This window comes from Ideonella sp. BN130291 (assembly GCF_036231905.1).
Classification (GTDB): Bacteria; Pseudomonadota; Gammaproteobacteria; order Burkholderiales; family Burkholderiaceae_C; genus CAMLIZ01.
Map to the genome: position 1 here is coordinate 567,503 of NZ_JAZARE010000003.1, position 57,671 is coordinate 625,173.

Genomic DNA, 57,671 nt, shown 5'->3' on the forward strand with positions numbered 1-57,671 from the left:
TCCGCCCGCTCGGCGTGGGTGATGCCGCGGCCGGTGTCGGCGATGCTCACGCAGACACGCTCGCCCTGGGCCCAAGCCTGCAGCGTGACCGAGCCGCCCCGGCGGTTGTACTTACAGGCATTGGTGAGCAGGTTGGTGAACACCTGCTGCAGGCGTTGCTCATCGGCCAGGGCCCACAGCGGCTGCTGCGGCATGCGGTCGCGCACCTCCACCGCGAACGCATGGACCGCCCCGCTCGCCAGTGCCAGGCTGGCCCGCGCCGCAGCGGCCACGTCCACCGGGGCCAGCCGCACGCTCACCGCGCCGGCATCGATCTTGGTGAGGTCCAGCACGTCCTCCACGAGCTTGAGCAGTTGCTGGCCCGCGTCCAGGATGAGCTGCACGCGCTGCGCCTGCGGCTCGCTGAGCGGGCGGGTGTGGTCGATCGCCAGCAGCTGGGCAAAGCCGAGGATGGCGTTCAGGGGCGTGCGCAGCTCGTGGCTCAGGCGCGAGAGGAATTCCATGCGCGCCTGGGCTGCGCGCTCGGCCGCGTCGCGCTGGCGCGCGAGCAGCGTCTGGCGTTCTTCTTCGGTGACGTCGCGCACCACGCCCACCATGTGCCCGCCGCCCACCGGGTCACCCTGCATCAGGCCGGTGGCCTCCAGGTGCCGCCAGGTGCCATCGGGCAGCCGCACCCGATAACGCGCCTTGAACCGGCGCCCCGAGCGCAGCGCCGCATCGAGCTGCTCGCGCGCGGAAGCCACATCGTCCGGATGCAGCAGCTCCGTCACGGTGGCGCGGCGCACCACCGCGCCGGCGCCGTCGCCCAGGCCGTACAGCGCGGCCGCCTTGGCGTCCATGCGCAGCTCGTCGCGCGCCACCACCCAGTCGTAGAGTCCCAGGCCGCCGGCCTCTGCCGCCAGCGCCCAGCGTTCGGTGGCTTCGGCCAGTGCGCGCTCGCGTTCGGCCCGCTGGCGCAACGAGCGGCGCGCCAGCCACAAGCCGGCCAGCGCCAGCCCGACCGCAATGGCGAGCACGCTGCCGATCAGCACACGCTCCACCACCCGCGCCATCTGCGCCAGCTCGTCGGTGAAGCGCTTTTCCACCGCGATGAACTGCGTGTTGAGCTTGCTGATCTGCTCCAGGTAGCCGTCCAGCGCCGCGGCCTGCGGCCACGGGCCGTTCATCTGGTCGCGCATCTGCTCGGCCACCATGCGCAGCTGCGCGATCAGCTCGTCGCCCTCGCGCCAGGCTTGCAGCGAGGCCTGCAGCCGCGCCATGCTGCCGAAGCGGCGGTACAGCATCAGCATGCCTTCCACGTCGGCGGGATGGTTGTGCCCGGCGAGCAGGCCCTGGCGCGCACGCTCTTCGTCGGGCTGGCTGCGCTCGAGCTCCTCGCGGGCGATGCGGTCGCTCAGCGGCACCTGAAGCGCCCGTTCGAAGCGCGCAAAGTCGCGCGGATCGCGGCTGCGGGCATAGTCGCGCAACAGCTCCACCGCCTGGCTGCGCGCCTGCGACCAGTGGCTTTCAGCGAGGGAATAGGCGCGCAGCGCGGACAGCAGGCTCAGGCTGGCCACCGCCAGCGCCGCCACCAGCCCGACACCCAGCAGCACCGGTGCCAGCACCCCCACCACCCCGCGCCGCTGCGGCGAGCTCGCAACGTGCTGCAAAGGAGTGAGGCCCCGCACCATGCCAGCTTTCAGTGCGGGTTTTCGAAGCCGCGGCAGGTCTCGACCTGGGGCTCGTGCGCGCATGAGCCCGGGGTGAGCGCCAGTGCTGCCAACCCCGCCAAACGCATCAGCGGCATGCCGCCCCTCCTACTTGGTCCCGAAGATCTTGTCGCCCGCGTCGCCCAGGCCGGGGATGATGTAGCCCACGTCGTTGAGGTGGCTGTCCACGGCCGCGGTCCAGCATCGCACGTCCGGGTGCGCAGCGTCCAGTGCCTGGATGCCCTCGGGCGCGGCCACCAGCACCAGGGCCCGGATGTCGCGGCAGCCGCGGCGCTTGAGCAGGTCGATGGTGGCGATCATGGAGCCGGCCGTCGCCAGCATCGGGTCGACGATGAGCGCGGTGCGCTCCTCCAGGTGGCCGACGAAGCGCTCGAAGTAGTGTTCGGGCTGCAGCGTCTCGTGGTTGCGCGACAGGCCGACCACGCTCACCTTGGCATTCGGGATCATGTCCAGCACGCCATCGAGCATGCCCAGGCCGGCGCGCAGGATGGGCACCACGGTGACCTTCTTGCCGCTGATCTGGTCCACGTCCACCGGGCCGCTCCAGCACTGCTTGGTGGTCTTTTCGAGCGGAAAGTCGGCAGTGGCCTCGTAGGCCAGCAGGCGCGCCAGCTCGCCGGTGAGCTCGCGGAACTTCTTGGTGGAGATGTCGTCCTCGCGCAGCAGGCCGACCTTGTGTTTGACCAGCGGATGCTGGACGGCGATGACGGGCATGGCGCGCCTCGAGTGGAACGGGGTCGCCTCAGTGTAGCGGCGCCCGGCCGCGCTTCCTGCTCGCTAGTCGCGCGGCCGCACGTTGATCGAGCGCAGGTAGGCCACGATGTCCTTCATCTGCTCGTCGGTGAGCTCCGCTCCCCAGGGCGGCATGAACTGCGAGCGGCCCAGGGCTTCGCCACCCATGCGGATGATGAGCCCCATGTAGGCGTCGTTCTTGTCGCTCATGCGCAGGTTCGCCGGCCGCGGGTCGTACAGCCGGGCGGCGCGGCCGTTGCCGTCGGCATTGATGCCGTGGCAGGTGACGCAGTAGTTGGCAAACACCAGGCCGCCGCGAAACACGGCCGCATCGGTGCTGTCGCGCGGCAGCAGCGCGCCCTGTGCAGCGTCCGCAGGGGCGGAGGCGGGTTGTCCGGCGGCCGGCGCCGCGCCGGTGCAGGCCGCCAGCATCAGCGCCAGCAGCGCCCGCGCAGGCCTCACTTGGCGACCTCGACCACCATCTTCATGTCCGGATGCACCGCGCACTCGATCTCCACCGTGCCGGCCTTGTCGAACACCACGCTCTTGGCGCCGCCCTTGCCATAGGAGCCGAGGTCGAAGCTCTTGGCATCGGACAGCGAGAAGACGTTGTGCGAGAAGGGGTCGTCGTTCTGGAACTTCACCGTGTCGCCCACCTTGACGGCCAGCTTCTTGGTTGAAAAGGCCTTGTCCTTCTGCATCACGGTGAATTCACCGGCCAGGGAGCAGGTGGCCGCGCCGCACAGCGCGGCAGCCAGGGCGAATCGAAGGGCGTGGTGTTTCATCGGGAAGCTCCGCAAAGGGGAGGAAAAGGGGTTGGCATTCACTGCAGCACCGAATCCAGGCGCTTGAGCATGCGGGAAGAGGTGTCGGCCAGCGCCTGGGCCGTGTGGTCCAGCAACTGCGCATGGGAGTGGCCGGCCTGCAGCGTGCCGTCGAGCGAGCCAACCGCGCCGTCCAGCTCACGCACCCGGCCGGTCTGGCGCTCGAACGATGTGCGGAAGCCCTGCACGTCGGCCGTCATGGTCTCCACCAGCTGGCGGTTGTGGGCGGCGGAGGCTTCCAGCGCCGCAATGCGCTGCGCGCAGTCGTCCATCAGTGCGCGTGTCTGGGCCACGGCCTGCTCGGTGGTGCCCAGCTGCTGGTTGATGTCCTCGCTGGCGCGGCGGATCTCCACCGCGGCGGTCTGCGTGTCTTCGGAGAGCTGGCGGATCGACATCGCCACCACGTTGAAGCCGCGGCCGGCTTCGCCGGCTCGTGCGGCCTCCACCGCGGCGTTCATCGACAGCAGCCGCGTCATCGACGAGATGCGCGCAATGCTTTCGGTGAAGGTGGTGATGCGGGTGCGGCTCTCGCCCAGCGCCTCGGTGGCGTCCTGCAGCCCGCGCATCTGGGCCACCGTGGCCTTGATCTGGCCGGCCACCACGCCGGCGTCACCCGCCTGCTGTCGCGAGGTGGCCATGGACGCGCCGCAGGTCTGCGTCAGCGTGTTGAGCTCGGCCAGCGCGCGTTGGGTCTCGTCGCCCATGGCGCCGAACGATTCACGCAGCCGGGACGTGAGCTCGCCCAGCCGGTCGTTGCCATCGCGCACGTCGCAATTGAGCTGCGCCAGGCGCTGCCCGTCCGCATCGAGCTGCTCGGCGCTGTGGTGCACCTCACCGAGCAGGCGCTCCACTTCGTCCGTGCGGGCCAGCCGCTTCATCAGGCGCCAGTAGAACAGCAGGCCCAGCGCCACGCCGCCGCCGGAGGCGGCCAACAAGCCGCCCAGCATTTGTCGAAACACGGCCTGGCGCTGCACCCCGGCCTGCAGCCGTTCGGCCGCCTGGGCCTCCTGGATCGCGCCGGAAAGCGCGTCGATGCGCGCCAGCGGCTCGGAAATGCCGGCCAGGGTGTCCAGGGCCTGGGCATGTTCGCCCTTGCGCGAGAGCATGATCACCTTCATGCGCGGCGCCTTCACGCCGTCCACCAGGCGGGCCATCTCCGCCGCGTCGGCGTTGTCCGGCAGGATCTGGCGCAAGGTGGTGATGGAGTCCTCCAGGCGCGACGCGGCCGCGATGGAGGCGACCGCGGCCGCGCGCACGTGGTCGGGCTCGGTCAGGGAGATGGTCTTCATGAGCAGGCGGTCCACCTCCAGGATGGCCTGCCGCGTGGCAGTGGCTGCACGTGTCCTGGTCTCGCCCGCCTGCTCGGTGGCCGCCACGTCCTGCAGCAGGCGCCACATCAGCGCGGCCGATCCGCCGGCCACGCCCACCACCAGCAGGATCATCAGGGCCGCGAACAGCGTGACCTGCCGCTTCCACTGCGACACGCCGCCACGCCGCGGGGTGGAGGCGGGCGATGCTGCGGGCTGCGGCACCGCCTGGTGCAAGGGCAGGCTCATCGCGGATGCCATGGTTGCCCGCCCTTACTGCGGCAGGTGCGGCAGCGCGACGGCCTTGGGCCGGCCGGTGAGCGACTTCATGAACTGCACCAGGTCGTCCTTGTCCTGCTCGGTCAGCGTCAGCGGCTTCATGCTGGCCGACAGGTTGCTCCGGTCGTCGCCGCCGCGGGCGTAGTGCTCCACCACGTCGCGCAGGCTGGCCGCAGAGCCGTCGTGGAAGTACGGCGCGGTGAGCTCGATGTCGCGCAGCGTCGGTGTCTTGAAGGCGCCCTTCATGCTGGCCACCTTGCGGATGCCGAAGCGGCCCACGTCCGGTTCCGCACCCGGCGTGAGGCCGATGTTGTGATAGCCGTTGTCGGTGAAGTTGCCGCCCGAATGGCAGGCGGCGCAGTTGCCCTTGGCCGGGTCGGTGAACACCTTGAAGCCACGCCACTGCGAGGTGGTCAGCGCCTTGCGGTCGCCCGCCAGCCAGCGGTCGAAGGGCGAGTCACTGCTGACCACCGTGCGTTCAAAGGCAGCGATGGCCTTGGCGATGGTTTCCTCGCTCACGCCCTCGCCCGGGTAGGCCTTGTCGAACATCGCCACATAGCCCGGCACGTTCTTCAGCCGGGCCAGCGCCACGGCGAAGTCGGTGTTCATCTCCTCGGGCGTCTTCATCGGGCCCAGGGCCTGGTCCTCGAGCGACTTCTTGCGGCCGTCCCACATGAACTGGGTGTTGAAGCCGGTGTTCACCACCGTGGGCGTGGCGCGGCCCAGCACCTTGCCGCCCCAGCCCACGGCCGTCTTCAGGCCATCGGACCAGCCCAGCGACGGGTTGTGGCAGCTGGCGCACGACATGGCGCCGTTGCCGGACAGGCGGGGATCGAAGAAAAGCGCCTTGCCGAGCTCCACCCGGGCCGGCGTGCTGGCGTTGTCGGCCGGCATCGGGGGCTTGGCAAGGCTCCATTGCCTGTCGCCTGCCGCGGCGGCCGGGACAGGTGCGCCGGGCGCAGCCATGGTGGAAAAGCCGATGGCCAGCGTACTGGCAAGGGCTGCGGCGCGAGCGAGAACCATGGCACTTCCTTTTGGACCGAGGGATGGCCGGGCCGCAAAGGCGACACCTGCTTCCTGCGGTCTAGCCATTCATCGGCCGCGGCCGGCACCCGCTTGAGTGAGGTCAAACCCTCGCGATGCCATTGCGTGCACTAGTTCCTCGGCCGCCACCGGGTGGCAGCGCGGTCGCCTCAGCCGCCGCGCTGGCGCAGCGCCTCGTACAGGCACACGCCGGAGGCCACCGACACGTTGAGGCTTTCCACCGCGCCCTTCATCGGGATGCGCACCAGCACATCGCACGTCTTCGCGGTGAGCTGGCGCATGCCCTGCCCTTCGGCGCCGAGCACCAGCGCCACCGGGCGCTTCAGGTCGATGTCGTAGAGGGACTGCTGGACATCGTCGCTGGTGCCCACGATCCAGATGTCGCGCTCCTTCAGCTCGTTGAGCGTGCGCGCGAGGTTGGTCACCATCAGGTAGGGCACGGTCTCGGCCGCGCCGCTGGCCACCTTGGCCACGGTGGCGTTCAGGCCCACGGCATGGTCCTTGGGTGCCACCACCGCATGCGCGCCAGCGCCGTCGGCCACGCGCAGGCAGGCGCCCAGGTTGTGCGGGTCGGTCACGCCGTCGAGCACCAGCACCAGCGGCACGCCCTCCACCGCATCGAGCACGTCGTCCAGCGAATGGCTTTGCGGCAGCACCTGCACCCGCGCCACCACGCCCTGGTGGCGCGAGGAGCCGCACAGCTTGGCCAGGCGGTCGTCGTCGCTGTCGATCAGGCGCACGCCAGCTTCCTTGGCGCGCTCCACGAACTGGCGCATGCGCTGGTCGCGACGCGTGGTGTCCACGTGGATCTCGGTGATGGACTGCGGGGCGGTCTTCAACCGCACGGTCACGGCGTGGAAGCCGAACAGGATCTTGGCGCTCATCGGCGGATTGTCGCCTGCCGCTGTTTCAGCCTGTCACTGCTTCGTCACGCCAAAGGCCTACCGTTGCGGGCTCACATTGAGGAGACACGATGAGCACCCTGAGATCCTGGAGCCTGGCCCTGTTGTCCGGTTGCACGCTGGCCGCTGCGCTGCTGCCCGCCGCTCACGCCCAGCCGCCTCACCGCCGCGCCGAGAACGCGCCCCTGGTGATCGGCCATCGCGGCGGCGCGCCGGGTTACCTGCCCGACCACACGCTGGAGAACTACGCGCTCGGCATCGCGCTGGGCGCCGACTATGTGGAGCCCGACCTGGTGGCCACCAAGGACGGCGTGCTGATCGCGCGCCATGAGCCGAACCTGATCGCCACCACCAACGTGAAGGACCTGCCCCAGTTCGCCAACCGGCGCCGCACCGTGGTGATCGACGGTGCGCCGACCGACGGCTTCTTCGCCAGCGACTTCACGCTGGCGGAGATCAAGCAGCTGCGGGCGGTGCAGCCGCTGGCCGACCGCGACCAGAGCTTCAACGGCAAGTTCGAGATTCCCACCTTCGAGGAGGTGATCGACTTCGTCAAGCGCAAGTCGCGCGAGGAAGGCCGCCGCATCGGCATCTACCCCGAGACCAAACATCCCACCTACCACCAGCAGATCGGCCTGCCGCTGGAAGACCGGCTGCTGGCGGCGCTGAGCAAGGCCGGGCTCAACCACCGCAACGCACCGGTGTTCATCCAGTCCTTCGAGACCGCGAACCTGAAATACCTGCGCACCAAGACCAGCGTGCGCCTGGTGCAGCTGGTGGACGCGGACGACGTGGCGCCGGACGGCACGCTGGTGTTCAACCCGCCCTATGACAAGCCCTACGACTGGGTGGTGTCCGGCCGGCCCGGCCAGTTCAAGGACCTGGTCACGCCGCAGGGCCTGGCGGAGGTGCGCACCTATGCCGACGGCATCGGGCCGTGGAAGCCCTACCTGATGAGCAGCGCCTGCAAGGTGGTGACCAACGGCGCCTGCGCCGACGCCACCGGCGATGGCCTGGTCGATGAACGCGACCGCGCCCTGCTGCCGCCCACCGACGTGGTGGCCAATGCCCACAAGCTGGGCCTGCTGGTGCACCCCTACACCTTCCGCAACGAGCAGAAGCGCCTGGCCAGCAACTACGCCGGCAACCCGGTGAACGAGTACCTGGCCTTCTACGAGCTGGGCGTGGACGGTGTGTTCAGCGACTTTGCGGACACGGCATTCGCGGCGCGCGCGATGTACCTGCTCAAGCACGACCCCGGCTATGCAGCCTGCCTGGTGAACCGGCGCGACTGCGTGAAGGCCGCCGACTGACAGCCGTTCAGCGTGCGAGGGCGGCGAGCATCAGCAGCCCGATCAGCACGGGCTGGTGCAGCATGTAGAAGCTGAGCGACCACCGCCCCAGCACCGCCAGCGGGTGCAGCGGGCCCGCCAGGGGCCCGGTCACCCACAGCGGCCGCCGGTGCAGCACCCACTGCCCGGCGGCCAGGCCCCAGGCCATCACGCCGATCCAGGGCAGCACCGGCGCATAGTCTTCGGTGATCGGCTTGTGGGTGACCAGCCCCACCCAGTTGGTCCAGCGGCTGTCGAACACCGGGTGCTGCACCAGGTGCGGCAACGCGATGGCCAGTGCGCCCAGCGGCCACAACCAGCCCCGCAGGGGCGCCGCAAGGCGCAGCAGCACCAGCATCACCGCCATGCCGTGCAGCACGCCGAAGCTGATGAAGCTGCGCGGGAACATCCACCAGGAACCCGCAGTCACCAGCAGTGCGCAGCCGGCCACCTGCAGCCAGCGGCGCCAGAAGCGGGGCCAGCCCTGGCCCTGGTGCAGCGCCACTGCCTGGCCCATGCCGGCGCAGAACATGAACAGCGACACGATGCAGCTGCGCTGCACGGTCCAGAACGGGTCGGCATAGAAGTTCTGCCGCACCCAGCCAAAGTGGTTGAGGTCGAAGCAGAAATGAAAGACGGCCATCCACACGATGGCCGTGCCGCGCAGCGCGTCCAGCCGGTCGAAACGGGCTGGCGAGTCAGAATGTGTGCGGGTTTTCACGAATTAGGCGTCAATCGCGGCATTTTGGGCTCACAGGCACCTGGATTGCTGCGCGCTGGTCACGGCAAGCCGCCATTCATATGCGCGCACCGTGATCGGGCTTCAGCCGCCCGACGCCGCGCCACCCGGGAGACTCTACGTGTTCGATGCCTTTGCCCGCCTGCTCGGCTCGTCGTCGTCGTTCCTGCCCCACGGATATTGTTTTACCTGGAGCCCGGCGGTGCTGTGGTCCATGGTGGCCGGAGACACCCTGATCGCGGCGGCGTATTTTTCCATCCCGATCGCCCTGATGGCCTTTGTGCGCAAGCGCAAGGACATGCATTTCAACTGGATGATGAAGCTGTTCTCCACCTTCATCTTCCTGTGCGGCACCACGCACCTGCTGTCGATCTGGACCATCTGGCAGCCGGCCTACTGGCTGGAGGCCGGCGTGAAGCTGGCCACCGGCGCCGTGTCCATCGTCACCGCGGCGCTGCTGTGGCCGCTGATCCCCAAGGCGCTGCGCATCCCGTCGATCAACCAGCTGCAGGCCGCCATCGCCCGGCTGGAGACCGAAGCGGTGGAGCGCCGCCGGGCCGAGGCGCGGCTGGCGCAGATGAACGCCGAGCTGGAGCGCCGCATCCAGGAGCGCACCCAGGAGCTGGAGCGCGAAGTGGCGGAGCGCCAGCGCCTGCAGGACGCCGACCGGGCACGCCAGGCGGCCGAACTGGCCAGCAGCGCCAAGAGCGAGTTCCTCTCGCGCATGAGCCATGAACTGCGCACACCGCTGAATGCGGTGCTCGGTTTTGCGCAGCTCTCCGCCCGTTCGCTGAGCGACGGGGACACCGCCCGCACCCGCAGCTACCTGCAGCACATCGAGGATGGCGGCTGGCACCTGGTGCGCATGATCGACGACATCCTGGACATCTCGCGCATCGAACAGGGCCGCCAGACCTTCACCATCGGCGCGGTGGACCTGGGGCCGGTGGTCGCCGAAGCCGGCGCGATGGTGCAGCCGCTGGCCACCACGCAGCAGGTGGTGCTCACACTGGACCTGCCCGGCTTCACGCCGCCGGTGCGCGCGGACCGCACCCGGCTGATCCAGGTGATGACCAACCTGCTGAGCAACGCCACCAAGTTCAACCGCCCCGGCGGCGAGGTGCACGTGAGCCTGGCCCCGGCCGACGAGGAGCATGTGCGCATCGAGGTGCGCGACACCGGGCTGGGCATGTCGGCGCTGCAGCTGTCGCAGCTGTTCCAGCCCTTCAACCGCCTGGGCCGGGAACGCCTGGGCATCCCGGGCACCGGCATCGGGCTGGTGCTGGTACGCCACCTGGTGGAGCAGATGGGCGGCAGCATCGAGGTGAACAGCACCGAGGGCGTGGGCACCACCTTCGCCATCACCCTGGTGCGCGACGGCCAGGTACCGGTGGCAGCCCTGCCGCCCTTGTCGGGCACCTTGCCGGTGAGTCACGGCACCGCAGCGGCGCTGCGCTTCGCGCGCTGAGCGTGGAGCCCGGTCACACCGTCGCCTGGCCCACCACGGTGTACTGGCCGGCGTGCTCGCGCAGCCATTGTTGCGAGCGGCCGCTTTCCTGTTGCGACGGATGGAAGTCGCGCCGGAAGTAGCCGCGCCAGGGCTTGAAGCATTCGCGCACCAGGCCGCCGCGGCCGAAGAAGAACGAGAAGCCGCTGCGCCAGGTGCTCCACTTGAACAACAGGCCGTCGTGGCGCAGATTGGTCGCCGTCTGGCGCAGCGAGTCGATGACGAAGTAGGTGGTGGCAATGCGGAACCAGCGCATGCGCCACAGGTAGTTGCCACCCAGCGCCTGGTACAGGTCGAAGGCGGTGCTCTTGTGTTCGGACTCCTCCGCCGCATGCCACTGCCACATCGTCTGCAGGCGAGGTTCGGCCCCGGCCATCTGCTCCGGCCGGGCCAGCATGTGCTCGGCCAGGATGGCGGTGAAGTGCTCGTAGGCGGCAGTCACCGCGAGGTGATGGCGCACGTCGAACTCGCGGATGCGGGCGATGCGGGCGGCCGCACGCACGGCCCAGCGGTTCTCGTAACCCAGCCGCTCCAGGTGGCCGTTGAACAGGCCGTGAATGCGCCGGTGCGTGGCCTCCTGGCCGACGAAGCCCTGCACCTCCGCCTGGAACCGGGCCTGCTGACCCGGGGGCAGCGCCTTGAAGCCAAGGCGCACCGCATCGATGAAGAACTGCTCGCCCACCGGGAAGCTCATCGACAGCGCATTGAGGTAGGCGCTGCGGAACGCGTCGCCGCCGGCCCAGTGCCGGGCGATCGGTGTTTCCAGGTCGATGAGCAGGCGGCGCACCACGAGGTCGGTCATCGTTGTTCTCCCGAATCTGACAATTCGGTACCGTCCGGTACCAATGGCTTTGCAATCTGCCAGCGGGCATTGGTACTGTCAAGTACCACTTTATTCTGAGGGACACTTGGCGCATGCCTGCCGCCATGGACCTGCCTGAGCACAAGCGCCGCTTGCTGGATGCGATGTCGCAGGTGGTGGCGCGCAAGGGTTATGCCGACACCACCATCGCCGACATCGCGGCCGAGGCGCGTGTGTCCAAGCGCACCTTCTACGAACACTTCGCCGGCAAGGCCGAATGCCTGTTCGCGCTGTATGCCGCCGCCAGCGAGCAGGCGCTGCAGGTGCTGCAGCAGGCGCTGGACCCCGGCCGCGACTGGCATGAGCAGGTGGAACGCGCGGTGCATGCCTACCTGTCCACCCTGGCGCGCAACGCGCCGCTGCTGCGCACCCTGTTCATCGAGATCCTGCACCTGGGCCCTGAAGGCCTGCGGGTGCGCCGCCGCGTCACGCAGGACATCGCCGACTTCATCGCCAGCGTGGCCACCAGCCGCCAGAACGCGGACGCACCGCTGCTGAACACGATGGCCGTGGCCATCGTGGGCGGCATCAACGAGCTGGTGCTGCAGGCCATCGAGGACGACCGGGTGGACCAGCTTGGCGAGCTGAGCCGGCCCGCGGCCCATCTTGTGCGGGCGGTGATCGACGCCACGCTGTGCCGGAGCTGCCCGGCGCCTGCCGCCGCGCGGGGCGCCAAGGCCGCCTGAGCGGCTCAGCCGATCAGCACTGCCGCCAGTGCGATCGCCGCAGGCAGCGCCTGCACCCAGAGGATCTTGCGCGAGACGGTGGCCGCGCCGAACACACCCGCCACGATCACGCAGCCCAGGAAGAACAGCTGCACCGGCCGGCCCGCGCTGCCCAGCATCAGGCCCCACACCAGCCCGGCCGACAGGAAGCCGTTGTACAGCCCCTGGTTGGCCGCCAGCACCTTGGACGCGGAGGCGAACTCCGCGGTGGTGCCGAACACCCGGCGGCCGAAGGGCTTGTCCCAGAGGAACATCTCCAGGATGAGGAAGTACAGGTGAATCAGGGCCACCAGCGCCACGAGCACGTTTGCGAGCATCCGCTCCTCCTTGTTGGACCCGCGCAGTGTGCCTGCGTCGGCCGCCTGTGTGTGGCGCTCAGGCGCGCTGCAGCGTCAGCACGAAGCTCACGCCATCGGCCTCGTTGCGGGCCGTGATGGTGCCGCCCATCTTCGCCAGGTAGGTCTTGGCCACGAACAGCCCCTGCCCACGCTGCCCGCCGCCTTCCCCGCCACTCTCCGGATCCGACACCCCGTATTCGAAGATGCGCGCCATGAGGGCCTCCGGGATCGGCGGCCCCTGGTTGTGCACTTCGAGCACCGCCACGTCGGCGTCTGCGCTGAGGATCAGGCGGATCGGCGTGCCGGGCGGGCGGTAACGCGCGGCATTGCGCAGCACGTGGGTGGCCACATCCTCGAGCGGATATTCATCGGCCCGCACCATCACCGGCCCCAGCCCCGCGGCGGCGTGCAGCTCCACCTGGGCGATGCCTTCGGCCGGCGCATTGCTGGCCACATGGCGCAGGAACTGGTGCAGGTCCAGCGGCTGCACCCGCAAGGTGGTGGTCTCGAAGGCCTCGCTGGGCGAAGCGCTGCCGTACAGCACCCGCACCGCCTGCTGCATGCGGTGGATGTAGCGGGCACTGGGGTCGTCGGGCGCACCATGCAGCGCCAACAGGGACTGCAGCGGCGACATGATCTCGTGGCCCACCGCATGCCACTGGTCCTTCTCGCGTTCGGCGCGCAGGCGCTCACGCTGCAGGTCCTCCTTCACGCGCTGCAGCAGGTCGGCCAGCGCACCGGCCAGGATGCCCAGCTCGTCGTGGCCGCGCAGGTCGGCCACGTCGAGCTCGCCCAGGCGCTGGCCGTCCTGCACGTCGCGCGACACCTTGCGGGCGCGCCGGGTGAGCACCGCCACCCGGCGGATCAGGCCGATCTCGATCAGCAGCCAGGCCAGCACGATGGCCAGCAGCATCGTGCCCACGAAGCCGCTCAGGCGCGTGGCCACGGCCGCCAGCGTGGCGTCCACGCTGCGCACGTCGCCGGTGAGCACCACCTCGTAGGGGCCGAGCGCGGTGTCCACCCGGTCGCGCAGCTCGATCGGCGCGTCGTAGCCTTCCACCGGCAGCCTGTGCACCAGGCGCACCAGCCAGGGCGCGGTGCGCAGCGGGCTGTCCGCGCCGTGGAGGTTGAACACCGCGGCCGAGCCCGCACGGGCCGGCGGCATCACCTTCAGCGTTTCACCGGGCAGCAGCAGTGGCTTCAACTCGGCGATGGAAAACGGCGGCACGGCCGACGCATCGTTGCTGTCCAGCAGCGCGGCGCCCTCGCCCGGCGCCAGCACCTCCACCCGCACCCTCGCCTGCCCCAGGTCCGCCGGCGGCCACACCAGCGGCTGGCTGCGGTCGAACAGCGCCGCCTGGTAGGCCGGCACGGGCAGCCGGATGGAAAAGAAGGCGCGCCGTTCGCAGCCGGGCAATGTGGCGGCGGGTTGCGCACACGCACCGTCCTGCCACAACCAGCCGCGGAAGTCCCGCTGCGGCCGGGTGGCGGCCAGCCAGCGGCCTTCGTCGTCGAAGCCGGTGAGGCGGCCGCGCCGCGCGGCGGACGCCCGGCCATCGGCCGCTTCGAAGGGCGCGATCCAGCGCTGCTCGCTGCCGCGCAGGTTGAGCGTGACACGCACCCGGTGCGCCAGCGTCACGTCGCGTTCGCCGCGCGCGCGGGCGGCCAGGTCGCCGCTGGCAAAGCTGCCGGCCAGGTAGATGAAACCGCCCGCCCAGGCGTTGTTGGCCACCGCCACGCAGACCGAGCCCTTGCCGGGGTATTGCACCAGGCAGCCGGCCAGCTCCACCGCCTGCTGCACCTTGGCCGGGTCGTCAAAATCCAACGCCGAAAAGGGCAGCACCACCGGAGCCAGCGGCACCGTGCCGGTGGCCGCCTGCGGGTTCATCAAGGCCAGTTGCCCCGACGGATGGTGCAGCCGCGCCAGCACCTGCGCCTGCGTGCGGCCCACGCCCACACGGTAGTTGGCATAACTGAGCTGCTTCTCCTGCTGAAGCACCGCCACGGCAAGCGCCAGCGTGGCCAGCGCAAGCAGCAGGAACACCGTGCGAAAGAGGATGCGGCGCCGGAAGGAGGCCAGCCAGCGCCACACCAGCCTCATCGGCGGCCTTTCGCAGCCGGCGCCTGGCCCACCCAGCGGAAACCGCGCATGGGCACGTTCTCGATGCCGTCGAAGCCCGGGTCGATCTCGCGGAAGGCGTCGCGGATGGTGCTCACGTGCTTGCGCACGTTGTCGCGGTTGCGCCCGCTCTTGACCACCTGGTAGAGCTCGTCATAGGACACCACCTCGCCGCGGCGCTGGTACAGCGTGGCGAGGATGCGCTGGGCGGTGAGCGGAAGGTTCAGGCGCTGCGCGCGCCAGGTGGGCGAGCTCTGCCACAGCGGATCCAGTGAGAGTTCGTCCGCCGCAGGTTGCGCCGGGACTTGCGCAGAGCGGCTCTCCTTCGCGGCCCGCAGGATCTCGAGGAAGGTGTCGATGAAGTCGGCTTCCTCGAACGCTGTTTTCTGCAGGTAGTCCCAGGCGTCCAGCGCCTTCATGATGCTGCGGTAGATGGTGGCCGGCATGGCCGACACCACCAGCACCGGCGTGCCACGCTGCTTGTTGATCGCGTTGATGATGGCCACGCCGGCATGGCGCTCGCGGCCGAGCTCGATGTCCAGCACCACCAGGTCGTAGTGCTCGCGCGCGATGGCGGCTTCGGCGTCGTCGCGGTTGAACCACTGGTCCACCACGATGCCGGGTTTGGCCGCCTCGATCCAGCCCTTGAGCTGGTTGCTGGTCGGCACGTCGTCCTCGATCACCGCCACCTTGGCCATCACGCTCCTCCTGGGGCGGGATTATCCGGGCGCCCCTGCGCGGCGGCTGTGAAGGTTTCTTCCGTTGGCGCGCCTTGGCCTTCACGCCGCACGCCCAATGACGCCCGGCGCGCCCATTGAGCCTTCCACCCCCGTGTTTCCAGAATCCATTCGCTTCTTGACGAACTGGAGGGTGACATGTCGGAGCGTTTGAATGGGGTGGTGCAGGCGATTCGCGAAGGGTTTGGCGCGGCGGGGCGCGGCATGCGTGCGCTGGGACGCCGGGCGCTGAACTCACGCGGCGTGATCATCGGCGCCCTGCTGGTGGGCGTGGCGGTGGTGGCGATCGTCAAGCATCCGCCGGTGCAGGCGGTGGGCCGCGGCGAGCTGGGTGTGCGCAGCAACCAGCTCACCGGCAAGGTGGCTGAGTTCCGCGAGGGCAGCGTCATCGTGCTGCCCGGCCTGCACCAGCTGCGCCGCTATCCCCTGCGCGACCAGGTGTACCGGCCGGTGCAGATCAGCAAGGCCGGCGGCGAGGCGCCGCTGCAGTCGGCTGAAGGCTTGTCCATTGGCGTGGACCTGGCCGTGCGCTATGCGCTGGACGCCAGCCGCATCGCAGCCCTGTCGCGCGATCTGCCGGAGAACCTGAACGCCGAGATCGTGGAGCCCGCGGTGCAGGGCGTGATCTACAAGGTGTTCACCCGCTACACCGTGCGCGAGATCTTTTCCACCAAGCGTGCGGAGATCCAGCAGGCGATCGAAGCCGAATTGAAGACCAAGCTGGCCAACGACGGCATCGTGCTGCGCTCGGTGCAAATGGGCAAGGTGGACCTGCCGGCCGACTACCGCCGCGGCATGGACAAGTTGCTGGCCGAGGAGCTGGAGACGGAGAAGATGCGCTTCACCTTGGAGCTGAAGGAAAAACGCGTGGCCGAAACCGCACTGGAGGCGGAAGCGGACAAGGTGCGGCGCGAGAAGGCCGCGCAAGCCTCGGCCAACGAACAGATCATTGCCGCCCGCGCACAGGAAGAGGCGATGAAGCATGTGCTGCCCTTCAAGCAGAAGCAGATCGAGCAACGTCAGCTGGAAGCCGAAGCCGAGAAGCTCTCGCGCATCAAGGGTGCCGAAGGCAGCGCACAGGCCCGCCGCATCGAAGCGGCCGGCGAAGCTGAATCGCGCCAGAGGCTGGCCGATGCGGAGGCGTATCGCCTGGAGCGTGTGGGCAAGATCAACAGCGAGCAGATGGCGCGCGACGGTGCGCTCATCACCAAGCACCCGTTGCTGATCCAGAAGACGCTGGCCGACAAGCTGTCCGACAAGATCCAGGTCATCATCGCGCCCCCGCCGGCCGGTGGGGGCTTCATCGGCAATACCCTGCTGGGCACGCAAGCGAAGGCTGCGGAACCGGTGCAAGCCACGGAGACGGAGCAATGAACACCGCCACCATGCGCCACCGCCTGCAAGCGGCCGGCTGGGCCGTGACCGTTACCGCCGCCATGGTGGCCGCCGCCGCGCTGACGCTGTGTGCACCGGCTGTCGCTGCAGCAGAAGCCGAGAACGTGGCACCCACCATCGCGATCGTGGTGCAGGACCAGACCGCCCTGCGCGCCGCCCCGCGCGACAGCGGCCAGCTGCAGGCCACGCTGTGGCCGGGCGACACGCTGGAGATCCGCGGCGAGCGCCTGGACCATCTGCAGGTGTACGACTACCGGCGCGAACGCGGCGGCTTCGTCCGGGCGTCTGCCCTGCGCCGTGTGTCGCTGCAGGCGGGTCAGGCGCCGGAGCTGCTGGCCGTGGTGCGCTTCCTGCGCGACACGCCGGGCTCCGAGGCGCTGGGCATGGCCTACGCCGCGGCTTACCTGAAAGCCGCGCCGGCCGATGCCATCACCGCCGAACCGCTGGACGCGCTTGGCACCATGGCAGAACGCCTGGCGCGCCGCGCCTCATCGCGCCAAGCCAAGGCCAATGACCCGGTGCTGGCCGCACACCTGGAAGCCGCTGCCGGCCTGGGCGTGGTGATGACCAGCTTCGAGCGCGACGGCCGCATGCAGCTGTGCTACGACGGCGACGCCTTCCGCCGTGTGCTCGCGATGCAGGCCACTCCGGAGCAGCGTGCCCGCGCGGCGCTGGGCCTGACCCGCGACGACTGCATCGCGCCCACCCTGCCCCCGCTGCAGCGCCAGCAACTGCTGGAAGACCAGGCCCAACTGCTGGAGCGCATCGACATCGCGCCCCTGCCCGAGCTGCTGAAGAACCGCATCCGCATGCGGCGTGCCGCGGTGTGGGCCGGCGTGGCGTTCACCCGCAGCCGCCAGGGAACAAATGCGAACACGGCCGAGGCCGGAGAACATGCGCTGCAGTCACTGGCCGAGGTGGTGAAGGCCCAACTCACCGACGACGACCAGTGGGCCTACAACGACGCCGCCGTGCGCGTGGGCGCGTCGCGCTGGGCCGGTGCTGCCGCGGCCACCAGCAAGGGCCGCCTGGCCATCGCCACCAGCGCCGGCCAGCAGCCGGGTGAAACCTGCGTGGCCCTCACCGACGCCCAACACGACGCCGCCCATCCATTGCTGCGCCGCTGCACCTACGGCACGGTGTGGACGGCATCGGCCAGCGTGAGTGCCGACGGCAGCGCACTCGCCGTGGCAGTGCAGCCGCTGGCCACCTGGCGCGAGCTGTGGGTGTTCCACCGCAACCGCGAAGGCTGGACGGTGGACACCCTGCCCCCGGCCACCGGCGACACGCAGCTCGGCGTGGTGGAGTTCGCCGGCTGGGTGCCCGGCGGCGGGCGATTGCTGGCCGCGCGCGAGGCCAAGGTGGACGGCCGCTTCAAGCGCAGCTTCGAGGTGATCCGCCTGGACACGCTGGTGGCGGAGAAGCAGGCCGACAAGCCCGATTCACTGAGCACCTTCTACCGCTGGCAGGACGCGGGATGGAAGCGGCAGACCGTGATGCTGCGCTAAGGCTATGATGTAAATCTCAAAATTGAATCTTCAAATTTACATGATCCCCCGCGACGCCACTGCCACCCTGCGCCGGCTGGCCCAGGGCTTCCCGCTGGTTGCGCTCACCGGACCACGGCAATCCGGCAAGACCACTCTGGCGCGGGCGGTCTTCGGCGACAAGCCGTACGTGTCGTTGGAAGACCCGGATGAGCGTGCCTTCGCCGACGCCGACCCTCGCGGCTTCCTGCGCCGTTTCGAGGACCGCGGGGTGGTGATCGACGAGGCCCAGCGCTGCCCCGCCCTGTTTTCCTACCTTCAAGGGTGGGTGGACCAGCGCCGCATCATGGGCGACGTGGTGCTCACTGGTTCGCAGCAATTCGGGTTGATGACCGGCATATCGCAGTCCCTGGCAGGCCGGGTCGGCATGGTCAACCTGCTGCCATTGGCCTGGGCGGAAGTGCGTTCGCTGGACAGTGCCCCCGCCACGCTGGAACAGGCGTTGTGGCGGGGCGGCTATCCGGCCCTGTACGACCGGCCCGTCGCACCGCCGGACTGGTTTGCCGCCTATGTGGCCACCTATGTGGAACGCGACGTGCGCCAGTTGATCGCGGTGCGGGACCTGAGCGTGTTCCAGCGCTTCGTGAGCATGTGCGCCGCGCGCTGCGGCCAACTGCTCAACCTGTCCTCGCTGGCCACGGACTGCGGCATCACCCAGCCCACCGCGCGCGAATGGCTCAGCGTGCTGGCCGCGAGCTACATCGTGGTGCAGCTGCCGCCCTACCACCGCAACTTCGGCAAGCGGCTGGTGAAGACGCCAAAGCTGTATTTCCTGGATGTGGGGCTGGCAGCCTGGCTGCTCGGCATCCGCGACGCTCAGGCCCTGGCGACGCACGCCATGCGAGGCGCGCTGTTCGAAAGCTGGGCCGCCTCCGAATACATCAAGTCACGCTGCAATGCCGGCCTGTCGCCCGCCTTGCACTTTTGGCGCGACCATGCCGGCCACGAGGTGGATCTGGTCATCGAGGCGGAAGGGGGCCGACTCGATGCGGTGGAACTGAAGTCCGGCAGCACCTATGCCGCGGACTGGGCGGATGCGCTGAAAAAGTGGCAGGGCTTCGCCGGCGACTCGGCCGGCCAGCCCATGGTGGTGTATGGCGGCGACGCCAGCTATGAGCGCCAGGGAGTCAGCGTGCGAGGCTGGCGGAACTGGCCCGACGTCACCACGCGCTGACCAGCCACCTCAACCCACCCACTTGCGCGCATTGCGGAACATGCGCATCCACGGGCTCAGCTCGCTCTTGTCCCCAGAGGTCCAGCTCATCAGCACGTTGCGGAACACCCGTTCCGGGTGCGGCATCAGCACGGTGAAGCGGCCGTCCGGCGTGGTGACGGACGTCAAGCCATCGGGGCTGCCGTTCGGGTTGAACGGGTAGGCCTCGGTGGGTGCGCCGGTGTTGTCCACGAAGCGCATCGCGCGTTGCACCGCGGCGGTGTCGCCGCGCTGCGAGAAGTCCGCGAAGCCTTCGCCATGCGCCACCGCGATCGGCAGGCGGCTGCCGGCCATGCCGTCGAAGAAGATCGACGGGCTTTGCAGCACTTCCACCAGCGCCAGCCGCGCTTCGTAGCGCTCGCTCTTGTTGGTGGTGAACTTGGGCCAGGCTTCGGCGCCCGGGATGATGGGCGATAGCGCGGCCATCATCTGGCAGCCGTTGCACACACCGAGCGCGAAGGTGTCCTCGCGCTGGAAGAAGGCCTTGAACTGGTCGGAGAGTCGCGTGTTGAAGAGGATGGAGCGCGCCCAGCCTTCACCGGCACCCAGGGTGTCGCCATAGCTGAAGCCGCCACAGGCAACGAAGCCGGTGAAGTCGGCCAGGTTCGCGCGGCCGGCCTGCAGGTCGCTCATGTGCACGTCGAAGGTGTCGAAGCCGGCCAGCGCCATCGCGTAGCTCATCTCGACGTGCGAGTTCACGCCTTGCTCGCGCAGGATGGCCAGCTTGGGCCGCACGCCGGTGGCGATGAAGGGCGCGGCGACGTCCTCCTTCGGGTCGAACGTCAGGTGCAGGTGCAGGCCGGGGTCGGCCGGGTCGCCGGCGGCGGCGTGTTCCTGGTCGGCACCCGCGGGGTTGTCTCGCAGGCGGTTGATGCGCCAGCTCACTTCGTCCCACGCCTGCTGAAGCTCGCGCAGCGCTGCGCTGAACTGCACCTTGGTGTCGCGCCACACCTCGATCATCTGCTTCTCGGTGGGCTTGCCGATCACATGGCTGTGGCGGCTCAGGCCCAGCTCGCGCAAGGTGGCCATCACGGCGTCGCGGTCGGCGCTGCGCACCTGGATCAGGGCACCCAGCTCTTCGTTGAACAAGGCCTTCAGCGTGAGTTCGTTGCGGCGCTCGCTCACCTGCGAGGCCCAGTTCTTGGAGTCTCCGTACTCGGCGCGGCTGTCGCCGATGCCGTCGCTTTCGGTGACCAGCAGGTCCACGTTCAAAGCCACACCCAGGTGGCCGGCAAAGGCCATTTCGCACACCGCCGCCCACAGGCCGCCGTCACTGCGGTCGTGGTAGGCCAGCAGTTGGCCTTGAGCGCGCAGGCGGTTGATGGCCTGCACCAGCGCCTTCAGCTGGGCGGGGTCGTCCAGGTCGGGCACCGTGTCACCGAACTGGTTGAGCGTCTGCGCCAGGATCGAGCCGCCCATGCGGCCTTGGCCCTGGCCCAGGTCGATCAGGATCAGCGTGGTGTCCCCGGGCTGCAGCTGCGGCGTGAGCGTGCCGCGAACGTCGTCCAGCGTGGCGAACGCCGACACGATCAGCGACACCGGTGCGATGACCTGCTTCGTCTCGCCGCCATCGCTCCAACGTGTGCGCATGGAGAGCGAATCCTTGCCCACCGGCACGCCGATGCCCAGCGCGGGGCACAGCTCCATGCCGACGGCCTTCACCGTGTCGTACAGCGCTGCATCCTCGCCGGGTTCCCCGCACGCGGCCATCCAGTTGCAGCTCAGCTTGATGCGGCTGAGTTCGATCGGCGCGGCCAGCAGGTTGGTGATGGCTTCGGCCACCGCCATGCGGCCGGAGGCCGGCGCGTCCAGCGCAGCCAGCGGGGTGCGCTCACCCATGCTCATGGCTTCACCGCGGAAGCCGGCGTAGTCCGCCAAGGTCACGGCGCAATCGGCCACCGGCACCTGCCACGGGCCCACCATCTGGTCGCGATGGTTGAGGCCACCCACGGTGCGGTCGCCGATGGTCACCAGGAAGCGCTTGCTCGCCACCGTGGGATGGCGCAGCACGTCGACGGCCGCCGTCTTCAGCGCCACGCCGGTCAGGTCCAGCGGAGGTGCGCTGCGCGGCACGCGGGCGACGTCGCGATGCATCTTGGGCGGCTTGCCCAGCAGCACCTCCATCGGCATGTCGATCGCGCGCTCGCCGCCGGGGCCGTTTTCCAGCACCAGCTCGGTGTCGTCGGTGGCCACGCCCACCACCGCGAAGGGGCAGCGCTCGCGTTCGCACATCGCCTCGAAGGCGGCCAGCTTGGCAGGATCCAGCGCCAGGACATAACGCTCCTGGCTCTCGTTGCACCAGATTTCCTTGGGTGCCAGGCCAGTCTCTTCCAGCGGCACCTTGCGGATGTCGAAGGTGGCGCCCTTGCCGGCACCGTCCACCAGCTCGGGGAAGGCATTGCTGATGCCGCCCGCGCCCACGTCGTGGATGGCCAGCACCGGGTTGTCCACGCCCAGGGCCCAGCAATGGTTGATCACCTCCTGCGCGCGGCGCTGGATCTCGGGGTTGCCGCGCTGAACGGAATCGAAGTCCAGCGCCGCGGTGTTGGTGCCCGCCGCCATGGAGCTGGCGGCGCCACCGCCCATGCCGATGCGCATGCCGGGCCCGCCCAGCTGCACCAGCAGCGTGCCGGCGCCGAAGGGCAGCTTGTGGGTCTGGCCATCGCTGATCTGGCCCAGGCCGCCGGCGATCATGATGGGCTTGTGGTAGCCGCGGCGCAGGCCGGCCACGGTCTGCTCATACACCCGGAAGTAGCCGGCCAGGTTGGGCCGGCCGAATTCGTTGTTGAAAGCCGCGCCGCCCAGCGGTCCGTCAATCATGATCTGCAGCGGGCTGGCAATGTGCTCCGGCTTGCCGACCGGCTGGGCCTCCCAGGGCTCGCTGGTGCCGGGCAGGTGCAGGTTGCTCACGCTGAAACCAGTGAGGCCGGCCTTGGGGCGCGAGCCGCGGCCGGTGGCGCCTTCGTCGCGGATCTCACCGCCGGCGCCGGTGGAGGCGCCAGGAAACGGAGAAATGGCGGTGGGGTGGTTGTGCGTTTCCACCTTCATCAGCACATGCACGGTTTCGTCGCGGGCCACGTACTTGTCGCCGCCGCGGTGGCTCTCGGGCAGCCAGCGCTGGGCCGGGCCGCCTTCCATGATGGCCGCGTTGTCGCTGTAGGCCACCACGGTGTGCGCGGGTGCCAGCTTCTCGGTGTTGCGGATCATGCCGAACATGGACAGCGGCTGGCGCTCGCCGTCGATGCTGAACTCCGCGTTGAAGATCTTGTGGCGGCAGTGTTCGCTGTTGGCCTGCGCGAACATCATCAGCTCCACGTCGCTGGGGTTGCGCTTCAGGCCCTGGAAGGCGTTGACCAGGTAGTCGATCTCGTCGTCGGACAGCGCCAGGCCGAACTCGGCGTTCGCCCGCTCCAGCGCGGCGCGCCCCTGGCCCAGAACGTCCACATGCTCCATCGGCTTGCCGGGCTGTTCATCGAACAGGTGGGCAGCGGCTTCGCGTTCGAAAGCGATGCTCTCGGTCATGCGGTCGTGCAGCAGTGCCGCTGCGGCCTGCAGCTGCTGCGAGTCCAGCAGCTTGGTGCCACCCAGCAGCCCGGTCTTCAGCGACAGCCGGAACTCCGTCACCCGCTCCACCCGGTGGATGGGCAGGCCGCAGTTGTGCGCGATGTCGGTGGCCTTGGAGGCCCAGGGCGACACGGTGCCCAGCCGCGGCATCACGACCACGAGCACCCCATCGGCCGTGGGGCCCGCATAGGCGTCGCCGTAGCGCAGCAGGTCGGCCAGCCGGTCCTGGATGGGCAGTTCCAGCGGCGCATCGGCCCAGGCCCAATGCACATGGCGCGCGGCCACGCCGGTGATGTTCGGGCTGACCGCTTGCAGCTGCTGCAGCAGGGCCTGGGCGCGGAACGCCGACAGGGCGTTGCCGCCCTCGAAGTGCATCAGGTGCTTGGGGGCGGAAGACATGCGGTGCGGGCCTTGGAGGGGATTCGGGGTCGCCAAAAGGGGCGCACCCTGGAAAACCCGCGATTTTACGGGGTGGAGAGATAATTCCGGCATGAGCATCACGATCAAGACCGCAGCCGACCTCGAAGGCATGCGCGTGGCCGGCCGCCTGGCCTCCGAAGTCCTCGACATGCTGACGCCGCACGTCAAGCCGGGTGTCAGCACCGAGCAGCTGGACAAGCTGGCCCACGACCACATCGTGAACGTGCAGGGCGGCACGCCCGCGCCGCTGAATTACGCACCGCCGGGCTACACGCCCTACCCCAAGTCGATCTGCACCTCGATCAACCACCAGGTCTGCCACGGCATCCCGAACGACCGCCCGCTGAAGAATGGCGACATCGTGAACATCGACGTCACCGTCATCAAGGACGGCTGGCACGGCGACACCAGCCGCATGTTCGTGGTGGGTGAAGGCTCCATCGCCGCCAAGCGGCTGTGCAGCATCACCTACGAAGCGATGTGGCGTGGCATCGTGAAGGTGAAGCCGGGCGCTCGGCTCGGCGACATCGGCCATGCGATCCAGACCTTCGCCGAGAACCAGGGTTTTTCGATCGTGCGCGAGTTCTGCGGCCACGGCATCGGGCGCAACTTCCATGAAGAGCCGCAGGTGCTGCACTACGGCCGCCCCGGCACGCTGGAAGAGCTGGTGCCCGGCATGGTGTTCACCATCGAGCCGATGATCAACGCCGGCAAGCGCGAGATCCGGGAAATGGGCGACGGCTGGACCATCGTCACCAAGGACCGGTCACTGTCGGCCCAGTGGGAACACACGGTCGTGGTCACCGAGACGGGCTACGAGGTGCTCACCGTGTCGGCCGGCAGCCCGCCGCCGCCGGAGTTCGTGAAGCCTGCTGCCGCCACCGCATGAGCGCGGCGCCGCTGGCCACCGAGGTCGGCAGCCTGCGCCAGCAGTTCCGCGACGGCAAGGCGGCGCTGATCCAGCGGTTCCGTGAATCACGCGCCAGCACGGTGGCCGCCACGCGGTTGATCCGCGACCTGGCACGCCATGTGGACCGCACGCTGTGCGAGCTGTGGCAGCACGCCGGCATGCCGGCCGGCGCGGCGCTGGTCGCAGTCGGCGGTTATGGCCGCGGCGAACTGTTCCCGTATTCCGACGTGGACGTGCTGCTGCTGTTGCCGGACGACGGCGAGCTGCAGCCGGACCCCGCGCTGCGCTCCTCGATCGAAGGTTTCATCACCGCCTGCTGGGACATCGGGCTGGAGATCGGCTCGTCGGTGCGCACCTTGCAGGAATGTGTGGCCGAAGCCCAGCGCGACGTGACCATCCAGACCGCGCTGCTGGAGTCCCGCTGCCTGTGCGGCTCGCGGCGCCTCTTCCAGCAGTTCCGCAAGGCGACCACCGAGGCGATGGACCCCAAGGCCTTCCTGCGGGCCAAGAGCCTGGAGATGCGCCAGCGCCATGTGAAGTACGAGGACTCGCCTTACTCGCTGGAGCCCAACTGCAAGGAAAGCCCGGGCGGGCTGCGCGACCTGCAGGTGGTGGTATGGGTGGCACGCGCCGCCGGCCTGGGCGGCACCTGGTCCGAGCTGGCCGCCAAGGGGCTGATCACGCCGTTCGAGGTGAAGCAGCTGCAGCGCAACGAAGGCCTGCTCAAGCTCATCCGCGCGCGGCTGCACATGGTGGCCGGCCGGCGCGAGGACCGACTGGTGTTCGACCTGCAGACCGCCGTGGCCGAGAGCTTCGGCTACAGCGCCACCAAGGCGCACCGCGCCTCGGAAGTGCTGATGCGGCGCTACTACTGGGCCGCCAAGGCGGTGACCCAGCTGAACCAAATCCTGATGCTCAACATCGAGGAGCGCATCAACGGCTCCGGCGATGCGCCGATGCGGCCGGTGAACGAGCGCTTCTTCGACCGCGCCGGCATGCTGGAAGTGGCCAGCGACGAGCTCTACACCACGCAGCCGCACGCCATCCTCGAAACCTTTCTCATCTACCAGAGCACGCCCGGCATCAAGGGCCTGTCGGCGCGCACCCTGCGGGCGCTGTACAACGCGCGCAACGTGATGGACGCGGAGTTCCGGCGCGACCCGGTGAACCGCGCCCAGTTCATGGACATCCTGCGCCAGCCCGAAGGCCAGACGCATGCCTTCCGGCTGATGAACCAGACCTCGGTGCTGGGCCGCTACCTCTGGGTGTTCCGCCGCATCGTGGGCCAGATGCAGCACGACCTGTTCCATGTGTACACCGTGGACCAGCACATCCTGATGGTGCTGCGCAACGTGCGCCGCTTCTTCGTGCCCGAGCATGCGCACGAATACCCGTTCTGCTCACAGCTGGCCTCACAGTGGGACCGGCCTTATGTGCTCTACGTGGCCGCCCTTTTCCACGACGTGGCCAAGGGCCGCGGCGGCGACCATTCCGACCTGGGCGCGGTGGAGGTGCGGCGCTTCTGCCGCGACCACGGCATCGGCAAGGAGGACACCGCGCTCATCGAGTTCCTGGTGAAGAACCACCTCACCATGTCGCGCGTGGCCCAGAAGGAGGACCTGAGCGACCCGGAGGTGATCGGCAAGTTCGCGCAGCGCGTGGGCAACGAACGCACGCTCACCGCGCTGTACCTGCTCACCGTGGCCGACATCCGCGGCACCAGCCCCAAGGTGTGGAACGCCTGGAAGGGCAAGCTGCTGGAGGACCTGTACCGACTCACGCTGCGCGCGCTCGGCGGCGGCAAGCCCAACATGGCAGCGGAGATCGAGGCGCGCAAGCAGGAAGCGCTGTCCATGCTCAACCTGCACACCGCCCTGCCCGGCACACAGAAGCCGCTGTGGGACACGCTGGAGCTGAGCTACTTCGCACGCCACGAGGCGGCCGACATCGCCTGGCACGCACGTTCGCTGTGGCGCTACGTCAAGACCGACAAGCCGATCGTGCGGGCACGCCTGTCCTCGGTGGGCGAAGGCCTGCAGGTGCTGGTGTACTCGCCCGACCGGCAGGACCTGTTCGCCCGCATCTGCGGCTATTTCGACCAGGCCGGCTTCAACATCCTGGACGCCAAGGTGCACACCACCACCGCCGGTTACGCGCTGGACACCTTCCAGGTCGTCAGCCCGCAGATCGAGCCCGACCAGCAAGGCAGCTACCGCGACATCATCTCGCTGGTGGAGACGCAAGCCGCGCTGGCCCTGGCCTCCGAAGGCCCGCTGCCGCAGCCCAGCCGCGGCCGGGTGTCGCGGCGGGTCAAGTCCTTCCCGATCACGCCGCGCGTGGCGCTGCGGCCGGACGAACGCGGCCAGCGCTGGCTGCTGTCGGTGAGCACCAGCGACCGCTCGGGCCTGCTCTACGCGATCGCCCGTGTGCTGGCCCGCCACCAGATCAACCTGCAGCTGGCGAAGGTCAGCACCCTGGGCGAGCGGGTGGAGGACACCTTCCTCATCGACGGCCCGGTGCTGCAGCAGAACAAGGCGCAGCTGCAGATCGAGAGCGAGCTGCTGGACGTGGCTGGCCCTGTCTGACAGATTCCGCCTACACCAAAAAGGGGGAGTCGCCGATGGTGGCGGCGGAGCGCACTTCCTACAGTAAAGAATGGCCCGGTTTCCGGGAACGCGGTTTGCCTCCTTGGCTCGCAAGGAGGTCGCATGACATCGAACAAAAGCCAGGGGACAGGCGCCGGCGTCTGGGGTAGCGCCAGCGTCGCAGAGGACCAGCGCGCGCTCGCGGACCAGCTCGTCCGCTGCTCCCGCCGCCGCCGCACCATGGCGGCATGGCAAGTGAGAGCACAACAGTTGCGCAGTTTTACCGCCAGCCATGTCATCTCGATGACCGCGCTGGGGGTGCTTGCGCTGAGCGGCCTGTCCTTGCTGGCTTAGAACCATGGCCCGCCCGCAGACTGGGGAGTCGGCCAGCGCCCTCTCCCCATCCCGCACGCCCGTGTTCGCCCCGGCCGCGCGGGGCCTCGCGGCGTTGCGCTCCGAAGCGCGTGCCTTCCTCACCAGCGCCGGCGCGGTGCCGCAACCCGTGCGCGCTGCCCTGTTCGGGCGCGAAGGTTTTCACCAGCACGGCATCAGCCTCGCGATGGGCCAGCCGGTGGAGCGCAGGCGGGGCCGGCGCCGGCCGCGCACGCCGCCGTTCTTTCCGCGCCTGCTCGACAACCTGCAGGCGCTGGCACGCGCGCGTGCCTACCTGGAGCGTGTGGACCGCGAAGGCGACGCCCTGAGCCCGGCCGCCGAATGGCTGCTGGACAACTTCCACCTCATCGAAGCGCAGGCGCCGGAGATCCGCAGCGCCCTGCCGGCGCACTACTACGCCCACCTGCCCAAGCTGCGTGGCGAGCCGCTGGCCGGGCTGCCGCGCATCTATGGCATCGCCTGGGCGTTCGTGGCGCACACCGATTCCAACTTCGACCCGCAGTTGCTCGCGCACTTCCTGCAGGCCTACCAGGCGGTGGACACGCTCACGCTCGGGGAGCTGTGGGCACTGCCGACCACCCTGCGCGTAGTGCTGATGGAAAACCTGGCCCGCCTGGCCGAAACGGTGGCCAGCAACAAGGCCGCGCGCGAGGCGGCCACCTGGTGCTGCGACCACCCCGACCGCACCACCGAGGCCGAGCTCGACGCCCTCTTCGCCCGCGCGCAGCGCCGTGGCGTGCAGCTGGCGTTCCTGGCCCAGATGAGCCAGCGTGTCCACGGGCCCAACCCGGGCGATGCCGCGCAGTGGCAAGGCTGGCTGGCGGCGCACGTGCCAGATGCGACCGCCCACCTGGCCGCCGCCCAGGCCGAGCAGGCGGCCAACAACGTGAGCGTCAGCCACGCGGTGAACGCGCTGCGCTCGATGGCCAACTTCGACTGGGGCGCGTTGGTCAATGCCGTGAGCCCGGTGCTCCAGCGGCTGCGCACGGCGCCCTCGTTCCGCGAAAGCAGCGAGCTCACGCGCGACCAGTGCACCCACGCGATCGAGCGCCTGGCGCAGCAGGCCGGCGTGGCGGAGCTGGAGGTCGCCGAGCGCGCCCTCGCGCTGGCCGAGGAGAGCGACGCCACCCGCCGCCTCGGGCCGGCGCACTACCTCATCGGTGCCGGGCGTGCACAACTCGCCGCCGCGCTCGGGCAGGCGCCGAGCCGCCCCTGGCACTCGCCGCGCTGGCGCTGGGCGGTGTACAGCGGCGCCCTGGTGCTGGGCACCATCGGCCTGGTGAACGCGGCGCTCGCCGGCCAGGCCCTGGTGCCCTGGGCCGAACTGCTGAGCGTCATCCTGCTAGCGGTGCCGGCGTCCGAATGCGCCGTCGCGCTGGTGCACCGGCTCGCCGCAGAAACCATGCCGGTCCAGCGCCTGCCGCGGCTGGCCCTGGAGGGCGGGCTGCAGGAGGAGCACCGCACGCTGGTGGTCATTCCCTGCATGCTGGACAACAGCGAGGCGATCGCGCGCCAGGCCCAGTGGCTGGAAGAGTGTTTTCTTGCCAACCCGGAGCGGCATTGCCAGTTCGCCCTGCTGAGCGACTGGCTGGACGCGCCGCAGCGCCAGGCGGCCAACGATGCCCTTCTGCTGGACGCGGCGCGCGCCGCGGTGCAGGCGCTCAACCTGCGCCATGGCGGGCAGGCGGTGGTAGGCGAGGGCGAAGAAGGCACGGCCGGCGAGCACGCCCCCGCGCGCTTCCTGCTGCTGCATCGCGAACGCAGCTGGAGCGACAGCGAAGCGGCCTGGATCGGCTGGGAGCGCAAGCGCGGCAAGCTGGAGCAGCTGGTGTCCCACCTGGCCGGCGCGGCGCCCTCACCCTTCATCGACCTGCAGGCCGAAAGCCGCATCGCGCCCGGCACGCAATTCGTGGTCACGCTGGACAGCGACACCCAGCTGCCACCGGGCAGCCTGCGCGAGCTGGTGGCCGTGGCCGCCCATCCGCTGAACCAGCCGCAGCTGGCGCCGCACAGCGGGCGCGTGGTGGGTGGCCATGCCGTGCTGCAGCCGCGCATCGCGGCCCCGATCCCGCCGCGCGAGACGGTCACGCCCTTCGGCTGGCTGCACTGCGGCGGCCACTGGGGGCTGGACGCCTATGGCAATGGCAGCTCCGAGGTCTACCAGGACCTGTTCGGCGAAGGCAGCTTCGCCGGCAAGGGGCTGATCCATGTGCGCGCCTTCCACGCCGCGCTGCGCGAGCGCATCCCCGAAGGCCGCCTGCTCAGCCATGACCTGTATGAAGGCATCTGGGCCCGCTGTGCCCACCTGAGCGACGTGGCGCTGTTCGAGCGCCAGCCCATGCACCCCGACGCCGACGCGGCGCGCCGGCATCGCTGGACCCGCGGCGACTGGCAGCTGCTGCCGTTCCTGCGCGCCGCGCTGCATGGTGGCGTGGGCGCGGTCAACCTGTGGAAGATGGTGGACAACCTGCGCCGCTCGCTCATGGCACCGATGAGCGTGGCGCTGCTGTGGTGGAGTTTCACGCTGGAAGGCGTGGCGCCGGGCCGCGCCGTGCTGCTGGTCTTTGCCGCCTATGCGGCCGGCCCGCTGCTGGGGGCATTGGCCAGCCTGGTGCCGCGCCAGCGCGGCGTGGCGCTGGCGCACCTGCTGCGTGAAGGCGGGCGCGACGTGGCGCGTGCACTGCTCGGCGGCGTGTGGCAGCTGGCGGCGCTGATGGACCAGGCGCTGCTGCGCGCCGATGCCATCGGCCGGGCGGTGTGGCGCATGGCGGTGAGCCGGCGCCACCTGCTGCAATGGACCACCGCCGCACAGGCCGAATCCGGCGCGCCGGCCGAGCTGCCCACCCTGCTGCGGCGCCATGCACCGGCCTGCGTGGCCGCCGTCGCGTGGACGGTGCTGGGCCTGCTGCAGCACGATGCCCATGTTGGCTGGCTGCTCGGCTTCGGCCTGCTGTGGCTGCTGTCGCCGCTGGCGTTCTGGCTGATGGGCCAGCCGCTGGTGCGCCTGGCGCCCGGCCGGCCGTTGCCCGGGGCCGACCGGCAGTACCTGCAGGAGCTGGCGCGCGACACGTGGCGCCTGTTCGAGCGCAGCGTGAGCGCGGACCACCACCACCTGCCGCCGGCCCACCTGCAGTTGGAACCGCGCAGCATGCTGGCGCACCAGACGTCGCCCACCCACATCGGCCTGTACCTGCTGGCCACGGTGAGTGCACACCGCCTGGGCTTCATCGGCACGGATGAGCTGACCGAGCGCCTGCAGCAGACGTTGGGCACGCTGGAGCGCCTGCCGCGCCACCGGGGCCACTTCCACCAGGCCATCGACACCCAGAGCCTGCGCACCCTGGCGCCACCCTACGTGTCCACGGTGGACAGCGGCAACCTGGCGGCCCACCTGTGGGCGGTGGCCCAGGCCTGCCGCGAGTTCGCCTCCGGCCCGGCCCCGCACGACGCGATGCAGCAGGCGCTGCGCACCGCCGTGCTGCGCCTGCGCCATGCCAGCGACGCCACCCTGCGCAGCTGGCTGCAGGAGGCGCCGCTGCAGGCGCTGCTGCAGGAGGACCTGTGGGTGGCCTGGCGGCGCGACCCGGCCCGGCTGCGCCGGCTGCTCGACGCGGCGCAGGCAGTGTGGGCCGAGCGCACCGCGCAGGCCACGCAGGAGCGCCCCGAGCTGCAGCCGCTGGCCGACCTGCTGCGCCAGCTCGACAGCCTGCTGCGCGACCGCGAGGTGGACCGCGACCAGTGGGCCGGTGCGCTGCGCGCCCTGGCCGAGCGCGCCGACATGATCGCCGGCGCCATAGACTTCAGCTTTCTCTACGACCCGCAGCGCCGCCTGTTCCATGTGGGCTACCGGCCCGCCGACGCGGCGCTGGAGACCACTTACCACGACCTGCTGGCGTCGGATTCACGCCTGGCGAGCTATGTGGCCATCGCCAAGGGCGACGTGCCGCGCCGCCACTGGAGCGTGCTCGCACGCCCCTTCATCGGCGTGCGCGCCCGGCCCACGCTGCGCTCCTGGTCGGGCTCGATGTTCGAGTACCTGATGCCCAGCCTGGTGCTGGACGAGCCCTGCGGCGGCCTGCTCCAGCGTGCGCTGGCGGCCGCGGTGCAGGAGCAACGCGACTTCGGCCAGGCGCGTGGCCTGCCCTGGGGCGTGTCCGAAAGCGCCTATTTCGCGCAGGACACCACGCTGGCCTTCCAGCAGGCACGCTTCGGCGTGCCGCGCCTGGCGCTGCGCCGCACGCCGGTGGGAGACAAGGTGGTGGCGCCGCATGCCAGCGTGCTGGCCGCGATGGTGGACACGGCTGCGGCGGTGAGCAACCTCAAGCGCCTGGAACGCCTGGGCACGCGCGGGCTGTGCGGCTTTGTCGATGCGATCGACTTCACCGCCAGCCGGCGCGGCGACGAAGGCCAGCCGCAGGTGGTGCCCACCTTCCTGGCGCACCACCAGGGCATGAGCCTGGCCGCGTTGTGCAACGTGCTGCACGGCAACGCGGTGCGCGGCTGGTTCATGCGCGCGCCGCTGGCGCAGTCGCATGCGGCCTTGCTGCAGGAGCGCCTGCCGCGCGAGATCGTGTTCCAGGCCGGCCAGGTGCGCCAGCGTGCAGCCCAGCCGGCGCAGGCGCCTGCGCAGTCGTCGGCCCGGGTGATCGACCCGTCGCTGGCCCCGCTGGACGGCGTGCCCACCCAGCTGCTCGGCAACGGCTCCTACAGCGTCACGCTGAGGCCCGGCGGCGCGGGCGCCAGCTGCTGGCGCGGGCACGCGGTGAGCCGCTCGCGCGACGATGCGCTGCGCGACGCCCATGGCCACTGGCTGATGCTGCGCCGGGCCGACGACGTGGAATTCCATTCGCTGAGCCGCGCGCCCAATCCGCGCCCGGACGCGCTGTACACCACCCGATTCTTCAACGACCGGGTGGAGTTCGACGCCGAGTGCGACGACTGGGAATCCAAGGTCACGGTCTGGGTGAGCGCCGACGACGACGTGGAGTTCCGCCGCGTCATGCTGCACAACCTGGCCGACACGGACACCGAGTTCGAGCTGCTCAGCTGGTTCGAGGTGGTGCTGGGGTCGCAGGGCGCGGAAGCCGCGCACCCGGCCTTTGCGGGCCTCTTCGTGCAAGCCCATGCGGCCGGTGAACACGGCGTGCTGCTGGAGCGCCGCCCGCGTGCCGCCGGCGAAACACCGGTGTGGGGCGCGCACTTCCTGGCCACCTGCGACGTGCCGCCGGCGGCGCTGCGCATCACCTGCGACCGGGCGCGCCTGCTGCCGCGCCTGGGCCAGGTGTCGCAGGCGCGGCCCGGGCCGTCGCAGCAGCCGCGTGCTGATGGGCAGCTGGACACCGGGCTGGACCCGGTGGCCTCGCTCGCGGTGCGCCTGGTGGTGCCGGCGCAGGCGCGTGTCAGCCTCACCTTCGCCACCGCAGCCGGCGACGACGCGGCCAGCCTGCGCGCGCTGATGGACAAGTACAGCCAGGACGCCCACCTGCAACGGGCGCGCCGCATGTCGGCCACCCTCACCCGCATCCGCCATCGCGAGCTGGACATCGCGCCGGACGACCTGCATGCCATCCAGGACCTCACCAGCCTGATGCTCCACACCCCGTCGCGGCCGCGGCCGGCGCCCGCGCAGGCGCTGGACAAGCGCGTGCTGTCGCGCTTCGGCATCTCGGGCGACAAGCCGATCATGATGGTGCGGGTGAATGCCGCCCAGGGCGTGCCGCTGGTGCACACCCTGCTGGCCGCGCAGCGCCTGTGGGCCGGTGCCGGCCTGGCCTGCGACCTGGTGGTGGTCAACGGCGAGCCGGCGGCCACCCTGGCGCCCTTGCAGGAGCACATCTCGGCGCTGCACCAGGCACTCGGCAGCTCCACGCGCGAACAGACCGACCCGGGCGGCGTGCATGTGCTGCGGCTGCAGGAGATCGACGCGGCGGAAATCGCGGCGCTGCAGGCCTATGCCCGCATCGACCTGCTCGCCGATGGCCGGCCGCTGAACCGGCTGCTGGCGCAGGTGCTGGCGCAGCACCGGCCGGCCTCGCGCGCGGTGGCGGCGGCCGCCCAGGGCGACGATGCCCGCCCCCTGCCGGACCGGCGCCAGCGCGCCGCCATCGCGGAGGCACCCTGGGCCCATGAGCCGGCGCCCAGCCAGTTCCTGGCGCAGGGCGCCGAGTTCGAGATCCGGCTGGACAGCCAGCGCGTCACACCGCGGCCATGGGCCAATGTGCTGGCCAACCCGGACTTCGGCTGCCTGCTCACCGAAAGCGGCGGCGGCTTCACCTGGGCCCGCAACAGCCGCATGAACCAGCTCACCGGCTGGAGCAACGACGCGCTGCTGGACCCGGCCAGCGAACACTTCCTTCTGCAGGACGCCGGCACCCGCGAAACCTGGGGCCTGCTGCCCACGCTGGAACGCAACGGCCTGCAGGGCTATCGCGTCACCCACACCCAGGGCGAGAGCCGCTTCAGCCATGAACGCGGCGCACTCGCGGTGGACGTGCGGGTGGCGGTGCATCCGCAGGCGAGTGCCAAGGTGCTGCAGCTGCAGCTGCGCAACACCGGCGATCAGCCCCGCATGCTGCGCCTGGTGGGCATGGTGGAGTGGGTGCTGGGCGCGCAGCGTGCCGACCGCTGGACCGTGGCCACCGAGTTCGTGCCGGAACTGCAGGCGGTGCTGGCACGCCAGCTGGAGCACCAGGGCGGCTTCGGCGGTGGCACCGCCTTCCTCATGCTGTGCGGGCCGCGCGCCACGCAGTGGACCTGCGCGCGCGAGGAGTTCTTCGATGCGCTGGGCCGCCTGCGCGTGCCCCGCGCGTTGGGCGGCGCCGCCGGGCTGGGGCTGGACCCCTGTGGTGCGCTCGACGCCACGCTGGTGCTGCCGGCAGGGGGCGAAGTGAACTGCAGCTGGGTGCTGGGCTGGGGCGACACGCGCGAGGCGGCGCTGGACCTGGCCGAGCGCCTGCAGGTCGATGGCGCGGCTGCGGCCGTGCCCGATGCCGCCGCCGCGGCCTGGCAGCAGCGGCTGGGCACGGTGAGCGTGCGCACGCCGGATCCCCTGTTCGATGCGCTGGTCAACCATTGGCTGCCCTACCAGGCCACGGCCTGCCGGCTGTGGGGGCGCAGCGGCTTCTACCAGGCCGGCGGCGCCATCGGGTTCCGCGACCAGCTGCAGGATGCGATGGGGCTGGCCCATGCGGCCCCCCAGCAGCTGCGTGACCAGCTGCTGCTGCATGCCTCGCGCCAGTTCCCGGAAGGCGATGTGCAGCATTGGTGGCACCCACCCACCGGTGCCGGCGTGCGCACCCGCATGAGCGACGACCTGCTCTGGCTGCCCCTTGCCATCCAGCACTACCTGCAGCTCACCGGCGACGAGGCCGTGCTGGAGACGCCGCTGCCCTTCATCGAAGGCCAGCCGGTGCCCGACGGGCAGGACGAGCTCTACGCCACACCCAGCGTCAGCCGGCGCAGCGCCACGCTGTACGAACATGCGGCGCTGGCGATCGACCGGGCGCTGAAGTTCGGCGCCCATGGCCTGCCGCTGATGGGCAGCGGCGACTGGAACGACGGCATGAACCGGGTGGGCCACCAGGGCCGTGGCGAGTCGGTGTGGCTGGGCTGGTTCCTGCTGGTGCTGCTGCGCGACTGGCTGCCGCGCGCCCAGGCACGCGCCGACGAGCCGCGCGCCCGCCGGTGGGCCGAGGCCCGGCAGGCGTTGCAAGCCGCGATGCAGCAGCACGGCTGGGACGGCCGCTGGTACCGCCGTGCCTACTTCGACAACGGCCATCCGCTGGGCTCGCACCTTAATGCCGAATGCCAGATCGACCTGATCGCGCAGGCCTGGGCGGTGTTTGCCTCGCCGCCGGGCGATGCGCGGGCCCGCGAGGCCATGGCCAGCGCCGACAGCCGCCTGGTGGACCGGCGCACCGGTGTCATCCAGCTGCTGCACCCGCCGCTGCAGTGGCAGGCGGACGACGCCGGCTACATCCAGGCCTATCCGCCGGGCGTGCGTGAAAACGGCGGCCAGTACTCGCATGCCGCCGTGTGGGCCCTGATGGCCCAGGCGGAGCTGGGCAACGCCGAGCTCGCCTGGGAGTACTTCACCCTGCTGAGCCCGGCCCACCGCAGCCGCGGCGCCGCCGCCCAGCGCCGCTACCGGCTGGAACCCTATGTGATGCCGGGCGACGTGTACTCGCAAGCCCCCTACGAGGGCCGCGGCGGCTGGAGCTGGTACACCGGCTCGGCCGCCTGGCTGTACCGTGCCGCGCTGGAGTCCCTGCTCGGCCTTGTGTTGCGCGCCGACAAGCTGTGCTTCTCGCCCTGCCTGCCGCCGCACTGGCCCGAAGCCGAGCTCACGCTCAGGCTGTACGAGGGCCACCCGCTGCGGGTGTTGCTGCGTGCGCCGGGCGCGGCCCAGGAGCTGCCCGCGAACGCGCGCCGCGTGGCGGTGGGCGAATGGGTGGCGCCGCACACGCTGGCACCGGACACGCTGCTGGTGGTGGACGTTCCGTCGCCGCGCAGGCCGCCGCAGGCGCACAGCAGCGAGCCCGCGGCGGCGGAGGCGTAGGCGCAGGCCCAGGGGGCGCTCAGAACAGCCACTCGCCGGACAGGCGCAGCGTGCGCGGGGCGCCGGCCAGCACGCCGCCGTAGTTGACGTTCTCCCAGTAGCGCCGGTTGGCGAGGTTCTGCACCTGCAGGCGCCACACGCTCGGCACGCCGGCCACCTGCACGGCATAACGCACACCGGCGTCCCAGCGGGTGAATGCCGGCACCTTGAGCGAGTTGGCCTGGTCCAGCGCCCGCTCACCGGTGTGCACGAGGCCGCCATTCACGCTGAGGCCCGGGAGCGCCGCCACGCGCCAGTCGAGCCAGGCACTGGCCTGCAGCCGCGCCACGTTGGCCGGCCGCTTGCCCTCGCGTGCGTCCCGCGTGCCCTGCACCCGGGCATCCAGCCAGCTGACGCCCGCCACCGCCTGCAGGCCGCGCGCAAGCTCGCCGTTCAAGGCCAGCTCCAGGCCCTGGTGCCGCTGGCGGCCCAGTGTCTTGAAGACACCATCGTTCGCATCCACCGCCTGCAAGGGCTTGTCGATGTGGAACAGGGCCAGCGACGCCGACAGCGCAGGCCGCGGCCTCCACTTCACACCGGTTTCGATCTGCTGGCTGCGGATGGGGTCGAGCCGCTCGCCGCGGTTGCTCGCGGCATTGGGCGCGTAGGCGCCCTGCTCCAGGCCTTCGGTGTAGCTCGCATAGGCGGTCACGGCCTTGTTCGGCAGCCACACCAGCGCAGCCGAGGGCACCGTGACCTGCGCGCTGTAGTCGCGCTGCGTGCCGCTGGCGCTGCGGGACTCGGACCGGTACGCGATGGTGCGCAGGCCCGCCAGCACGCGCCAGTGTTCGTTCAACGAGATCGTGTCGCTCGCAAAGAGGCTGGGCTGGCGGGCGCTGCCCTGGTTCTTGGCCGGTGGGTCGGAGAAGTCGGGCTGCGCGCTGTAGACCGGTGCAAAGATGTTGCCCACCGTGAGGCCGTCGTTCGGGAACCAGCCGCCGTCCGAAGTCCTGAGCCGGCTGTCGGACACACCGATCACCACATCGTGCTGCACGCCGGCGGCGCGGAGGTGGCCGTTCAGGTAGGCCTGGGCCGCGACGGTGGTGAAGCGCTGGTCGGGTGAGTAGTAGTAGTCGCCGCTGGTGATGGTGCCGTCGCGAGCCACCTCGTACACGTCCGGAAAGGCGGCATCGCGCTCGGTGCGGCTGTAGCCCAGCTGCGCGATCAGGTCCCATCGCTGGCCCAGGCCTTGTTCCAGGCGCACGCCGACGTTGGAGGCGTCGGTGCGGTACTGGCCCCAGGGCTGGCCGAGCAGCGTGCGCGGGTTGAAGCTGTCGGCCGGCACCACCGTGCCATCGCTGCGCGGGCCGATCACTGGCTGGGCCGCCAGCTTCTTGTGCTGGTGGTCGGCGTCCAGCCGAAGCAGGGTGCCGGGCGCCAGCTGCACATCCAGCGCCAGGCCGGCGGTGGCGCGCGACAGGTCACCCGCATGCGTGAAGTCGCCTTGCTTTTCGCCGGCCAGGTTGACCCGGTACGCCAGCGTGCCGCTGGCGCCGATGGCCCCGCTGGTGTCCACATGCGCATAGCGTCCGCCGAAGCAGCGCAGCTCGGCGTCGACGCTGGTGAAGGCGCGGCGCGTGGGCCGCTTGAGGATGTAGTTGACCAACCCGCTGGGCTCGCCCACGCCGTAGAGGAAGCCGGACAGCCCCTTCAGCACGTCCACGCGCTCCATGTGCTCGAGCGGGATGTCGGCGTAGACGTTGGTCGGCAGGCCGTCGCGGCGCACGCTGTTGAGCGCGTTCGCCGAGAACCCGCGCACGGCGATGCCGTCGTAGGCCCCGCCGAAGGAGGCCGGCTGCACGCCCGGATCGTTCTTCAGCACGTCCTGCACGGTGCGGGCGCGCTGGTTGTCGATCAGCTCCCGGCTGTAGGAGCCGATGGAAAACGGCAGCTCGTGCAGGGGCTGCACACCGAGTGCACCGGCGTTCACGTCGCGGTTCACATACAGCGTTTCCTTCTTCGCGCTGATGATCACCTGCTCGACCGGCACGGCCTCGTGGTCAGCGCCTGCGGCCTGGGCCTGCGCGTTGTGGACGCAGGCGATGGCTGCCATCGCGGCCACATGCACCCCGGTGCAGCGAAAGTTCTTCGGGGTCATGCTCATTCGGCCCGGTACTGCGCAGGGCGCGGGTTCTCGACCACCAGCCCCTCGGGCTGGGCAAAGCTCAGGGTGGCGCGGTGCACCAGCGTGTCGTAGCGCTGCCCGCTCACCTCCCCGGTGCGCGGCTCGCGTGTTTCCACCTCCAGCACGTACTCGCCGCGCCAGGGTGTGTCGATGCGCACCCGCCCCTGCGTGTCGATGTCGTGCACCTGGATCCACAGGCTGGGCGCAATCACCTTCAGCGTGCCCTGCCGCAGCGGCGCGTCGCGGAAGTGGATGGCGAAGAGGTTGGGCTCACCCGCCGGCACGATGTCCAGCGCCATGGCCGCGGGCGTCGCCTGCAGCGGCCAGGGCGCGCGCCGGCTGTGGTACAGCGTGTGCACACCACCGGGGCTGGATGGGTTGTTGCGGACACCGGTGGATCGCGCCTGCGCCAGCGCGCCGCCCTCCCCCAGGCCACCCTGCAGCATGAAACCCGTGCCCCGCAGCTGCCACGTCAGCGCCCGTGTCTGCGCGCCGGCCGTGCGCTCGGCACGCAGCAGCACCAGGTGGTCCAGCTTGCCGGGGCTGCGTTCGTTCAGGCGGATTTCCGGCTCGCCGTACTGCACCTGCATCTCGCCGCTGCCGGCGGGTGCGATCCAGAGGCTGTGCGCCATCGCCAGCGGGCTGGCCAACGCGCTGACCAGCGCGAGCAATGTGGGTCTCATGCGATCTCCATGTCGTGATAAAGGCAAATGCGAATCATTCTCATTCTATGTCCTAGCATGCGCCTCCGTCCACAACACCAAGAGCTCAGGGAAGACTCGATGACCCATTCAACCGATACACCCGTTCGTGCGCCCCTCCACGTTCACCCGCTGACACCACGCGAGTGCGCCGGCATCGAGCAGCTGGTCGACCAGCTGGCCGCCAGCTTCGGCAGCGTGGAGACCTCCGAGTTCGCCGACGCCTGCGCATTGGCGGCTCAGGAGCTGCCCCGCCCCTTGCGTGAGCTCGCCCACCGCTTCAAGCACCTGCACCTGCCCTGCAGTGCGCTGCTGATCCGCGGCGTGCCGGTGGACGACAGCCGCATCGGGCCGTCGCCGGCGCACTGGGACGCCACCTGGCGCAACCCGCCCACCCTGCGCGAGGAGATCGCGCAATGCCTGCTCACCTCGGCCCTGGGCGAGATCTTCGGCTGGCGCACGCAGGAGAACGGCCGCTTCCTGCGCCACATCGTGCCGATCGAGCGCGACCGCGGCGAGCAGCTGGGCGGCGGCAGCAGCGTGACGCTGGTGTGGCACAACGAAGAAGCGTTCCACGAGCACCGTTGCGACTTCCTGTCCATCGTCTGCTACCGCAACGAGGAACGGGCTGAGACCATCCTTGCCACCATCGACGACTTCGACGTGCCGGACGACCTATGGGCCGTGCTGTCCGCGCCCCGCTTCGTGGTGCTGCCGGACACCTCCCACCTGCCGGACCAGAACATCAGCGCCCACTGGCGGCTGGACGACGACGCCTTCGAGCGTATCCGCCGCATGTATGCCGAGCCTTGCCCGGTGCCCGCGCTCAGCGGCTCGCGCCGGCGCCCGTTCATCCAGGTGGACGAGGCCTACATGCGTGCCGTCGATGGCGACACGCAGGCGCAGGCGGCCTTCGACTGGCTGATCGGGCGCTTCAATGCGCACAAGTGCTCCGTGGTGCTGGAGCCCGGCGACATGCTGTGGATCGACAACAAGCGGGCGGTGCACGGCCGCTCGGTCTACCAGCCCAACTACGGGCCGCGCCACCGCTGGCTGCGGCGCGTCAACGTCACCATGAACCTGCGCGGTTCCATGCCCCTGCGCGAGCACGCCGTCGCCCGCCACATCGTCTGAGGAGCCCCCATGCCAGCCATTCATGCCGCCGAGGCAGGCGCAAGCCTGCGCGTCATCAGCAAACGGGAGCTCGCCAGCCTGCGCTACGAGCTCGACGAAGTGCTGCAGGTCGTTCAAGGCGCCTACCGCGCCGTTGCCGAAGGCCGCTCCGCCAATCCCGCCAAGCTCACGGTCAAGCCCCCCGATGGCCGCTGCGTGGCCTACGCCATGCTGGGCCGCGACGGCGACCGCGGCACCGTGGCGGTCAAGACCTCCTACAAACACGGCCCCGAGGGTGACAAGGCCGACCAGCGCTACTACACCACGCTGTCGCTGTACGACGAGCACACCGGCCTGCCGATCGCGCTGATGGACTGCAGCCTGGTCGGCAGCCTGCGCACGCCGGCCGCCTCCGCGCTGATCGCCCAGGCCTGCGCCCGGCCGGGGGCCAGCACCGCGCTGGTGGTGGGCTGCGGCGTGCAGGGCACGATGGCGCTGCCCTTCCTGGTGCGCCGCCTGCCGGGGCTGCAGCGGCTGATCGTGCACGGGCACCACGTTGCCGGTATCGACGCGGTGCTGAGTGCCATGCACCAGCACCACCCGGGCCGCCAGGTCGAGGTGTCGCATGACCTGCGCCGCGCCGCGCAGGAGGCCGACATCGTGGTGGGTGCGGCCGGCCCGGCCTCGCCCGAAGCGGTGGACGCCAGCTGGCTGCGCCCCGGCGCACTGTGCATCCTCGTCGGCTACGGCATCGACAGGCAGGCCCTGCACCGCGCCGACTGGCGCGTGGCCACCAGCGCCGAGCAGATGCAGGTCACCGGCACGGACCTCGCCGTGGACGGCGTGCTGCCGGCCATCAATGCGGAGCTGCCCCAGATCCTGGTGGGCACTCAGCCCGGCCGGCGCGACGACCACCACCGCGTGTTTGCCTACAACAGCGGCATGGTGGTGACCGACATCGCGCTGGGGCGGCTGATGGCCGAGCGCGCGCTGGCACAGGGCCTGGGACGGGAGGTGGCGCTGTGGTGACACCCGTGCATGCTGCCGGCCGCCCCGCGCCGGCCGGGCTGGTGCTGCCGGCACTGCAGCATCCGCTGGTGCAGCGCCTGTTCGACGAGCACGCCGCATTGCTGCACGAGCTGGTCGACGGCCTGGGCTCGCCGCTGCACCTGATGCTGCCGCAGGTGTTTGCGCAGAACGCGACCGCGTTTGCCGAGTGCCTGCGCACCGAAGGTGTGGATGGCCTGGTGCTGTACGCCAAGAAGGCGAACAAGGCGCACTGCCTGGACGAGGCGTGTGCCCGGCTCGGCCTGGGCGTGGACGCCGCCAGCGCGCAGGAGCTGACACAGGCGCTGGGTGCCGGCGTGCCGGGGCCGCGGGTCGGTGTGTCCGGGCCGGCCAAACAACCGGCGCTGATGCGCCTGGCCCTCCGGCAGGGCAGCCTGCTCGCGATGGACAGCCTGGAGGAGCTGCAGGCCTGCGCGCTGGCGGCGGCCGCGGAACACGGCCGGGCACGCGTGCTGCTGCGCTGGCGGCCCGACTCCCAACCGCGCAGCCGCTTCGGCATGGCCGACGCGGAGCTCGATGCGGCGCTGGATGTGTGTCTCCACCAGCAGGCGCATCTCGGCCTGGAAGGGTTCTCCTTCCACCTCACCGGCTACTCCGCGGCCGAGCGCGCGGAGGCGGCGCACGCCCTGGTGCAGCGTTGCCTGGACGCCCGCGCCCGCGGCCTGCAGGCCGACTGCATCAACATCGGCGGCGGCTTTGCGGTGCGGTATGTCGAGCCCGCCGCCTGGCGCGACTTCCAGGCCCAGCAGGGCCCGGCGCACTACCACGCGGGCAAGGCTTTCGGTGGCTTCTACCCCTATGCCGCCGAATGCCATGGTGCCGCCATGCTGGCGGCGGTGCTCGCCGCCCGCCCGAGTGCGCAGGAGCCCTTGTCCGCGCGCCTGCGCCGCCACGGCGTGCGCCTGCTGCTCGAACCCGGCCGCGCGCTGCTGGACCAGGCCGGCCTCACGCTGTTTCGTGTGCAGGGTGTCAAGGACCGGCCCGACGGCTACGGCGTGCTCACGGTCGAAGGCACCAGCTTCAGCATGTCCGAGCAGTGGTTCGACAGCGAGTACCTGCCGGACCCGCTGCTGCTGCCCGACCGCGGCGACGCGGCCATGCCGTACATCGCCTGCGTGGCCGGCACCAGCTGCCTGGACAGCGACATGGTCAGCTGGCGAAAGCTGCGCCTGCCGCGCCGGCCGGTGCCTGGCGACCTGCTCGCCTACCTCAACACCGCGGGCTACCAGATGGACTCGAACGAATCGCCGTTCCATGGCCTGCCGTTGCCCCGCAAGGTGGCCGTCGAGTTCCACGCCGGCCAGCGCCTGCACTGGCGCCTGGACAGCGTGGCGCCGCTGCGCCCGCTTCAAATCATCTAAGGGAGAACCACTTCATGGACCGTCATCCGCTGCAACCCCAGGCCCGCCTGGCCACCCGCACCTCCGACCTCATCGGCCAGACCCCGCTGATGGAGCTGCTGACCACCCGCTTCGGCACCCGGGTGCTGCTCAAGCTGGAGCAGTTCAACCCCACCGGCACCGCCAAGATCCGCATGGCGCGGCAGATGCTCGACGAGGCCGAAGCGCAGGGCCGGCTGCAGCCCGGCGGCTGGGTGATCGAATCGACCTCCGGCAACACCGGCATGGGCCTGGCGCTGCTGGCCGCCGAACGCGGCTACCGCTTCACCGCGGTGGTGGACCACCATGCGTCCAAGGACAAGCTGCGCGCGATGCAGGCGTTTGGTGCCGAGCTGCTCTACGTCAACGAGCATCCGGGCGACGGCCTGGCCACCGCCGACCGCGAGGCGCTGGCCGAACGCATCGCCGCCGAACAAGGCGCCTACTGGACCGAGCAGCACAACAACCCGGCCAACGCCAACGGCTACCGTGCGGTGGCCCACGAGCTGGAGCAGGCGCTGGGCACCGGCATCACCCACCTGATCGGCGCGGTGGGCACCGGCGGTTCGCTGTTCGGCACGGCGCGCGAACTCAGGCAGCGGCTGCCCGGGGTGCGTGTGATCGGCGTGGAGCCGGTGGGCTCCATCGCCTTCGGCGGCCCGGGGGCACCGTACTACCAGTCGGGCACCGGCACACCCGAAGGCGCAGAGATCGGCGAGCTGGTGGACTACGGCCTGCTCGACGAAGGCCTGAAGGTGAGCGACGCGCAGGCCTTCAACACCGCCCGCTACATCGCCCGCACGCGGGCGCTGCTGCTGGGCGGCTCCGCCGGCGGCGTGCTCTACCAGGCACTCAAGCGTGCCGAGGTGGCACCGCCACACAGCACCATCGTCGTGCTGGTGTGCGATGGCGGCGAGAAGTACCTGGACACGGTGTTCAACGACGACTGGATGAACGAACGGGGCCTGATCGACCCGGCGGTCGGCGAGGAGCTGGATGCCTTGATCGAGCAGCTCACCGCGGGCATGGGCGCGTCCGCCCTCCACACGCCGCGGGCGGCCCGGGGCGATGCTGTGCGCACTATGCGGCGGACCGCGGCCCAAGAGGTGCATCCATGATGCTGCGCCGCGGGTGGGCGGATGCGGCCCACATCGGCACGCTGGCCCGGCCGCTGGTGCTCACGCAGCTGGCCCAGGTGGCGCTGGGCACCACCAGTGTGGTGATGCTCGGGCACCTGGGCGCGCTGGAGCTGGCGGCCGGCGGGCTGGCGTTGACCCTGTTCAACCTGCTGCGCACCATGGGGGTCGGCCTGGTCACCCCCACAGCCAACCTGATCGCCGCGGCCCCCGGGCAAGGCGTCGGCGCGCCCGGCCCGATACGCGACCTGGCACGCGCGGGCTTTGCGGTGGCCACCTTGGCAGGCCTGTTCGCCTGGGCGGTCATGGCCCTGGCCGGCCCGCTGCTGCGGCTGCTGGGCCAGGATGCCGCCGTGGTGGAGGGCTGCACCCGCTACCTCGCCCTCGCCGCACCGGGCATCCTGCCCCTGCTGTGGTTCCAGTCGCTGCGCAACGTGATGGTCGGCCTGCGCCGGCCCGGGCCCCTGCTGGCGGTCACGCTGGCCTCGGTGGTGGTGAACATCGGGCTCAACCTTGTGCTGGTCGACGGCGCGTGGGGGTTGCCCGCATGGGGGCTGGCGGGTGTCGCCCTGTCATCCACGCTGGTGAACACGGCCTCGTTCGCCGCCTTCTGCATGCTGGCGCGGCGCGACCCCACCGTCGGGCCGCTGTTGTGCTTGCGCATCTGGCGCACCAGCCGGGCGGCGCTCAAGCGCACGCTCGCGCTGGGGCTGCCGGTGGCCGCCACCTATGGCTCGGAGGCCGGCTTCTTCTCCGTGCTGAGCCTGCTGGCCGGCACCCTGGGTGCCACCGCGCTGGCCGCGCACACCGTGGTCAACCAGGCGGTGTATGTGGTGTTCATGGTCGCGGTTGGCATCTCGCATGCGGTGTCCATCAGCATCAGCCCCGCGTGGGCGCGCCACGACACCGCCACCGTGCGCCGCCTGGGCTGGACCGGGCTGGCGCTCGGCTGGCTGGCGATGGCCGGTGCAGCGGCCGTCTACCTGGCGGCGCCCCGGCTCGTGCTGTCCGCCTTCGTGCGTCCGGGCGCGGACACGGCCACGCTGCTGGTGGTGGCCACCCCCTTGCTCTGGCTGGCCGCGTTGCTGCAGTTCTTCGACGCCAGCCAGAACATCGCCATCGGGCTGCTGCGCGGGGTGGGCGACACCACGAGCGCCTTTTTTCGCACCCTGCTGGGTTACTGGGGCCTCGGCCTGGGCAGCGCCTGGCTGCTGGCCGGCCAGGCCGGCCTGGGTGTGGCCGGGCTGTGGCTGGGCCTGCTGGTCGGCCTGGCGGCCACGGCCGCACAGCTGCTGCTGCGCTTCCATCGCCTCACCGCCGCGCCGGGGCCACGCGCCAGCGACTCGCTGGGCGCACTGAAGAAGGAGTCCACCGCATGACGATCTCCGCAGCCCCCGTGAGCGAAGTGGCCGGCTATGTCGTGGCCATCCGCACGATCGAGTTCTTCCAGGCAACCGAACAGGTGGATGAAGACCACGTGCGCCAGCTGGCCCGCACCATCCACCTCCAGGGCCACTGGCTGGCACCGATGCCGATCGAATCCAGCACGGGCCTGGTGATGGATGGCAACCATCGCCTGCAGGCGGCGCGGCTGCTGGGCCTGCGGCGGCTGCCCTGCATCCCGCTGCACTATGGCGACCGCCGCGTGGCGGTGCGCTGCTGGCGCAGCAACCTGCCCTTCGACACCCGGCGCGTCCTGTCGCTCGCCAGCGGCCGGGAACTGCTGCCTTTCAAGACCACCCGCCATCGTTTTGACCCGCCGCTGCCGCAAAGCCACATCCCGATCGCGTTGCTGGCGTGATCAGCCCGCACGCGGCCGTGTTGCTCAGCGGGGGGAGCCTGCGCGCAGGCGGTGCCGGCGCGCCATGGCCTCCAGGCCGAAGTGCATCGCGGTCGCCCCTGCCAGCGGCAGCAGGTAGAAAGCGGCACGGTAGGCCAGCAATGCCGCGATCAGCTGGCCCTCCGGCACACGGTCACCCAGGGTGGCGATGAACACCGCCTCGATGACACCCAGCCCGCCCGGCACATGCAGCGCCACGCCGGCCACCGCCGCGCACAGCAGCGTGCCGAACACCGTGCCGTAGGGCACATGGCCCGGCATCAAGGTCCAGATCACCGCGCCGGTGAGCGCCCAGTGCAGCACCGACAGGGCCACCTGTTCCAGCGCCAGGCGGCCGGTGGGCAGCTCGAACTCGCGTCCCCGCCAGTGCAGCTGGCGCCGCCGCGCGGTGGCGCACCACAGCACGTACAGCAAGGTCACCGCCAGCATCGCGATACCGGCCAGCTGCGCCAGCTCCGGGTCCAGCCCCAGCTGGGCCGGTGGCTCGAACGAGCGCGTGGCCAGCAGCACGCCGGCCAGCACCATGTAGCCGCTCCAGTTGGTGAGCAGGCTCAACATGAAGACGCGGCCCGCCTCCATCGAGGTGAGGCCCAGGCGCGAATACAGGCGCCAGCGGAACGCGAAGCCACCGACCAGGGCACCGAGATTGAGGTTGAAGGCGTACGACACCAGGCCGACGCCCACCACCTTCAACGGGGGAATCTGGTGGTCCAGGTAGCGCCGGGCCAGCAGGTCGTAGGTGGCGTAGGTGAGGTGCGCCGCGCTTGCAAACGCCAGGGCGGCCAGCAGCGTGGTGACCGGGTAGCCCAGCAGCACCTGCCACACGGCCGACCAGTCCACCTTGCGCGCCCGGTCCACCACCAGCCAGCCGACGGCCAGCGCCAGCGCGATGGCGATGCCACGGCCCAGCAGGCGGCGCCACGGCGGCTTGTGCGGACGGATCAGCGGATCGTCCGCCAGGTCGTCGATCGCCTCGCCGGGGGGCAGGGCCTGCTCACGCATGGCGGTGGCTTTCCACCTCGCCGGAACGCGGTGGCTCGCTCAAGGCCGGCGGCGTGCTGGGCCGCAGCGGCGTCAGCTTGGGCCGGTGCGCCGGCAGCCAGCCGGCCCACGCCGGGAAATGGCGCGTCAGGTGGTAGGCCAGCGCGTCCAGCAGCATGGCCCAGCGCCCACGCCCACCTTCGGGCTGCACCTGCACCTGGGTGCAGTGGTTGGCCATCAGGCCTTCCAGGTTCTGGCGCAGCTCGGCGATGAAGGCCCGGTCGCGTGTCATCACGTTGGCCTCGAGGTTGAGCGACAGGCTCAAGGGATCGAGGTTGCTGGAACCCACCGTGGCCCAGCTGTCGTCCACCAGCGCCACCTTGCCGTGCAGGGGCCGCTTGCAGTACTCATGGATCTCCACGCCGGCCGGCAGCAGGTGGCCGTGCAGCAGGCCGGCCGCCGTCTTCACGATCTTCATGTCCGGCTGGCCCTGCAGGATCAGGCGCACCCGCACGCCGCGGCGGGCCGCCTGGCGGATGGTCTTGAGCAGCCGGTAGCCGGGGAAGAAGTAGGCGTTGGCAATGATCACCTCGCGCCGCGCCGCGCGGATCGCGGCCCGGTACTGGCGCTCGATGTCGTCGCGGTGATGGAAGTTGTCGCGTATGACGAACATCACTTCCGCATCGCCGGCGGGCTGCGGCGGCGGCAGCTCCGGCCACGGCGGGCGCGGGCGGATCTGGCTGCGTGCGAAGGCATGGATCCGCGCGACGATGGGCCCGCGCAGGCGCACCGAATAGTCCTGCTTGGCCTCCGGGCCGAAGTCGCCCAGGTGGTCGGCGCTGAAGTTGATGCCGCCCACGAAGGCCACCTCGCCGTCCACCACCACGATCTTGCGGTGCATGCGGCGGAACATGTTGGTGCGCAGGCGGCCGAACAGCGGCGGCCGCGGATCGAAGGCGCGCACCCGCACGCCGGCATGCATCAGCGCCGCCAGGTAGTCGTCGGACAGGTCGGGCGAGCCGAAACCATCGACCAGCAGGTCGATGGACACGCCGCGCGCGGCCGCCTCCAGCAGCACCCGGTGCAGCTCCAGGCCCACCTTGTCCTCGAACAGGATGAAGGTCTCGATGATGACCTCGTGGCGTGCCTGCCGGATGGCGTCGAACACCGCGGGAAAGTGCTGTTCACCGTTTTCCAGCAGCTCGATGGAATTGCCTGACGTCCAGGCCCGCTGCGGGCGCGGCAGGCGCGACATCAGGCGCTCGCGGGTGATTCCACTCATACGTGGATCTCCGCGGCCAGCGGGGCATGGTCCGACAGGTGCGACCATGGCTTGCGCGGCAGCGTCACCGGGCTGTGGGCACTGGCGTTGCGGGCGTAGATGCGGTCCAGGCGCAGCATCGGCAGGCGCGACGGGAAGGTGCGGGCCGGCTCGCCGTGGGCGCTGACGAACACCTCTCGCAGGTTGAGGCATTCCATCAGCTGGCGATGCCCTTGCAGCCGCCAGTCATTGAAGTCGCCTGCCACCACCACGGGCGCGTCGGCCGGGATCTCGTTGTTCACCAGTTCGCACAGCTGGGCCAGCTGGCGTCGCCGGTGCGATTCACGCAGCCCCAGGTGCACACACACGGTGTGCACTGGCGGCACGCCACCGGGCGGCTGCAGCACGCAGTGCAGCAGGCCGCGGGTCTCGTCACCGGGATGGGAGGCGTCGTGATTCATGTGGTGGACGATCGGAAAACGCGACAGCAGGGCATTGCCATGATGGCCGTGGGGATACACCGCGTTGCGGCCATAAGCCATGTCGGTCCACATGGTGTCGGCCAGGTACTCGTACTGGGGTGCGTCCGGCCATTCCTCGTAGCGGGCAGCGTGCCCGGCATGCTGGCCCAGCACTTCCTGCAGGAACACCACGTCGGCCTGCACCGCGTGCACCGCCTCCCGCAGCTCGCGCAGGATGAACCGGCGGTTGAAAGCACCGAAGCCCTTGTGGGCATTGACGGTGAGCACGCGAAAGGCAAAGCGCGCGTCGGTGTCGGCCTGTTCGCCGGTGGAAGCCGGGATCTGCACACCGGGGCGCGGGAAGTCTCGTGGGGACATCCCGCCACTGTGCCGCGGCGGCCCGGCCTGCGCTGTCGCTGCGGCACGGCTTTGCACGTCGGCGATCGCCTACACGGCGGCGTGCGATTCCTCGGCCCGCTCCTGCAGGGTGGCAAGGAACTGGCGCTGCCACCACTGCACGTCGTAACGCACCACGTTCTTCAGCAGCGCCTGGTGCCGCTCCACCCGCTCGGCCAGCGGCATGTGCAGTGCCCGCTCGATCGCATCGGCGGTGGCGGAGATGTCGTAGGGGTTCACCAGCAAGGCCTCGCGCAGCTGCTCGGCCGCGCCGGTGAAACGCGACAGCACCAGCACGCCGGGATTCTCCGGCTCCTGCGACAACACGTATTCCTTGGCCACCAGGTTCATGCCGTCGCGCAGCGGCGTCACCAGCCCCACCCGGCTGGCGCGGTACAGGCCGGGCAGCCGCCGGCGTGAGATGGTGCGGTAGAGGTAGCGCACCGGCATCCAGTCCAGTTCGCCGAACTCTCCATTGATGGAGCCGCACAGCAGCTCCAGCTGGGTGCGGATCTGCGCATAGGCTTCCACCGACGAGCGCGACGGCGAGGCAATCTGGATCAAGGTGGCGCTGTTGCGATGCACCGGGTAGCGATGCAGCATCTCGTTGAAGGCCTGCAGCCGCTGCGGCAGGCCCTTGGAATAGTCCAGCCGGTCCACGCCCACCAGCAGCTGGCGCTTGGCATATTGCTCGCTGGTGTTGCGCCAGGTCTCCACCGCCTCGTCGGCCGCGGCCAGGGCGCGGAACTCCTGCACGTCGATGCCGATCGGGAACGCCTGCGCCCGCAGCACCCGGCCGAACGCATGGAAACGGTGGTCGGGCAGCACATGCGCCCTCGCCTCGCTCATCACGAAGCCGGCGAAATGGGCCGCATCGGCCTCGCTCTGCAGGCCCAGCAGGTCATAGGCGAACAGCGAGCGCAGCAGCCAGTCGTGCGCCGGCAGCGCGGCCAGGATCAGCGGCGGGGGCAGCGGAATGTGCAGGAAGAAGCCGATGCGCTGCTTGCAGCCCAGCGTGCGCAGCTCGGCGGCCAGCGGAATCAGGTGGTAGTCGTGCACCCAGATCACGTCGTCATCGCGCAGCAGCGGCAGCAGCGCCTGCGCGAACTGGCGGTTCACGCGCCGGTAGCCGTCGAGGTAGTCGCTGCGGAACTCCGCCAGGTCCAGCCGGTAGTGGAACACCGGCCACAACACGCTGTTGGAATAGCCCAGGTAATAGGTGTCGTGGTCCGACTGCGTGAGGTCCACGGTGGCCAGTGTCACGTTGCCCGAATTGCGCAGCTGCGCCTTGAGCAACTGCGCCGGCTCGGTGCGGTCGTCGACGATGCGCCCGCTCCAGCCGAACCACAAGCCTCCCGTCTCGTTGAGGGTGGGACCGAGCGCCACGGCCAGGCCGCCGGCGGCGGTCTTGCGGGGGTCGGCGAGGCGATTGGAGACAGCGACTACGCGTGCCATGGCGGTGCTCCTTCTGTGCGGGAGTCTGTTGGGAACTTCATTCGCGTGCGGGGGAGTGAGTTTGCTGACGGCCAGCCATCGTGGCTTCATGCGGGCCGCCATGAAGGGAGCGGCAAGGGCGTGGGCGGGCGTGGCGGAGGGCTTCATCCCGGCGGTCGGCCCTGGCGGGCCGACTGCTCTGCGCTGCTCGGGCCCCGAGGGCGGCTGCGGAACTCGCCCTTATCGGCCGCTGCGCGGCCGAACGGAGCTCAAACAGTCCTCGCCAACCCGCCGCTCGCGCGGCGGGCAACCCTCGAGGCCCTGCGCTGCTCGACGCCTGCGAGGCGCCCACCGCCACACCCGCCCATGCCCTTGCAACACCGTTGGAGCACCTCCACCGGGAATTGCTTCGTGGCGAACCCACAGTGGAGTCAGCAAGGCGGCGTGCGGGCAGCCGGCGGGGCGCCTTGAGCCGCCGAGAAGCGCAGGGCCGGGCAGGCTCCGCCGCGCGCAGCGTGGCGGTGGCGAGGACTGTTTGAGCTCCGTTGGCCCGCGCAGCGGGCCATAAGGGCGAGTTCCGCAGCCACCTGCCCGGCCCGAGCATCGCAGGGTAGTCGCCGCCAAAGGCGGCGACCGGCTCAGATGAAGCCCCGACGGCTGCCTGCACGCCGCCTTGCCCGCTCGGTAGCCCGAATGCTTTCCTCATATCACCGTGTCCCACGGCCGTGACAGCCTTGTGGCACCGTTGATGAGGCCCACCATCGAATAGGTCTGCGGGAAGTTGCCCCACATCTCGCCGGTGATCGGATGGGTGTCCTCCGACAGCAGGCCCAGGTGGTTGCGGGCCGACAGCATGGCCTCGAAGATCGCACGAGCCTCGGCATGGCGGCCGATGCGCGCGAGGGCGTCGATGCGCCAGAACGTGCAGATGTTGAACGAGGTCTCGGGCTTGCCGAAGTCGTCGGCGGCCTCGTAGCGGCGCATGAAGGGGCCGTCGGCGAGTGTCTTTTCCATCGCATCCACGGTGGACACGAAGCGCGGGTCGCGCGGGTCGATGAAACCCACCTCGGCCATCAGCAGCACGCTGGCATCGAGCTCGCTGCCACCGAAGCTTTCGGCAAAGGCCTGGCGCTTCTCGCTCCACGATTCGCGCAGGATGCGGTCGCGGATGTGCTGCGCGCGCTGGCCCCAGTAGGTGGCGCGCTCGGGCAGGCCGAGCGCCACCGCGATCTTGGCCAGGCGGTCGCAGGCGGCCCAGTTCATCAGCACCGACGAGGTGTGCACGCGCGCCCGCGTGCGCAGCTCCCACATGCCGGCGTCGGGCGAGTCGTGCACGCCCCAGGCCAATTCGCCCATGCGTTCGAGCTGCTGGAATTCGTTGAGGCCGGCGCGGCGGAACAGGCGGGTGTCGTGGAAGGCCTGGGCTGCCCCCAGGATGATGTTGCCGTACACGTCGTGCTGGAAGTGCTCGTAGGCCTGGTTGCCCACGCGCACCGGCGCATGGCCGCGGTAGCCCGGCAGGTGCTCCACGACGCCTTCGGTGAGGTGCTTCTCCAGGCCGATGCCGTACAGCGGCTGCACATGGCGAAGGTCCTCGCCGGCGATCACGTTGCCCAGCCAGCGCAGGTATTCCTCCATGGTGGCCACTTCGCTGATGCTGTTGAGCGCCCGCACCACGAAGAAGGCGTCGCGCAGCCAGCAGAAGCGGTAGTCCCAGTTGCGCGCGCTGCCCGGCGCCTCCGGGATGCTGGTGGTCATCGCGGCCACGATGGCGCCGGTGTCCTCGTACAGCGAGAGCTTGAGCGTGATGGCGGCGCGCACCACCGCGTCCTGCCACTCCAGCGGCAGGGTGAGTGCACGCGCCCAGTTGCGCCAGTAGCGTGCCGTGCGCGAATGCAGGTCGTCGGCCACTTGGCGCACACCGGCGTCCAGGGTCTCGTCGGGCCCCAGGATGAAATCCATGGGCGCATCCAGCAGGAAGGGTGTTTCGTCCAGCACATAGGCCAGCGGCGCGTCGGTGGTCAGGCGCAGCACCATGTCGGGCCCCACGTAGCGCACGTGGTGGCTGCCGCGTGTGAGCGTGGGGATCGCGCGGCCCCAGTCGAAGCGCGGGCGCAGGCGCATCAGCACCCGCGGCTGGCCGGCGATCGGGCGCAGGCGCCGCACGATCTGCACCGGGCGGAACACCCGCTCGCGCGCAAAGAAGCGCGGCGCCAGGTCGGTCACCTCGATGCCGTTGCCATGCGCGTCCCACAGGCGGGTGACCAGCACGGCGGTGTTGGGCTCGTACACCTGCTCGCTGCGCGCCTGGCCTTCGAGCTCCACGCTCCAGGCGCTGGCCGCGTCGCTCGGGTCCAGCAGGGCGTTGAACACCGGGTCGGCGTCGAAGCGCGGCATGCAGGACCACACGATGCGCGCATGGCGGTCCACCAGCGCGGTGAAACTGCAGTTGCCGATGACGCCCAGCTCGAGTGAATTGGGCAGGGTGCTGGGGCCGTAACCCCTAGGCGCTTGCGGCATGGTGAGTGATGTCCTTGGGTGGATGGGCAGCGGCCAGCAGCCAGCGCCGCACGGCGGCGGCACCGTCGATGCGTTGTGCGGCGATGGTGGGGCCCGGGCCGACCTTCACCGCCACGCCGCCGAGGCGCTGCACCACCTCGAAGCCGGCTTCGTCGGTCACGTCGTCGCCCAGGAAGAGTGGCTGGCGGCCGGCAAACGGCGGCTCGGCCAGAAACGCCTCGATCGCATGGCCCTTGCTCACGCCGCGCGGCAGCACCTCCAGCACCATCTTTCCGTCCAGCAGCTGCAGCCCGGGCGCGCCAGCCAGCGCCTGGGTGATCGCCTCGCGGCAGGCCGCCTCCCACTGGGGCGCCTCGCGGTAATGCAGGGCCACCGCGGCGCCCTTGCGTTCGACGCGCAGGCCGGGGTGGGTGGCCGCCAGCGCCTCCGCACGGGTGGCGATGGCGTCCAGCGCCGTCGTGGGCAGGCGCTCAACGGTGCCCGCCGCCCGCCGGCGCTCCGCGCCATGAATGCCGGCCGCCGGCAATGTGAGCGGCGCCAGCCAGCGGTCAAGTTCGGCAATCGGGCGGCCGGAGATGATGGCCAGCGCGCCACCCAGGCGCTCGCTCAGGCGGGCGAGAGCGTGCGTGAGCGCCGGATCGACGACGATGCGGTCCGGGCTGGGGGCAATGTCGACCAGCGTGCCGTCGAAATCGAGAAACAGGGCGTGGTCATCGTTCAGTGGCGGGGAAATCGGCATCACGGGCGGTGGGTCGGGGACGCAAGGGTGCTGGCAAACAGGATGCCGGCCCCTCCCGTGTCACCGGGCCGATGCCCGCAGGTGGCGCTTCACATCCTCGAAGCTGATGCTGCCGGTGTGCGCGCGGTCGATCTGTTCGAAATCGTCAGCGACCCGGCCCAGGCCTACCGCGCGGGCCTGTTCGCGCGTGATGCGCCCGGTGCCCGCGGTGTCGGCGGCTGCGAAGCGCTGGCGCAGCTTGCGTTCCACTTGCGCCTGCAAGGTGGCCCCGCTGCTGGGCGCCACGGGCGGCTGCGCGGCGGCGCGGGCCTGGGTGGCCGGCGGCACCCAGGGGTCGCGCAAGGCCGGCGGCGGCTCGGCAGCGCCCGCCTGCACGACCCACGACAGGGCGGCTGCGAACCCGAATCGAACAAGTGGCACCGGCATGGGGACTCCTTGGCCTTCAGCGCCCGGCCGCGACGGCCTGCAGGTAGAAGGCCTGCAGGTCGGCCCGTTCACGCACACGCGAAGCATCGTCGAGATAGGTCATGTGGCCGCCCGGGTAGGAGCGCAGCTGCACGGCCGCGGTTCCACCCAGGCGCGCCAGGTCGAGCTCGGTCTGGAAGAACGGCGTGGCCAGGTCGTGGTAGCCGCTGACCGACAGCACCTTGAGATTGGGGTTCAGCGTGAGGGCGGTGGCCAGGTCGGGCACGGTGTCAGGCAGCGCGCGGCCATCGTGGGAGAAATCCCAGGTGTTGATCGCATCGCTCAAGGTCACGTAGCCGGTGATGCTGGAGTAGCCGAGCGAGCTGCGCAGGTAGCTCTGGATGGCGCTGGCGAACTGGCTGGAGATGAAGGTGCTGGACGGATCGCCTTCGCTCGCCAGCGCGCTGCCCTTGGGCGCGGCCATGCGGGCGTCGTAGCGCCCGACCAGGTCGTTGGGCAGCAGGTTGACCTGGAACGTGGTGGGGTCGAGGTTGAAGTGGCCCTGCCACAGGCTGGTGGACGCGCCGGTGTTGGCAGCGAGCGCGGACAGCAGCGAGCCCGAGGGTGGCGTGCCTTGCGAGAGGTACGCGGCCAGCGCGGGGGAGTAGCTGTTGCGGGTGAACTCCCGCATCTGCTGCTCGAAGCCGTCCAGGTCCGCAGGCGGTGGGTTGACCAGCCGGTGGTAGGCGCCGGTGGCGGCATAACTGGGCAGGTAGCCGGCACAGCTGCCTTGGCCCGTCACGCCGCAGTTGCTGTTGTAGTCCAGCACCGAGGATTGCAGCACCATGCCCTTCAGCGACACCCCGGCGGTTTCCAGCAGCTCGGCCAGCACGGCGCTGCGGGTGGTGCCATAGGACTCGCCGAACAGGAACTTGGGCGAGGCCTCGCGCTGGTTAGCGGCCACGTAACGCTGCACAAAATCGCGGAAGGCCGCCGCGTCGGCATCCACGCCCCAGAAATGCTGGTTGGTGTAGGGCGCCACCGCCTGCGAATGGCCGGTGCCGATGGCGTCCACGAACACCAGGTCGCTCGCATCGAGCAGCGTCTCCTCGTTGGCCACCAGCGCAAAGGGCTTGGGCGTGCTGGTGGACGGTGCCGCCGTGGCCAGCCGCCGCGGGCCGAAGGAGCCGAGGTGCAGCCACACCGACGCGGAGCCGGGCCCGCCGTTGTAGAAGAAGGTGAGCGGGCGTTGCGCCGCGTTCTCGCCGTCCAGCGTGTAGGCCACGTAGAAGAACGAAGCCTGGGGCCGGCCGCTGCTGTCCTTGACCACCAGGTGCCCGGCGCGGGCGGTGTAGGCCAGGGTCACGCCGTGGGCCAGCAGCTGGTGGTGCGAGATCGCCGTGCCCTCGTTGGCTTGCGCCAAGGATCCACCCGGTTGCACCGAGTACGCGGTGGCATCGGCAAAGGCCTGCTCGATGCTGCCCTCGGCGGGCGTTTCAGCCGCCGGCTCCTGGGGCGCATCCGAACCGCCGCCCCCACCGCACGCGGCCAGCACCAGCACGACGGCGGCCGAGGCGGCGCGCCAGCGCAGGAAACGGCGAGGATGAAACGCCATGCGGCCCCCTTGCGGTTCAGGGCGCAGCCGGTGCTGCAGGGCTTTCCAGGTCCAGCGACTGCACCGGCACCACGGCCACGGGGCCGGCCTGTGCCTTCAGCGCGGGGAGGAACTCGCTGGCCACACCGGCCACCACCACACGCCGTCGCGGCGGCCCGAAGTAGCTGGCCGCAAAGCCTTGCACCTGCGCCGGTGTCACCGCATCCAGGTGCTGGATGCGCTGGGTGAGGTCAGCCAGCGGCAGGCCCACCACTGCGAGCGAGGCCACCTCGTCGGCCAGGCCCTGCGTGGTTTCCAGGCTGCGGCTGAAACCGCCGATCAGCGAGGCCTTGCGCGCGCTCAGCTCGTCCGCGCCCACCGGCGCCTGCACCAGGCGGTCGAGCTCGGCGCCGATGAGGCCCACCACCTCGGCGGCGGACGGGTTCTTGGTCTGCACCGCCACCCGCAGCGCGCCGGCCTGGCGCCGCAGGTCGGCGTCGCTGCGCGCGCCATAGCTCAAGCCCCGCTTGATGCGGATCTCCTGGTTCAGGCGCGAGGAGTAGCCCATGCCGAGCACCGCATTGGTGACCTCGGCATCGAAGCGTTCGGGTGCGCCCGCCGGCATGGTGGGCAGCGCCAGCGCCACGCCGGCCTGGCCCGCGCCCGGCATGTCGATCACCACCGCGTTGCCGGGCCAGGCCTGCGCCGTCGCCACCGGTGCAGCCGCCAGTGGCTGCGCCGGTGCCTTCCAGGCGCCAAAATGCGTGCGCGCCAGGTCCACGGCGTCCGCCATCGTGATGTCGCCGGCCAGCACGAGCACCGCGTTGTCGGGCCGGTAGGCCGCGGCATGCGCACGCTGCAAGTCCGCACGCGTGATGCGCGCCAGCGACGCCGGCGTGCCGCTGGCCGGGTGGCCGTAGGCGCCTGCGCCGTACACCGCACGTTGTGCGGTCAGGCCGGCCACGGTGCCGGGCTGGGAATACGCCACCTTCATCTCGTCCAGCGCCTGCACGCGGTAACGCTCGATCTCCGCCGGCGCAAAGGTGGGCACCAGCGCCACCTCGGCCAGCAACGCGAGCGCGGCAGACAGTTTCGGGCTGGTGACCGTGGTGCCGACAAAGGCCTGGTTCCAGCCGGCACCGCTTTCGATCGAGCCGCCCAGCGCCTCGGCGGCGCTGGCCAGTGCCGGTGCGCTGTGGCGCCGGGTGCCGCGGGTGAGCAGCCCGGCGGTCATGGACGCCAGGCCGGCGCGCTGCGGCAGATCGGCTTCCGCACCCGACAGCACCACCAGGCGGGCGCTGACCAGCGGCACGCCATGGCGCTCGGCCACGATCACGCGCAGCCCGTTGGGCAGCTGCTGCTCGGCCGGCGTGGCGATCTGCAGCGGGCGCGGCGCCGCCGGTGCAGGCGGGGTCTCGTAGGGCTGGGCCATCGCGCCGGCGCCGGCCAGCCAGGCCGCGAGCGCGAGCGCGAGCGCGTGATGCATCGTGCGGCGGGTCATTGCACGGCTCCTTGTGCCTTGTCGTCCTGCGTGTAGCTCACGGTCACCTTGCGGGCCTGGGCCACATAGCGGCGCATCACGCGCTGCACGTCGGCCGCGCTCACGCGCTGCAGGTCGTCCAGCTGCTCATTCGCCTTTGCGGTGCGGCCATGCAGCACCGCGGCTTCGGCCAGTGCGGAGGCCTCGCCATGCGGCGTCTGCCGTTCGATCAGGGCCTGGGTGAGCAACTGGGTCTTCACCTTGTTCAGCTCGGCCGGCGACACCGGCTTTTGCGCCAGGCGCAACACCTCCGCCTGCAAGGCCTTGGCCACCTGCGGCAAGGGCTTGCCGCCGGCCGCCATGGCATAGGCGGTGAGCAGCCCCGGGCCGGCCCGCAGGTCGGCCTCGAAACCGGCTTGCGCGGCAATGCGCTGGCGGTACACCAGCGCCTGGTTCAGGCGCGACGATTCGCCGGCCGACAGCAGCCCGGCGGCCACGCGCAGGGCCGCGGTGTCCGGGCCCGTGACCGGGGGCGCCTGCCACACCAGCGCCACCGCCGGCAGCGGCACCTGCGGCCCGCTGGCCTTGGCCTGGCGGTCTTGGGCCCAGGCGGGCTCGGTGGCAGTGACACGCGGGATGGGCGCGGCCGGCTTGGGCACCGGCGCGAAGTACTTGTCGACCCAGGCCTGCAGCTGCTTCGCATCGAAATCGCCCGCCACCACCAGGGTGGCGTTGTCGGGCCGGTAGTAGGTGCGGTGGAAGGCAATCACGTCCTGCAAGGTGGCCGCTTCCAGGTCCTCGATGCTGCCGATGCCTGGGCGCCTGTATGGATGCACGGTGTAGGCCGCCGGCGAGATGGCATTGAAGAAGCGGCCATAGGGCGTGGCCAGCACCCGCTGGCGGTATTCCTCCTCCACCACCGAGCGCTCGGACTTGAAGGTGGGCTCGTCCACGTTGAGGTTGGACATGCGCTCGGCCTCGGCCCAGATCAGCGTCTCCAGGTGGTTGGACGGCACCACCTCGTGGTAGGCCGTCATGTCGTCGGCGGTGAAGGCGTTGTTGTTGCCGCCCACGTCCTCGGTGAGGCGGTCGAACTGCTCGCTCTTCATGTAGCGCGTGCTCTTGAACATCAGGTGCTCGAAGAGGTGCGCAAAGCCGGAGCGGCCCGACGGGTCGTCCTTGGAGCCCACGTGGTACCAGACCTGCACGCTCACCGTGGGGCTGGCATGGTCCTCCAGCGCGATCACCCGCAGGCCGTTG

General features: G+C 70.4%; 41 protein-coding genes (2 of these 41 running past the window's edge). 16 read left to right on the plus strand and 25 right to left on the minus strand.

Annotated features, from left to right (window positions below; genetic code table 11):
• The 7 genes from VPH43_RS08925 to rlmB all read right to left on the minus strand — a co-directional run.
• Positions 1-1,649: the 5' portion of a sensor histidine kinase gene (locus tag VPH43_RS08925; RefSeq protein ID WP_328577325.1), read on the minus strand. It extends 214 nt beyond the left edge of the window; 1,649 of the gene's 1,863 nt are visible here — the first part of the coding sequence; it begins with the start codon at positions 1,647-1,649; the stop codon falls past the left edge of the window.
• Between the two features lie 147 nt (positions 1,650-1,796).
• The gene (upp, locus tag VPH43_RS08930) at positions 1,797-2,423 is read right to left on the minus strand and encodes a uracil phosphoribosyltransferase (protein ID WP_328577326.1); all 627 of its coding nucleotides are present in this window, start codon (positions 2,421-2,423) and stop codon (positions 1,797-1,799) included.
• Positions 2,424-2,486: 63 nt separating this feature from the next.
• Positions 2,487-2,903, minus strand: a complete 417-nt coding sequence (locus VPH43_RS08935) for a c-type cytochrome (protein ID WP_328577327.1) — start codon at positions 2,901-2,903, stop codon at positions 2,487-2,489.
• Positions 2,900-3,226 (minus strand): cupredoxin domain-containing protein, encoded by a 327-nt coding sequence (locus VPH43_RS08940; RefSeq protein ID WP_328577328.1) that lies wholly within the window; start codon positions 3,224-3,226, stop codon positions 2,900-2,902. Before VPH43_RS08940 ends, VPH43_RS08935 begins: the two co-directional genes overlap by 4 nt.
• 38 nt (positions 3,227-3,264) lie before the next feature.
• A complete protein-coding gene (locus VPH43_RS08945; RefSeq protein WP_328577329.1) occupies positions 3,265-4,833 on the minus strand; it encodes a methyl-accepting chemotaxis protein in 1,569 nt (522 codons plus the stop codon).
• Between the two features lie 12 nt (positions 4,834-4,845).
• On the minus strand, positions 4,846-5,874 hold the full coding sequence (locus VPH43_RS08950) for a cytochrome-c peroxidase (RefSeq protein ID WP_328577330.1): 1,029 nt from the start codon (positions 5,872-5,874) through the stop codon (positions 4,846-4,848).
• A 170-nt stretch (positions 5,875-6,044) separates the two neighbouring features.
• Positions 6,045-6,779, minus strand: a complete 735-nt coding sequence (rlmB, locus tag VPH43_RS08955) for a 23S rRNA (guanosine(2251)-2'-O)-methyltransferase RlmB (protein ID WP_328577331.1) — start codon at positions 6,777-6,779, stop codon at positions 6,045-6,047.
• An 89-nt stretch (positions 6,780-6,868) separates the two neighbouring features.
• On the opposite strand from rlmB, the gene VPH43_RS08960 reads away from it, so the two are divergent.
• On the plus strand, positions 6,869-8,110 hold the full coding sequence (locus VPH43_RS08960; protein ID WP_328577332.1) for a glycerophosphodiester phosphodiesterase: 1,242 nt from the start codon (positions 6,869-6,871) through the stop codon (positions 8,108-8,110).
• Positions 8,111-8,117: 7 nt separating this feature from the next.
• Here the strand turns inward: VPH43_RS08960 and VPH43_RS08965 are convergent, their stop codons facing one another.
• Complete coding sequence (locus VPH43_RS08965) at positions 8,118-8,849, minus strand: DUF1624 domain-containing protein (RefSeq protein ID WP_328577333.1); 732 nt, start codon at positions 8,847-8,849, stop codon at positions 8,118-8,120.
• A 139-nt stretch (positions 8,850-8,988) separates the two neighbouring features.
• Between VPH43_RS08965 and VPH43_RS08970 the strand changes: the two genes are divergently transcribed.
• On the plus strand, positions 8,989-10,335 hold the full coding sequence (locus VPH43_RS08970) for a sensor histidine kinase (RefSeq protein WP_328577334.1): 1,347 nt from the start codon (positions 8,989-8,991) through the stop codon (positions 10,333-10,335).
• A gap of 13 nt (positions 10,336-10,348) precedes the next feature.
• Here VPH43_RS08970 and VPH43_RS08975 read toward each other — a convergent pair whose 3' ends face one another.
• Positions 10,349-11,176 carry a metal-dependent hydrolase gene (locus VPH43_RS08975; RefSeq protein ID WP_328577335.1) on the minus strand — a complete coding sequence of 276 codons (828 nt, stop codon included), beginning with the start codon at positions 11,174-11,176 and terminating at the stop codon, positions 10,349-10,351.
• A 113-nt stretch (positions 11,177-11,289) separates the two neighbouring features.
• Here VPH43_RS08975 and VPH43_RS08980 point away from each other — a divergent pair, with 113 nt between their 5' ends.
• A complete protein-coding gene (locus VPH43_RS08980) occupies positions 11,290-11,922 on the plus strand; it encodes a TetR/AcrR family transcriptional regulator (RefSeq protein ID WP_328577336.1) in 633 nt (210 codons plus the stop codon).
• Between the two features lie 5 nt (positions 11,923-11,927).
• On the opposite strand, the gene VPH43_RS08985 is transcribed toward VPH43_RS08980, so the two are convergent.
• From VPH43_RS08985 to VPH43_RS08995, 3 genes are read right to left on the minus strand one after another with little or no spacing between them, the layout of a single operon-like run.
• Entirely contained in the window at positions 11,928-12,278 is a 351-nt protein-coding gene (locus VPH43_RS08985) for a DUF1304 domain-containing protein (RefSeq protein ID WP_328577337.1), read from the minus strand.
• Between the two features lie 58 nt (positions 12,279-12,336).
• The gene (locus VPH43_RS08990; protein WP_328577338.1) at positions 12,337-14,400 is read right to left on the minus strand and encodes a sensor histidine kinase; all 2,064 of its coding nucleotides are present in this window, start codon (positions 14,398-14,400) and stop codon (positions 12,337-12,339) included.
• Positions 14,397-15,116 carry a response regulator transcription factor gene (locus VPH43_RS08995; protein ID WP_328577339.1) on the minus strand — a complete coding sequence of 240 codons (720 nt, stop codon included), beginning with the start codon at positions 15,114-15,116 and terminating at the stop codon, positions 14,397-14,399. The genes VPH43_RS08990 and VPH43_RS08995 overlap by 4 nt, the downstream gene beginning before the upstream one ends.
• Before the next feature lie 177 nt (positions 15,117-15,293).
• Here VPH43_RS08995 and VPH43_RS09000 point away from each other — a divergent pair, with 177 nt between their 5' ends.
• The 3 genes from VPH43_RS09000 to VPH43_RS09010 all read left to right on the plus strand — a co-directional run bounded on the left by VPH43_RS09000 (position 15,294) and on the right by VPH43_RS09010 (position 19,271).
• Positions 15,294-16,529: an SPFH domain-containing protein gene (locus tag VPH43_RS09000; protein WP_442909243.1), complete on the plus strand. Its 1,236-nt coding sequence runs from the start codon at positions 15,294-15,296 to the stop codon at positions 16,527-16,529.
• A gap of 62 nt (positions 16,530-16,591) precedes the next feature.
• The gene (locus VPH43_RS09005; RefSeq protein WP_442909251.1) at positions 16,592-18,058 is read left to right on the plus strand and encodes a hypothetical protein; all 1,467 of its coding nucleotides are present in this window, start codon (positions 16,592-16,594) and stop codon (positions 18,056-18,058) included.
• 40 nt (positions 18,059-18,098) lie between these two features.
• A complete protein-coding gene (locus VPH43_RS09010) occupies positions 18,099-19,271 on the plus strand; it encodes an ATP-binding protein (RefSeq protein WP_328577341.1) in 1,173 nt (390 codons plus the stop codon).
• A 9-nt stretch (positions 19,272-19,280) separates the two neighbouring features.
• Here the strand turns inward: VPH43_RS09010 and purL are convergent, their stop codons facing one another.
• Complete coding sequence (gene purL, locus VPH43_RS09015; protein WP_328577342.1) at positions 19,281-23,273, minus strand: phosphoribosylformylglycinamidine synthase; 3,993 nt, start codon at positions 23,271-23,273, stop codon at positions 19,281-19,283.
• A gap of 91 nt (positions 23,274-23,364) precedes the next feature.
• Between purL and map the strand changes: the two genes are divergently transcribed.
• The 4 genes from map to VPH43_RS09035 all read left to right on the plus strand — a co-directional run bounded on the left by map (position 23,365) and on the right by VPH43_RS09035 (position 35,739).
• Positions 23,365-24,183: a type I methionyl aminopeptidase gene (gene map / locus VPH43_RS09020; protein ID WP_328577343.1), complete on the plus strand. Its 819-nt coding sequence runs from the start codon at positions 23,365-23,367 to the stop codon at positions 24,181-24,183.
• Positions 24,180-26,789 carry a [protein-PII] uridylyltransferase gene (locus VPH43_RS09025; protein WP_328577344.1) on the plus strand — a complete coding sequence of 870 codons (2,610 nt, stop codon included), beginning with the start codon at positions 24,180-24,182 and terminating at the stop codon, positions 26,787-26,789. Before map ends, VPH43_RS09025 begins: the two co-directional genes overlap by 4 nt.
• A 123-nt stretch (positions 26,790-26,912) precedes the next feature.
• Positions 26,913-27,143, plus strand: a complete 231-nt coding sequence (locus VPH43_RS09030) for a hypothetical protein (RefSeq protein ID WP_328577345.1) — start codon at positions 26,913-26,915, stop codon at positions 27,141-27,143.
• A gap of 4 nt (positions 27,144-27,147) precedes the next feature.
• A complete protein-coding gene (locus VPH43_RS09035) occupies positions 27,148-35,739 on the plus strand; it encodes a GH36-type glycosyl hydrolase domain-containing protein (RefSeq protein WP_328577346.1) in 8,592 nt (2,863 codons plus the stop codon).
• Between the two features lie 19 nt (positions 35,740-35,758).
• Here the strand turns inward: VPH43_RS09035 and VPH43_RS09040 are convergent, their stop codons facing one another.
• Positions 35,759-37,882, minus strand: a complete 2,124-nt coding sequence (locus tag VPH43_RS09040) for a TonB-dependent siderophore receptor (RefSeq protein WP_328577347.1) — start codon at positions 37,880-37,882, stop codon at positions 35,759-35,761.
• The gene (locus tag VPH43_RS09045) at positions 37,879-38,586 is read right to left on the minus strand and encodes a hypothetical protein (RefSeq protein WP_328577348.1); all 708 of its coding nucleotides are present in this window, start codon (positions 38,584-38,586) and stop codon (positions 37,879-37,881) included. The genes VPH43_RS09040 and VPH43_RS09045 overlap by 4 nt, the downstream gene beginning before the upstream one ends.
• Positions 38,587-38,685: 99 nt before the next feature.
• Between VPH43_RS09045 and VPH43_RS09050 the strand changes: the two genes are divergently transcribed.
• Genes VPH43_RS09050 through VPH43_RS09075 form a run of 6 tightly spaced genes read left to right on the plus strand, consistent with a single transcriptional unit; the run spans position 38,686 to position 45,101 of the window.
• The gene (locus VPH43_RS09050; RefSeq protein WP_328577349.1) at positions 38,686-39,738 is read left to right on the plus strand and encodes a TauD/TfdA family dioxygenase; all 1,053 of its coding nucleotides are present in this window, start codon (positions 38,686-38,688) and stop codon (positions 39,736-39,738) included.
• Between the two features lie 9 nt (positions 39,739-39,747).
• Positions 39,748-40,746: an ornithine cyclodeaminase family protein gene (locus VPH43_RS09055; protein WP_328577350.1), complete on the plus strand. Its 999-nt coding sequence runs from the start codon at positions 39,748-39,750 to the stop codon at positions 40,744-40,746.
• On the plus strand, positions 40,743-42,146 hold the full coding sequence (locus VPH43_RS09060) for a Y4yA family PLP-dependent enzyme (protein WP_328577351.1): 1,404 nt from the start codon (positions 40,743-40,745) through the stop codon (positions 42,144-42,146). Before VPH43_RS09055 ends, VPH43_RS09060 begins: the two co-directional genes overlap by 4 nt.
• Positions 42,147-42,160: 14 nt before the next feature.
• On the plus strand, positions 42,161-43,282 hold the full coding sequence (locus VPH43_RS09065; protein WP_328577352.1) for a cysteine synthase family protein: 1,122 nt from the start codon (positions 42,161-42,163) through the stop codon (positions 43,280-43,282).
• Positions 43,279-44,679 carry an MATE family efflux transporter gene (locus VPH43_RS09070; RefSeq protein ID WP_328577353.1) on the plus strand — a complete coding sequence of 467 codons (1,401 nt, stop codon included), beginning with the start codon at positions 43,279-43,281 and terminating at the stop codon, positions 44,677-44,679. Before VPH43_RS09065 ends, VPH43_RS09070 begins: the two co-directional genes overlap by 4 nt.
• Positions 44,676-45,101 (plus strand): ParB N-terminal domain-containing protein, encoded by a 426-nt coding sequence (locus VPH43_RS09075; RefSeq protein ID WP_328577354.1) that lies wholly within the window; start codon positions 44,676-44,678, stop codon positions 45,099-45,101. Before VPH43_RS09070 ends, VPH43_RS09075 begins: the two co-directional genes overlap by 4 nt.
• A gap of 24 nt (positions 45,102-45,125) precedes the next feature.
• On the opposite strand, the gene VPH43_RS09080 is transcribed toward VPH43_RS09075, so the two are convergent.
• The 10 genes from VPH43_RS09080 to VPH43_RS09125 all read right to left on the minus strand — a co-directional run.
• Positions 45,126-46,142 carry a lysylphosphatidylglycerol synthase domain-containing protein gene (locus VPH43_RS09080; RefSeq protein ID WP_328577355.1) on the minus strand — a complete coding sequence of 339 codons (1,017 nt, stop codon included), beginning with the start codon at positions 46,140-46,142 and terminating at the stop codon, positions 45,126-45,128.
• Positions 46,135-47,403, minus strand: coding sequence for a cardiolipin synthase ClsB (clsB, locus tag VPH43_RS09085; RefSeq protein WP_442909244.1), 1,269 nt, complete (start codon positions 47,401-47,403; stop codon positions 46,135-46,137). Before clsB ends, VPH43_RS09080 begins: the two co-directional genes overlap by 8 nt.
• A complete protein-coding gene (locus VPH43_RS09090; RefSeq protein WP_328577356.1) occupies positions 47,400-48,221 on the minus strand; it encodes an endonuclease/exonuclease/phosphatase family protein in 822 nt (273 codons plus the stop codon). Before VPH43_RS09090 ends, clsB begins: the two co-directional genes overlap by 4 nt.
• Positions 48,222-48,290: 69 nt before the next feature.
• Complete coding sequence (gene otsA, locus VPH43_RS09095; protein WP_328577357.1) at positions 48,291-49,694, minus strand: alpha,alpha-trehalose-phosphate synthase (UDP-forming); 1,404 nt, start codon at positions 49,692-49,694, stop codon at positions 48,291-48,293.
• A gap of 681 nt (positions 49,695-50,375) precedes the next feature.
• Positions 50,376-52,193 (minus strand): glycoside hydrolase family 15 protein, encoded by a 1,818-nt coding sequence (locus VPH43_RS09100; protein WP_328577358.1) that lies wholly within the window; start codon positions 52,191-52,193, stop codon positions 50,376-50,378.
• Entirely contained in the window at positions 52,177-52,932 is a 756-nt protein-coding gene (gene otsB, locus VPH43_RS09105; RefSeq protein WP_328577359.1) for a trehalose-phosphatase, read from the minus strand. Before otsB ends, VPH43_RS09100 begins: the two co-directional genes overlap by 17 nt.
• A gap of 60 nt (positions 52,933-52,992) precedes the next feature.
• Complete coding sequence (locus tag VPH43_RS09110; protein ID WP_328577360.1) at positions 52,993-53,358, minus strand: EF-hand domain-containing protein; 366 nt, start codon at positions 53,356-53,358, stop codon at positions 52,993-52,995.
• A gap of 16 nt (positions 53,359-53,374) precedes the next feature.
• The gene (locus VPH43_RS09115) at positions 53,375-54,952 is read right to left on the minus strand and encodes a S10 family peptidase (RefSeq protein ID WP_328577361.1); all 1,578 of its coding nucleotides are present in this window, start codon (positions 54,950-54,952) and stop codon (positions 53,375-53,377) included.
• 16 nt (positions 54,953-54,968) lie between these two features.
• A complete protein-coding gene (locus VPH43_RS09120) occupies positions 54,969-56,432 on the minus strand; it encodes a M16 family metallopeptidase (protein WP_328577362.1) in 1,464 nt (487 codons plus the stop codon).
• Positions 56,429-57,671, minus strand: the 3' portion of a protein-coding gene (locus VPH43_RS09125; protein ID WP_328577363.1) for a M16 family metallopeptidase. The gene runs 131 nt beyond the window's last position; the window shows 1,243 of its 1,374 coding nt (coding positions 132-1,374); its start codon lies off the right edge, out of view — the gene reads right to left on this strand; its stop codon occupies positions 56,429-56,431. The genes VPH43_RS09120 and VPH43_RS09125 overlap by 4 nt, the downstream gene beginning before the upstream one ends.

Excerpts from the sequence above, each read along its gene's own strand:
- VPH43_RS09025 (WP_328577344.1), top strand. The coding sequence starts at position 24,180 with ATGAGCGCGGCGCCGCTGGCCACCGAGGTCGGCAGCCTGCGCCAGCAG.
- VPH43_RS09075 (WP_328577354.1), top strand. The coding sequence starts at position 44,676 with ATGACGATCTCCGCAGCCCCCGTGAGCGAAGTGGCCGGCTATGTCGTG.
- VPH43_RS09045 (WP_328577348.1), bottom strand. The coding sequence starts at position 38,586 with ATGAGACCCACATTGCTCGCGCTGGTCAGCGCGTTGGCCAGCCCGCTG.
- rlmB (WP_328577331.1), bottom strand. The coding sequence starts at position 6,779 with ATGAGCGCCAAGATCCTGTTCGGCTTCCACGCCGTGACCGTGCGGTTG.
- upp (WP_328577326.1), bottom strand. The coding sequence starts at position 2,423 with ATGCCCGTCATCGCCGTCCAGCATCCGCTGGTCAAACACAAGGTCGGC.
- otsB (WP_328577359.1), bottom strand. The coding sequence starts at position 52,932 with ATGCCGATTTCCCCGCCACTGAACGATGACCACGCCCTGTTTCTCGAT.
- VPH43_RS09000 (WP_442909243.1), top strand. The coding sequence starts at position 15,294 with ATGTCGGAGCGTTTGAATGGGGTGGTGCAGGCGATTCGCGAAGGGTTT.
- VPH43_RS09030 (WP_328577345.1), top strand. The coding sequence starts at position 26,913 with ATGACATCGAACAAAAGCCAGGGGACAGGCGCCGGCGTCTGGGGTAGC.
- VPH43_RS08940 (WP_328577328.1), bottom strand. The coding sequence starts at position 3,226 with ATGAAACACCACGCCCTTCGATTCGCCCTGGCTGCCGCGCTGTGCGGC.
- purL (WP_328577342.1), bottom strand. The coding sequence starts at position 23,273 with ATGTCTTCCGCCCCCAAGCACCTGATGCACTTCGAGGGCGGCAACGCC.
- otsA (WP_328577357.1), bottom strand. The coding sequence starts at position 49,694 with ATGGCACGCGTAGTCGCTGTCTCCAATCGCCTCGCCGACCCCCGCAAG.
- VPH43_RS09005 (WP_442909251.1), top strand. The coding sequence starts at position 16,592 with ATGGTGGCCGCCGCCGCGCTGACGCTGTGTGCACCGGCTGTCGCTGCA.
- VPH43_RS09110 (WP_328577360.1), bottom strand. The coding sequence starts at position 53,358 with ATGCCGGTGCCACTTGTTCGATTCGGGTTCGCAGCCGCCCTGTCGTGG.
- VPH43_RS09090 (WP_328577356.1), bottom strand. The coding sequence starts at position 48,221 with ATGTCCCCACGAGACTTCCCGCGCCCCGGTGTGCAGATCCCGGCTTCC.
- VPH43_RS08980 (WP_328577336.1), top strand. The coding sequence starts at position 11,290 with ATGCCTGCCGCCATGGACCTGCCTGAGCACAAGCGCCGCTTGCTGGAT.
- VPH43_RS08950 (WP_328577330.1), bottom strand. The coding sequence starts at position 5,874 with ATGGTTCTCGCTCGCGCCGCAGCCCTTGCCAGTACGCTGGCCATCGGC.
- VPH43_RS09010 (WP_328577341.1), top strand. The coding sequence starts at position 18,099 with ATGATCCCCCGCGACGCCACTGCCACCCTGCGCCGGCTGGCCCAGGGC.
- VPH43_RS08990 (WP_328577338.1), bottom strand. The coding sequence starts at position 14,400 with ATGAGGCTGGTGTGGCGCTGGCTGGCCTCCTTCCGGCGCCGCATCCTC.
- VPH43_RS08975 (WP_328577335.1), bottom strand. The coding sequence starts at position 11,176 with ATGACCGACCTCGTGGTGCGCCGCCTGCTCATCGACCTGGAAACACCG.
- map (WP_328577343.1), top strand. The coding sequence starts at position 23,365 with ATGAGCATCACGATCAAGACCGCAGCCGACCTCGAAGGCATGCGCGTG.
- VPH43_RS09120 (WP_328577362.1), bottom strand. The coding sequence starts at position 56,432 with ATGACCCGCCGCACGATGCATCACGCGCTCGCGCTCGCGCTCGCGGCC.
- clsB (WP_442909244.1), bottom strand. The coding sequence starts at position 47,403 with ATGAGTGGAATCACCCGCGAGCGCCTGATGTCGCGCCTGCCGCGCCCG.
- VPH43_RS08985 (WP_328577337.1), bottom strand. The coding sequence starts at position 12,278 with ATGCTCGCAAACGTGCTCGTGGCGCTGGTGGCCCTGATTCACCTGTAC.
- VPH43_RS09065 (WP_328577352.1), top strand. The coding sequence starts at position 42,161 with ATGGACCGTCATCCGCTGCAACCCCAGGCCCGCCTGGCCACCCGCACC.
- VPH43_RS08945 (WP_328577329.1), bottom strand. The coding sequence starts at position 4,833 with ATGGCATCCGCGATGAGCCTGCCCTTGCACCAGGCGGTGCCGCAGCCC.
- VPH43_RS09100 (WP_328577358.1), bottom strand. The coding sequence starts at position 52,193 with ATGCCGCAAGCGCCTAGGGGTTACGGCCCCAGCACCCTGCCCAATTCA.
- VPH43_RS08995 (WP_328577339.1), bottom strand. The coding sequence starts at position 15,116 with ATGGCCAAGGTGGCGGTGATCGAGGACGACGTGCCGACCAGCAACCAG.
- VPH43_RS09040 (WP_328577347.1), bottom strand. The coding sequence starts at position 37,882 with ATGAGCATGACCCCGAAGAACTTTCGCTGCACCGGGGTGCATGTGGCC.
- VPH43_RS09070 (WP_328577353.1), top strand. The coding sequence starts at position 43,279 with ATGATGCTGCGCCGCGGGTGGGCGGATGCGGCCCACATCGGCACGCTG.
- VPH43_RS09080 (WP_328577355.1), bottom strand. The coding sequence starts at position 46,142 with ATGCGTGAGCAGGCCCTGCCCCCCGGCGAGGCGATCGACGACCTGGCG.
- VPH43_RS09050 (WP_328577349.1), top strand. The coding sequence starts at position 38,686 with ATGACCCATTCAACCGATACACCCGTTCGTGCGCCCCTCCACGTTCAC.
- VPH43_RS09115 (WP_328577361.1), bottom strand. The coding sequence starts at position 54,952 with ATGGCGTTTCATCCTCGCCGTTTCCTGCGCTGGCGCGCCGCCTCGGCC.
- VPH43_RS09035 (WP_328577346.1), top strand. The coding sequence starts at position 27,148 with ATGGCCCGCCCGCAGACTGGGGAGTCGGCCAGCGCCCTCTCCCCATCC.
- VPH43_RS09055 (WP_328577350.1), top strand. The coding sequence starts at position 39,748 with ATGCCAGCCATTCATGCCGCCGAGGCAGGCGCAAGCCTGCGCGTCATC.
- VPH43_RS08960 (WP_328577332.1), top strand. The coding sequence starts at position 6,869 with ATGAGCACCCTGAGATCCTGGAGCCTGGCCCTGTTGTCCGGTTGCACG.